Source organism: Pseudomonas sp. BTN1 (assembly GCF_001907715.1).
Classification (GTDB): Bacteria; Pseudomonadota; Gammaproteobacteria; order Pseudomonadales; family Pseudomonadaceae; genus Aquipseudomonas; species Aquipseudomonas paracarnis.
In genome coordinates this window covers 57,503-113,252 of record NZ_MPBM01000006.1, presented here as the reverse complement: position 1 = coordinate 113,252, position 55,750 = coordinate 57,503, and the positions used below count along the sequence as shown (strand labels likewise).

General features: G+C 59.2%; 57 protein-coding genes and 1 pseudogene (1 of these 58 only partly in view). 27 read left to right on the top strand and 31 right to left on the bottom strand.

Translation table 11 applies throughout. The annotated features are described in order from the left end of the window. On the bottom strand, window positions 1-631 hold the 5' portion of the coding sequence (locus BMH52_RS02600) for an ABC transporter substrate-binding protein (RefSeq protein ID WP_072435616.1). It extends 146 nt beyond the left edge of the window; the window shows 631 of its 777 coding nt (coding positions 1-631); it begins with the start codon at window positions 629-631; its stop codon lies beyond the left edge, outside the window. A gap of 174 nt (window positions 632-805) precedes the next feature. Next, window positions 806-2,305, bottom strand: coding sequence for a CoA-acylating methylmalonate-semialdehyde dehydrogenase (locus tag BMH52_RS02595; RefSeq protein ID WP_060767473.1), 1,500 nt, complete (start codon window positions 2,303-2,305; stop codon window positions 806-808). Window positions 2,306-2,413: 108 nt separating this feature from the next. On the opposite strand from BMH52_RS02595, the gene BMH52_RS02590 reads away from it, so the two are divergent. From BMH52_RS02590 to BMH52_RS02575, 4 genes are all read left to right on the top strand, one after another. Beyond that, window positions 2,414-3,343 (top strand): LysR family transcriptional regulator, encoded by a 930-nt coding sequence (locus BMH52_RS02590; RefSeq protein WP_072435617.1) that lies wholly within the window; start codon window positions 2,414-2,416, stop codon window positions 3,341-3,343. A 172-nt stretch (window positions 3,344-3,515) separates the two neighbouring features. Continuing rightward, window positions 3,516-3,974 carry a (2Fe-2S)-binding protein gene (locus BMH52_RS02585; RefSeq protein ID WP_014718046.1) on the top strand — a complete coding sequence of 153 codons (459 nt, stop codon included), beginning with the start codon at window positions 3,516-3,518 and terminating at the stop codon, window positions 3,972-3,974. Beyond that, window positions 3,974-6,211: a molybdopterin cofactor-binding domain-containing protein gene (locus BMH52_RS02580; protein ID WP_032903499.1), complete on the top strand. Its 2,238-nt coding sequence runs from the start codon at window positions 3,974-3,976 to the stop codon at window positions 6,209-6,211. The genes BMH52_RS02585 and BMH52_RS02580 overlap by 1 nt, the downstream gene beginning before the upstream one ends. Before the next feature lie 16 nt (window positions 6,212-6,227). Beyond that, window positions 6,228-7,568, top strand: coding sequence for a cytochrome c (locus tag BMH52_RS02575; protein ID WP_072435618.1), 1,341 nt, complete (start codon window positions 6,228-6,230; stop codon window positions 7,566-7,568). A 282-nt stretch (window positions 7,569-7,850) separates the two neighbouring features. On the opposite strand, the gene BMH52_RS29250 is transcribed toward BMH52_RS02575, so the two are convergent. Both BMH52_RS29250 and BMH52_RS02570 read right to left on the bottom strand, forming a co-directional pair. Then, window positions 7,851-8,000 (bottom strand): hypothetical protein, encoded by a 150-nt coding sequence (locus tag BMH52_RS29250; RefSeq protein ID WP_019821498.1) that lies wholly within the window; start codon window positions 7,998-8,000, stop codon window positions 7,851-7,853. Between the two features lie 134 nt (window positions 8,001-8,134). Next, window positions 8,135-8,578 carry a DUF421 domain-containing protein gene (locus BMH52_RS02570; RefSeq protein WP_072435619.1) on the bottom strand — a complete coding sequence of 148 codons (444 nt, stop codon included), beginning with the start codon at window positions 8,576-8,578 and terminating at the stop codon, window positions 8,135-8,137. Between the two features lie 235 nt (window positions 8,579-8,813). On the opposite strand from BMH52_RS02570, the gene BMH52_RS02565 reads away from it, so the two are divergent. Further along, window positions 8,814-9,032 (top strand): hypothetical protein, encoded by a 219-nt coding sequence (locus tag BMH52_RS02565; RefSeq protein WP_072435620.1) that lies wholly within the window; start codon window positions 8,814-8,816, stop codon window positions 9,030-9,032. Between the two features lie 3 nt (window positions 9,033-9,035). Here the strand turns inward: BMH52_RS02565 and BMH52_RS02560 are convergent, their stop codons facing one another. Beyond that, complete coding sequence (locus tag BMH52_RS02560; RefSeq protein ID WP_072435621.1) at window positions 9,036-9,875, bottom strand: DNA/RNA non-specific endonuclease; 840 nt, start codon at window positions 9,873-9,875, stop codon at window positions 9,036-9,038. A gap of 232 nt (window positions 9,876-10,107) precedes the next feature. On the opposite strand from BMH52_RS02560, the gene BMH52_RS02555 reads away from it, so the two are divergent. Then, entirely contained in the window at window positions 10,108-10,800 is a 693-nt protein-coding gene (locus BMH52_RS02555) for an alpha/beta hydrolase (RefSeq protein ID WP_038449779.1), read from the top strand. Window positions 10,801-11,033: 233 nt separating this feature from the next. Here the strand turns inward: BMH52_RS02555 and BMH52_RS02550 are convergent, their stop codons facing one another. The 11 genes and pseudogenes from BMH52_RS02550 to BMH52_RS29475 all read right to left on the bottom strand — a co-directional run. After that, complete coding sequence (locus BMH52_RS02550; RefSeq protein WP_038449776.1) at window positions 11,034-11,480, bottom strand: hypothetical protein; 447 nt, start codon at window positions 11,478-11,480, stop codon at window positions 11,034-11,036. Between the two features lie 11 nt (window positions 11,481-11,491). Next, window positions 11,492-12,616, bottom strand: a complete 1,125-nt coding sequence (locus BMH52_RS02545) for a fimbrial protein (RefSeq protein WP_072435622.1) — start codon at window positions 12,614-12,616, stop codon at window positions 11,492-11,494. Next, window positions 12,613-15,210, bottom strand: coding sequence for a fimbria/pilus outer membrane usher protein (locus BMH52_RS02540; RefSeq protein ID WP_081339063.1), 2,598 nt, complete (start codon window positions 15,208-15,210; stop codon window positions 12,613-12,615). The genes BMH52_RS02545 and BMH52_RS02540 overlap by 4 nt, the downstream gene beginning before the upstream one ends. A gap of 33 nt (window positions 15,211-15,243) precedes the next feature. After that, the gene (locus BMH52_RS02535; protein ID WP_038449772.1) at window positions 15,244-15,990 is read right to left on the bottom strand and encodes a molecular chaperone; all 747 of its coding nucleotides are present in this window, start codon (window positions 15,988-15,990) and stop codon (window positions 15,244-15,246) included. Window positions 15,991-16,063: 73 nt separating this feature from the next. Continuing rightward, window positions 16,064-16,612, bottom strand: coding sequence for a fimbrial protein (locus tag BMH52_RS02530; protein ID WP_038449771.1), 549 nt, complete (start codon window positions 16,610-16,612; stop codon window positions 16,064-16,066). A gap of 277 nt (window positions 16,613-16,889) precedes the next feature. Beyond that, entirely contained in the window at window positions 16,890-19,223 is a 2,334-nt protein-coding gene (locus tag BMH52_RS02525) for an ATP-binding protein (protein ID WP_072435623.1), read from the bottom strand. After that, complete coding sequence (locus BMH52_RS02520) at window positions 19,223-21,568, bottom strand: ATP-binding protein (RefSeq protein WP_256575687.1); 2,346 nt, start codon at window positions 21,566-21,568, stop codon at window positions 19,223-19,225. The genes BMH52_RS02525 and BMH52_RS02520 overlap by 1 nt, the downstream gene beginning before the upstream one ends. Window positions 21,569-21,603: 35 nt before the next feature. Continuing rightward, window positions 21,604-22,269: a response regulator transcription factor gene (locus BMH52_RS02515; RefSeq protein ID WP_038449767.1), complete on the bottom strand. Its 666-nt coding sequence runs from the start codon at window positions 22,267-22,269 to the stop codon at window positions 21,604-21,606. A gap of 139 nt (window positions 22,270-22,408) precedes the next feature. After that, complete coding sequence (locus BMH52_RS02510) at window positions 22,409-23,074, bottom strand: response regulator transcription factor (RefSeq protein WP_073842841.1); 666 nt, start codon at window positions 23,072-23,074, stop codon at window positions 22,409-22,411. 222 nt (window positions 23,075-23,296) lie between these two features. Further along, entirely contained in the window at window positions 23,297-24,646 is a 1,350-nt protein-coding gene (locus BMH52_RS02505) for an EAL domain-containing protein (protein WP_073842839.1), read from the bottom strand. A gap of 105 nt (window positions 24,647-24,751) precedes the next feature. Continuing rightward, window positions 24,752-24,913 (bottom strand): annotated as a pseudogene (locus BMH52_RS29475) (AraC family transcriptional regulator CmrA); the annotation flags it as partial. Between the two features lie 100 nt (window positions 24,914-25,013). Here BMH52_RS29475 and BMH52_RS02500 point away from each other — a divergent pair. Continuing rightward, a complete protein-coding gene (locus BMH52_RS02500; RefSeq protein WP_073842837.1) occupies window positions 25,014-25,469 on the top strand; it encodes a GNAT family N-acetyltransferase in 456 nt (151 codons plus the stop codon). 155 nt (window positions 25,470-25,624) lie between these two features. Then, the gene (locus BMH52_RS29170; protein WP_158068756.1) at window positions 25,625-25,825 is read left to right on the top strand and encodes a hypothetical protein; all 201 of its coding nucleotides are present in this window, start codon (window positions 25,625-25,627) and stop codon (window positions 25,823-25,825) included. Here the strand turns inward: BMH52_RS29170 and BMH52_RS02490 are convergent. Further along, window positions 25,800-27,335 carry a sensor domain-containing diguanylate cyclase gene (locus BMH52_RS02490; RefSeq protein WP_073842833.1) on the bottom strand — a complete coding sequence of 512 codons (1,536 nt, stop codon included), beginning with the start codon at window positions 27,333-27,335 and terminating at the stop codon, window positions 25,800-25,802. The genes BMH52_RS29170 and BMH52_RS02490 overlap by 26 nt on opposite strands. Before the next feature lie 418 nt (window positions 27,336-27,753). Between BMH52_RS02490 and BMH52_RS02485 the strand changes: the two genes are divergently transcribed. The 4 genes from BMH52_RS02485 (at window position 27,754) to BMH52_RS02470 (ending at window position 29,477) form a co-directional block, all read left to right on the top strand. Then, the gene (locus BMH52_RS02485) at window positions 27,754-27,930 is read left to right on the top strand and encodes a general stress protein (RefSeq protein WP_073842831.1); all 177 of its coding nucleotides are present in this window, start codon (window positions 27,754-27,756) and stop codon (window positions 27,928-27,930) included. A 328-nt stretch (window positions 27,931-28,258) separates the two neighbouring features. Continuing rightward, window positions 28,259-28,609 (top strand): general stress protein, encoded by a 351-nt coding sequence (locus BMH52_RS02480; protein WP_073842829.1) that lies wholly within the window; start codon window positions 28,259-28,261, stop codon window positions 28,607-28,609. Window positions 28,610-28,662: 53 nt separating this feature from the next. After that, a complete protein-coding gene (locus tag BMH52_RS02475; RefSeq protein ID WP_014718035.1) occupies window positions 28,663-29,214 on the top strand; it encodes an ATP-dependent Clp protease proteolytic subunit in 552 nt (183 codons plus the stop codon). A gap of 29 nt (window positions 29,215-29,243) precedes the next feature. Continuing rightward, window positions 29,244-29,477, top strand: a complete 234-nt coding sequence (locus BMH52_RS02470) for a DUF2934 domain-containing protein (protein WP_019821490.1) — start codon at window positions 29,244-29,246, stop codon at window positions 29,475-29,477. A gap of 476 nt (window positions 29,478-29,953) precedes the next feature. On the opposite strand, the gene BMH52_RS02460 is transcribed toward BMH52_RS02470, so the two are convergent. Then, window positions 29,954-30,223 (bottom strand): DUF6555 family protein, encoded by a 270-nt coding sequence (locus BMH52_RS02460; RefSeq protein WP_003190473.1) that lies wholly within the window; start codon window positions 30,221-30,223, stop codon window positions 29,954-29,956. A gap of 474 nt (window positions 30,224-30,697) precedes the next feature. After that, window positions 30,698-31,012: a hypothetical protein gene (locus BMH52_RS02455; RefSeq protein ID WP_020303217.1), complete on the bottom strand. Its 315-nt coding sequence runs from the start codon at window positions 31,010-31,012 to the stop codon at window positions 30,698-30,700. Window positions 31,013-31,409: 397 nt separating this feature from the next. On the opposite strand from BMH52_RS02455, the gene cyoA reads away from it, so the two are divergent. The 5 genes from cyoA to cyoE are packed head-to-tail and all read left to right on the top strand — an operon-like array spanning window position 31,410 to window position 36,121. Then, window positions 31,410-32,333, top strand: a complete 924-nt coding sequence (cyoA, locus tag BMH52_RS02450; protein WP_014718031.1) for a ubiquinol oxidase subunit II — start codon at window positions 31,410-31,412, stop codon at window positions 32,331-32,333. Window positions 32,334-32,335: 2 nt separating this feature from the next. Next, window positions 32,336-34,309 (top strand): cytochrome o ubiquinol oxidase subunit I, encoded by a 1,974-nt coding sequence (gene cyoB / locus BMH52_RS02445; RefSeq protein WP_014718030.1) that lies wholly within the window; start codon window positions 32,336-32,338, stop codon window positions 34,307-34,309. 3 nt (window positions 34,310-34,312) lie between these two features. Continuing rightward, window positions 34,313-34,927 (top strand): cytochrome o ubiquinol oxidase subunit III, encoded by a 615-nt coding sequence (cyoC, locus tag BMH52_RS02440; protein ID WP_058410192.1) that lies wholly within the window; start codon window positions 34,313-34,315, stop codon window positions 34,925-34,927. 1 nt (window position 34,928) lies between these two features. Continuing rightward, entirely contained in the window at window positions 34,929-35,267 is a 339-nt protein-coding gene (gene cyoD, locus BMH52_RS02435; RefSeq protein WP_014718029.1) for a cytochrome o ubiquinol oxidase subunit IV, read from the top strand. After that, entirely contained in the window at window positions 35,225-36,121 is an 897-nt protein-coding gene (gene cyoE / locus BMH52_RS02430) for a heme o synthase (RefSeq protein ID WP_060767480.1), read from the top strand. The genes cyoD and cyoE overlap by 43 nt, the downstream gene beginning before the upstream one ends. 165 nt (window positions 36,122-36,286) lie before the next feature. Here the strand turns inward: cyoE and BMH52_RS02425 are convergent, their stop codons facing one another. From BMH52_RS02425 to BMH52_RS02410, 4 genes are all read right to left on the bottom strand, one after another. Further along, window positions 36,287-37,864 (bottom strand): histidine kinase famiy protein, encoded by a 1,578-nt coding sequence (locus BMH52_RS02425; protein ID WP_177345072.1) that lies wholly within the window; start codon window positions 37,862-37,864, stop codon window positions 36,287-36,289. A 108-nt stretch (window positions 37,865-37,972) separates the two neighbouring features. Beyond that, window positions 37,973-38,482, bottom strand: coding sequence for a ferritin-like domain-containing protein (locus BMH52_RS02420; protein ID WP_073842825.1), 510 nt, complete (start codon window positions 38,480-38,482; stop codon window positions 37,973-37,975). Between the two features lie 63 nt (window positions 38,483-38,545). Further along, the gene (locus BMH52_RS02415) at window positions 38,546-39,430 is read right to left on the bottom strand and encodes a manganese catalase family protein (protein ID WP_014718025.1); all 885 of its coding nucleotides are present in this window, start codon (window positions 39,428-39,430) and stop codon (window positions 38,546-38,548) included. A 165-nt stretch (window positions 39,431-39,595) separates the two neighbouring features. Next, entirely contained in the window at window positions 39,596-39,826 is a 231-nt protein-coding gene (locus BMH52_RS02410; protein WP_072435632.1) for a hypothetical protein, read from the bottom strand. Between the two features lie 321 nt (window positions 39,827-40,147). Between BMH52_RS02410 and BMH52_RS02405 the strand changes: the two genes are divergently transcribed. The 3 genes from BMH52_RS02405 to BMH52_RS02395 all read left to right on the top strand — a co-directional run bounded on the left by BMH52_RS02405 (window position 40,148) and on the right by BMH52_RS02395 (window position 41,117). Beyond that, window positions 40,148-40,330, top strand: coding sequence for a general stress protein (locus tag BMH52_RS02405; protein WP_003190457.1), 183 nt, complete (start codon window positions 40,148-40,150; stop codon window positions 40,328-40,330). A gap of 248 nt (window positions 40,331-40,578) precedes the next feature. Next, window positions 40,579-40,833, top strand: coding sequence for a hypothetical protein (locus tag BMH52_RS02400; protein WP_014718023.1), 255 nt, complete (start codon window positions 40,579-40,581; stop codon window positions 40,831-40,833). Window positions 40,834-40,838: 5 nt separating this feature from the next. Beyond that, window positions 40,839-41,117: a hypothetical protein gene (locus BMH52_RS02395; protein WP_014718022.1), complete on the top strand. Its 279-nt coding sequence runs from the start codon at window positions 40,839-40,841 to the stop codon at window positions 41,115-41,117. A gap of 19 nt (window positions 41,118-41,136) precedes the next feature. Here the strand turns inward: BMH52_RS02395 and BMH52_RS02390 are convergent, their stop codons facing one another. Then, window positions 41,137-41,637: a CinA family protein gene (locus BMH52_RS02390; protein WP_019821476.1), complete on the bottom strand. Its 501-nt coding sequence runs from the start codon at window positions 41,635-41,637 to the stop codon at window positions 41,137-41,139. Window positions 41,638-41,759: 122 nt separating this feature from the next. Here BMH52_RS02390 and BMH52_RS02385 point away from each other — a divergent pair, with 122 nt between their 5' ends. Next, window positions 41,760-42,158, top strand: a complete 399-nt coding sequence (locus BMH52_RS02385) for a low affinity iron permease family protein (RefSeq protein WP_060767481.1) — start codon at window positions 41,760-41,762, stop codon at window positions 42,156-42,158. A gap of 34 nt (window positions 42,159-42,192) precedes the next feature. Here BMH52_RS02385 and BMH52_RS02380 read toward each other — a convergent pair whose 3' ends face one another. Then, window positions 42,193-43,254, bottom strand: a complete 1,062-nt coding sequence (locus tag BMH52_RS02380; protein WP_072435633.1) for a M28 family peptidase — start codon at window positions 43,252-43,254, stop codon at window positions 42,193-42,195. A 192-nt stretch (window positions 43,255-43,446) separates the two neighbouring features. On the opposite strand from BMH52_RS02380, the gene BMH52_RS02375 reads away from it, so the two are divergent. From BMH52_RS02375 to BMH52_RS02355, 5 genes are all read left to right on the top strand, one after another. Further along, window positions 43,447-44,211: an OBAP family protein gene (locus tag BMH52_RS02375; RefSeq protein ID WP_073842823.1), complete on the top strand. Its 765-nt coding sequence runs from the start codon at window positions 43,447-43,449 to the stop codon at window positions 44,209-44,211. A gap of 80 nt (window positions 44,212-44,291) precedes the next feature. Then, window positions 44,292-45,581 carry an SDR family oxidoreductase gene (locus BMH52_RS02370; protein WP_073842847.1) on the top strand — a complete coding sequence of 430 codons (1,290 nt, stop codon included), beginning with the start codon at window positions 44,292-44,294 and terminating at the stop codon, window positions 45,579-45,581. 173 nt (window positions 45,582-45,754) lie between these two features. Next, entirely contained in the window at window positions 45,755-46,036 is a 282-nt protein-coding gene (locus tag BMH52_RS02365) for a hypothetical protein (RefSeq protein WP_073842821.1), read from the top strand. Between the two features lie 102 nt (window positions 46,037-46,138). After that, on the top strand, window positions 46,139-46,396 hold the full coding sequence (locus BMH52_RS02360) for a DUF6555 family protein (RefSeq protein ID WP_003190423.1): 258 nt from the start codon (window positions 46,139-46,141) through the stop codon (window positions 46,394-46,396). Continuing rightward, the gene (locus BMH52_RS02355; RefSeq protein ID WP_032892362.1) at window positions 46,393-46,632 is read left to right on the top strand and encodes a hypothetical protein; all 240 of its coding nucleotides are present in this window, start codon (window positions 46,393-46,395) and stop codon (window positions 46,630-46,632) included. Before BMH52_RS02360 ends, BMH52_RS02355 begins: the two co-directional genes overlap by 4 nt. Before the next feature lie 276 nt (window positions 46,633-46,908). Here the strand turns inward: BMH52_RS02355 and BMH52_RS02350 are convergent, their stop codons facing one another. Further along, the gene (locus BMH52_RS02350) at window positions 46,909-47,766 is read right to left on the bottom strand and encodes an SDR family oxidoreductase (protein WP_014718015.1); all 858 of its coding nucleotides are present in this window, start codon (window positions 47,764-47,766) and stop codon (window positions 46,909-46,911) included. Between the two features lie 308 nt (window positions 47,767-48,074). Here BMH52_RS02350 and BMH52_RS02345 point away from each other — a divergent pair, with 308 nt between their 5' ends. Next, window positions 48,075-52,220 (top strand): CheR family methyltransferase, encoded by a 4,146-nt coding sequence (locus BMH52_RS02345; protein ID WP_073842819.1) that lies wholly within the window; start codon window positions 48,075-48,077, stop codon window positions 52,218-52,220. A 15-nt stretch (window positions 52,221-52,235) separates the two neighbouring features. Here BMH52_RS02345 and BMH52_RS02340 read toward each other — a convergent pair whose 3' ends face one another. From BMH52_RS02340 to BMH52_RS02315, 5 genes are all read right to left on the bottom strand, one after another. Beyond that, window positions 52,236-52,754 carry a hypothetical protein gene (locus BMH52_RS02340; protein WP_072435637.1) on the bottom strand — a complete coding sequence of 173 codons (519 nt, stop codon included), beginning with the start codon at window positions 52,752-52,754 and terminating at the stop codon, window positions 52,236-52,238. A 14-nt stretch (window positions 52,755-52,768) separates the two neighbouring features. After that, window positions 52,769-52,990, bottom strand: coding sequence for a PLDc N-terminal domain-containing protein (locus tag BMH52_RS02335; protein WP_073842817.1), 222 nt, complete (start codon window positions 52,988-52,990; stop codon window positions 52,769-52,771). Between the two features lie 313 nt (window positions 52,991-53,303). Next, entirely contained in the window at window positions 53,304-53,690 is a 387-nt protein-coding gene (locus BMH52_RS02325) for a nuclear transport factor 2 family protein (RefSeq protein ID WP_073842815.1), read from the bottom strand. A gap of 92 nt (window positions 53,691-53,782) precedes the next feature. Then, window positions 53,783-54,526: an SDR family oxidoreductase gene (locus BMH52_RS02320; protein ID WP_072435640.1), complete on the bottom strand. Its 744-nt coding sequence runs from the start codon at window positions 54,524-54,526 to the stop codon at window positions 53,783-53,785. A gap of 44 nt (window positions 54,527-54,570) precedes the next feature. Then, window positions 54,571-55,698: an alkene reductase gene (locus BMH52_RS02315; protein ID WP_072435641.1), complete on the bottom strand. Its 1,128-nt coding sequence runs from the start codon at window positions 55,696-55,698 to the stop codon at window positions 54,571-54,573. Between the last annotated feature and the right edge of the window lie 52 nt (window positions 55,699-55,750).

Below are 55,750 nucleotides of genomic sequence, written 5' to 3'. Positions count from 1 at the left end.
CGTATTTCGGGTCCTTGAGCTCCGGGCCGACAAAGGCATAACCCTGCCCGCGCGGCATCGACAGGAAGTCGCTCAGGGGGATGGTGTCGGCAAAGATCGCATCCAGACGCCCCGCTGCCAGGTCCATGTAGATTTCTTCGTTATTGCTGTAGCGCTTGACGTTGATGCCCTTGGGTTCGAACACCTCGGTGGCATAGCGGTCGGTGGTGGTGGCGCGCTGTACACCGACGTTCTTGCCCTTGAGGCTGGCGTACTGGTCATCCACCACGGCGCCGTCCTTCATCACCAGGCGCGACGAGGTGAAGTAGTACTTGTGGGTGAAATCCACCGACTTCTTGCGGTCTTCGTTGATGGTCATGGACGACAACGCCATGTCGATCTTCTTGACCTTGAGGGACGGAATCAGCCCGTCGAACTCCCCTTCGATCCACACGCACTTGACCTTCATTTGCGCACACAGGGCGTTGCCAATGTCGTAGTCGAAACCGACGATCTTGCCGTCGCCGGTCTTGGAGGCGAACGGGGGGTAAGCCGCCTCGATACCGATACGCAGGGTTTTCTCGGCGGCCAGCAGGTGGCTGGAAGCAAACAGGCTCAGGGCCAGGGCGGGAAGGAGATAGCGTTTCTTCATGGAGGGGTTCTCGCAAGTTGTTGTTGGTTTGGCAAGAGTGAAGAAAAACGTGCAGCAGCTATTTTGTACTTATAATTCCATACTGGACTTTTATGTGTTTAACCGTCAACAGGCAAAAAAAATGTGGGAGGGCTTGAGCCTTCCCACATCAGATCCAGCAGCACAGCTTAAACCTTACTTGGACACCGGCATTGCAAACTCCGCGCCCTGCTCGATGCTCTCCGACCAGCGCTGCATGATCGACTTCTGCTTGGTGTAGAAGCGCACGCCCTCGGTGCCGTAGGCATGCATGTCACCGAACAGGCTCTTCTTCCAGCCACCAAACCCGTGCCAGGCCATGGGCACCGGGATCGGCACGTTGATACCGACCATGCCCACCTCGATACGCCGCGCAAACTCACGAGCAATGTTGCCATCGCGAGTGAAGCAACTGACGCCGTTGCCAAACTCGTGGTCGTTGACCAGCTTCACCGCTTCGGCAAAGTCGTTGACGCGCACACAGGCCAACACCGGGCCGAAGATTTCTTCGCGGTAGATGCTCATGTCCTGGGTCACGTGGTCGAACAAGGTCGCGCCGAGCCAGAAGCCGTTTTCCAGGCCGGGTTCGGTGGGCACGTAGTCACGGCCATCGAGCAGCAACTGCGCGCCGGCGTGTACACCCTGCTCAATGTAGCCACTGATGCGTTCCAGCGCGGCCCGCGACACGATCGGGCCCATCTCGGCTTTGAGATCGCGGCCATCGGTGATGCGCAGCAACTTGGCGCGTTCGGTCAAAGCGGCGATCACTTTGTCGCCCACATCACCCACCAGCACCGCCACCGAGATCGCCATGCAGCGCTCGCCGGCACTGCCGTAGGCGGCGCCCATCAGCGCATCCACGGTGCGTTCGATATCGGCGTCGGGCATCACCACCATATGGTTTTTCGCCCCGCCCAGGCCTTGCACGCGCTTGCCGTTGCGGGCGCCGCTCTCGTAGATGTATTGGGCAATCGGCGTGGAGCCGACGAAGCTCACGGCCTTGACGTCCGGGTGTTCGATCAGCGCGTCCACCGACTCTTTATCACCCTGCACCACATTGAACACGCCCTTGGGCAGGCCGGCTTCATGCAGCAACTCGGCCATGAACAGCGACGCGCTCGGGTCAGTCGGGCTGGGCTTGAGGATAAAGGTGTTACCCGCCGCAATAGCGATGGGGTACATCCACATCGGTACCATCACCGGGAAGTTGAACGGCGTCACGCCGGCGACCACGCCCAGCGGCTGGCGCATCGTCCAGTTGTCCATGCCACGGGAGACCTGGTCGGAGTGTTCGCCCTTGAGCAGGTTGGGAATGCCGCAGGCAAATTCGAGAATGTCGATGCCACGGTCGACTTCGCCCTGGGCATCGGTGAACACCTTGCCGTGCTCGGCGACGATGATGCGCGCCAGGTCGTCCTTGCGTTCGCGCAGCAGGTGCAGGTATTGGAACAACACGCGGGCGCGACGGATCGGCGGGGTGTCGGCCCAGCCGGCAAACGCAGCCTGGGCGGCGGCGACGGCTTCGGCCACGGTCTGGCGGCTGGCCAGGGCCACACGGGCGGTGACTTCACCGGTGGCCGGGTTGTAGACGTCCTGATAACGGTCATCGCGGCTGACGCGCTGGTCGTTGATGTAGTGCTCGATGGTTGCAGTCATGGCAGTCGATCCAGATGGGTGGCGTTGGTCCACACGATAGGCTTTCGCTTTGTTCCGAACCAGAGCAGAATCCAGAACTTATTGTCCTTATATGCGAACAATACACCCATGGAAAAGGCTGAGATCGAAGGGTTGTGGACCCACATTCACTGGCTGTCAGTGCTGGAGGAACAAGGCACCTACACCGCTGCCGCCGCGCGCCTGGGGGTGAGTAAATCGGCGGTGAGCCAGCGCATTTCCGACCTGGAAAAGGCCACCGGCACGCGGCTGGTGACGCGCACCACCCGCAGCGTGCGGCTGACCGATGCGGGGCTGTCGTTGACCCGCGAAGTACGCAGCGCCTACGCGCAGATCGCCCGCAGTTTTTCCTCGGTGCGCGACTCGGTCGGGGAAATACGCGGGCTGCTGCGCCTGACCGCCCCCGTGGCGTTCGCCCGGCAACAACTGGTGCCGCACCTGTCCGGCTTTTTGCAGCTGTACCCTCAGGTGCGTATCCAATTGGACGTCTCCGATGCCTTGAGCTCATTGGCCGCCGAGGGTTACGACCTGGCGGTGCGCCACGGCTTCCAGGTGCCCGAAACCCACGTGGCCTGGAAGCTGTGCGACACCAACTCGGTACTGGTCGCCACCCATGACTACCTGCAACACCACGGTGACCCCCTCGAGCCGGGCGACCTGTCGGCCCACAACTGCCTGTTTTACCCACGCGGCACCGACCAGCCCGCCTGGACCTTTGAACGCGGCAGCCAGCCCCTCGAGCGCCTCACCGTGCCTATCGCCGGCAGCTTCGCCACTAATAACAGCGAAGCCTTGCGCGACGCCGCACTCAACCACCTGGGCATCGCCCTGCTACCGGACTTCAGCGCCCAGGCGGCGCTGGCCGCTGGCAAAGTGGTGCAGGTGTTGAAGGACTGGACACTCAAAGGCGCGTTTGCCGATGAGATTTACCTCATTCGGCCCTACTCACCCCATGTGCCCAAATCGGTGAATGCGTTGGTAGCCTACTTGAAGGCGCAGCTGTCGGGCGGGTTCCAATAGATGGGAGCGCAGGCCTAATCCTGTCAAATACTTGCCTGATCCTCTGAACTTGAGGGCAATCGGATAGATAGCCCTTGCGCGTTGGTCTAGAGTTCGACGATGGGCGACTTCCAGTCGCACCGCTCCTATAAGAACTCAGCACCACCAACCGATGATCAGCAGGTGAGCCCGCATGGAATTACGTATCAACCAAAAGGCCTATCAGGTCGATGCCGAAGCCGACACCCCGTTGTTGTGGGTGATCCGCGATAACCTGGGCATGACCGGCACCAAATACGGCTGCGGCCTGGCCCAGTGCGGCGCCTGTTCGGTGCTGGTGGACGGCAATGTGGTGCGCGCCTGCGTGACGCCCGTGGCCGGCGTGGTCGGTCGCGAGATCACCACCATCGAGGCCGTCGAGGCCGATGACGTGGGCAAGCGTGTGGTGGCGGCCTGGGTCGAACATCAAGTAGCGCAATGCGGTTACTGCCAGTCCGGGCAGGTGATGGCGGCCACGGCGCTGCTCAAGCACACCCCCGCGCCGACCAAGGCGCAGATCGACGCGGCGATGGTCAACCTCTGCCGTTGCGGCACCTACAACGCGATCCATGCCGCCATGGATGCCTTGGCCGCCGGGAAGGAGACCGCCTGATGAACACCAACGAGATCATTCCCGGCGTGACCCTGGGCGAACCGATCAACCTGTCCCGTCGCCGCTTCCTGGCCAGCACCGCGGTGGGCGCGTTGGTGATCGGTTTCGGCTTGCCACTGGGCACCTCCCGCGTGCAAGCCGCGACCGGCGCCGCCGCTGAACGCGGCACTCAAGTACCCGCCTTCCTGGAAATTCGCCCCGACGGCAGCGTGCGCCTGCTCAGCCCCTTCATGGAAGGCGGCCAAGGCACTCACACCGCCATGGCGCAGATCGTCGGTGAAGAATTGGATGCCGACCCGGCCACGTTCATTGTCGAAGCGGCCCCGCCCGGCGAAGCCTATGTGGTGATGGAAAATGGCCTGCGCATCACCGGCGGCAGTATGTCGGTGCGCATGAGCTACCCGACCATGCGCCGCCTCGGCGCCCTCGCCCGCGCGATGCTGATGCAAGCCGGCGCCGAGCAACTGCGCGTACCGCTCAGCGAGCTGACCACCCAGCCCGGTCGCGTGGTGCACGCCGCTTCCGGCCGCTCCCTGGGCTACGGCGAACTGGCAGGTGCCGCCCTGGATATGCCGGTGCCCGACCCGGCCAGCATTACCCTGCGCGACCCGAGCCAGTTCCGCTGGATCGGCAAACCGGTCAAGCGCCTGGATGCCTATGACAAATCCACCGGCAAGGCGCAGTACACCATCGACCTGAAAATCGACGGCATGCTCCACGCTGCCGTCCAGCATGCGCCACGCCTGGGCATGACCGTGGGCAGCCTGCGCAACCAGGCGCAGGTGCAAGCCATGAAAGGCGTGCATTCGGTTCACACCCTGCCCGGCGCCGTGGCCGTGGTAGCCGAGCGTTGGTGGCATGCCAAGCGGGCCGTCGAAGCCATCCAGGTCGAATGGCTTGAAGCCGCCGCCGACTCCACCGTGCGGGCGATGCCGGCGGATTTTTCCAGCGACAAGTACCGCGACTTCCTCGCCGCCCAGCAAGGCCCGGCCCGCGATGACGAAAACGAAGGCGATGTGGCCGGCGCACTGGCCAGCGCCAAAACCCGCGTCGAAGCCACCTACCACAACCAGTACCTCAACCATGCCCAGCTGGAACCGCCTTCAGCCCTGGCACGCTTTAACCCCGACGGCACGCTGGAGGTGTGGCTGCCTAACCAGGCGCCGGATATGTTCCGTGCCGACATCGCCAAGCGCACCGGCCTGAGCACTGAGCAAATCACCCTGCACTCACCGCTGCTGGGCGGCTTTTTCGGCCGGCATTTCCTGTATGACTCGGCAAACCCTTACCCGCAAGCCATTGCGTTGGCCAAGGCGGTGGGCCGGCCGATCAAGCTGATCTGGAGCCGTGAAGAAGAATTCGTGCGCGATGTATTGCGCCCCGTCGCAGTGGTCAAGTTCCGCGCCGCACTGGATGACAAAGGCCTGCCCGTAGCCATCGAAGCGGTCAGCGCCACCGAAGGCCCCACCGAAGCCATCGCCGGCAAACAGGGCGACGCTATCGACCCTACTGCCCTGGAAGGCTTGTCGGGCAAGAGCTATGCGATCCCCAACAAACGCATTGCGCAGATCTACGTCAAAGGTCCGGCTATGCTCGGTTACTGGCGCTCGGTGGGTAACTCGCTCAATGACTTTTTCTACGAAGCCTTCCTGGACGAACTGGCCGACAAAGGCGGCCATGATCCCTATGAACTGCGCCTGCACCTGCTGCGCGACAACCCGCGCCTGACCACCCTGCTGCAAGCGGCCGCCGAGCTGTCTGGCGGTTGGAAGCGTGGGCCCTACACCGCCGAAGACGGCACCCGCCGTGCACGCGGCGTAGCCATGGCCTCGCCGTTTGGCTCCCATGCAGCGGTGGTGGCCGAGGTGTCGATCGAGAACGGCCAGGTCAAGGTTCATCACATCTGGGAAGCGATTGACCCGGGCAGCATCGTCAACCCGGCGATTGTAGAGGCGCAGGTCAACGGTGCCGTGGCCTTGGGCCTGTCGCAAACCTTGTTGGAGGAAGCGGTGTACGTGGATGGCAAGCCACGGGCGCGCAACTACGACCTTTATCCGGTGCTGCCGCCTTCGCGTATGGCGCAGGTCCACGTGAAGATCGTGGAGAGCGGAGAAAAAATGGGCGGTATCGGCGAACCACCGTTGCCGGCTGTGGCCCCGGCCGTGGCGAATGCCGTGGCGCAGCTGACCGGCCAACGCATCCGCAGTCTGCCTTTGAGCCGTTACACCTTCAGCTAACCGACAGGGAATGCCCATGAATAACCGCCGATTCGCAAGAACCGCAGGGTGGCTGGTGCTGCCCTGCGTGGTCGCCGCCGGCCTGCTGGCCTGGTATGTCACCCGCGAGCCTGCCTCGCCTTTTGAACAGCAACAGGCCACGAGCTTCGACCCCGCGTTGGTCAGTCGCGGCGAATACGTCGCGCGCGTGAGTGACTGCGTGGCCTGCCACAGCCTGGCCGGCAAGCAGCCATTCGCTGGTGGCCTGGAAATGGCCACTCCGCTGGGGGCGATCCATGCCACCAACATCACCCCCGACCGTGAGCATGGCATCGGTGCCTATAGCCTGGCCGACTTCGACCGCGCCGTACGCCACGGCGTAGCACCGGGCGGGCGACGGCTCTACCCGGCCATGCCCTATCCGTCTTATGTGAAGCTCAGCGACGATGACATCCAGGCGCTGTACGCATTTTTCATGAAAGGCGTGCAACCGGCCAACCAGCCTAATATCCCCAGCGACATTCCCTGGCCGCTCAACCTGCGTTGGCCCATCGCCCTGTGGAACGGTGTGTTTGCACCGACCGCGACCTATGCCGCCAAGCCCGGCCAGGACGCACTGTGGAACCGGGGCGCCTATATCGTCCAAGGCCCGGGCCACTGCGGCAGTTGCCACACGCCACGGGGGCTGGCGTTCAACGAAAAGGCCCTGGACGAATCCGGCGCGCCATTCCTGGCCGGTGCCCTGCTCGACGGCTGGTACGCCCCCAGCTTGCGCCAGGACCACAACACCGGCCTGGGGCGCTGGAGTGAGGAACAGATCGTGCAGTTCCTCAAGACCGGTCGCAACCAGCATGCCGTGGTCTATGGCTCGATGACCGAAGCCTTCAACAACTCCACGCAGTTCATGCAGGACGATGACCTGGCCGCGATCGCTCGCTACCTCAAGTCACTGCCCGGCGACCCGCAGCGTGACGGCAGCCCTTGGCAGTATCAAGTGGCAACAGCGCGCCAGGATGCTCCTGGCGCCCATATTTACGCGACCCGCTGCGCCTCCTGCCATGGGCTCGACGGCAAAGGCCAGCCCGACTGGATGCCGCCCCTGGCCGGCGCCACCTCGGCCCTGGCCACGGAAAACGCCTCCGCGATCAACATCACCCTCAACGGCTCACAACGCGTGGTCACCGCCGGGATGCCAGACGCCTACCGCATGCCCGCGTTTCGTGAGCAATTGTCCGACCAGGAAATCGCCGACGTGCTGAGCTACGTGCGCGGCACCTGGGGCAACCACGGCGGCGCGGTCGATGAAAAGGCCGTGGGCAAGTTGCGTGGGCATACCGACCCGGCGAGCAGTAGCCCTATCATCCTGCATATGCGCTGATCGGTCGCGATCAACGGTGGGAGCTGGCTTGCCTGCGATGCAAACACCTCGGTTCCTCAGGTAAACCGAGTCGATGCATTCGCAGGCAAGCCAGCTCCCACACTGGCCATGCATTGCCCACAAAATCAGCGCCTGGCACAGGTCCCCTGTGGGAGCAGGCTTGCCCGCGAAGGCGGACTGTCAGTCACTGCATCGTTAACTGAACCACCGCTATCGCAGGCAAGCTAGCTCCCACATTCGGCAATGAGCATCAATGATATAAGCGGCGGCTGGCAGGCCGCTCTATTTGCTCTCGTCCGCCTTGCCTTCCTGCATCTGCACCGACGACTGGGTGCCACTGTTGTTGTCTTTAGTGGCGTTGTCAGCGTTGTCAAAACAGCCGTGCAGCAGGAACGCGCTGCACAGGCCCACGCACATATAAAGCTTCTTCATGATTGTTCACCTGTTGGCAAGTGTGTGTTATCGGCGTGACGAAAGCAGAATTCGTCCGCCCATGATCTATCTGTCTGGAACAGAAGCGCTGGCGTTCAAAAAATAGCCCCTTGGCTGACGAATGGGGCCGCGTTTTATTCAAACGGGATCACCGAAATCTTGCCGTTGCGCTCAAGAATCGCGAAGCGGATCTGCTTGAGTTCGACAAGCCCTTGGGTGGACCGGGCCGCCTCAAGAATGTCGCCCTCGTCCAGGCGCGCATGCTTGAGCCGTTTATGCAGCACCCGGCCTTGCTCGACCAGCACCGTCGGCCCGCCATCGAGCACCCGTGCGAACCAGGCTGAACGCTGCTTGGCCAGCGAGAAGCCAATGTCGATGGCAATGAGGGTGGCGATGACCAGCACGGCGTTGGTCATCGAGAAATCTTCGCCCAGCAACGCCTGTTGGGTGGCTTCGCCGATGACCATCAACAACACCAGGTCAAAAGTGGTGAGCTCGGCCAGCGTGCGCCTGCCGGCAACTTTGAACAGCACCAGCAGCACCAGGTAAATCGCCACAGCCCGCAGTACAGAGTCCATGGTTGCCCCTCGGATCATTGAATGGGAAACGACCGATTCATACGGATTAGGTGACCACCGCGCCGCTCAGGTTCATTCTTTCGACACTTCGCGGCCACCATCTAAAAAGATGATGGTTTCGGCGCAACTGAAGCGTTGAAGTGATCGAAATTTCGGCAGCAACCCAGTTGATACCGGGGTGTTTGAAGCGGGTCACAGCTCTATATCGATCACGCTGAAGAAGGAAACCCCTGTCATGAACGACTCACAACGCGCCTGGGAACTGGCCATGGTGCTGATTGCCAATGGCCGCATCCCCTTCGACCCCGCCAACCCGAGTGGGTCGGTGAAAATCCTTTCCAAGCATCTGCAAGTGCTCGAAGAAGCACTGCGTGAACAGGCCACAGACGTCGCCACGCATGAGCGCCTGGGCAAGAACAACAGCCGCAGGCCCTCGTTGGTGTGTGCCGACTAGGCGTCAGGCTTTGGTTCGGTTACAGCCGATCCGACTCGGCAACTGGCCCTGCCTGGCCTTCAGCGTGGCTTGCATCGCTTGCGGCAAGGTGCTCCAGAACGTCAGCCCCGAGCGCTCCTCGATGTGATCCACAGTGACCTGGTAATCACAAAAATCTGCGCCCTTGGGGGTTTCCTGGTTCATCACGAATGAGGCGTACAGGCCCGTTTCCGGCGAACTGCCGACCACAATGATTTTCCAATAGCCACTGGGGATGGTGTGCACTTTGTTCGTGCCCGGCAACGAGCCGACAAAATGCTCATACAGCGGCCCGGTGGCCACATACACCTGATCGACGCCTGGTTCCTTGCTGAGGTTGCGCTCCTGGTCTTCCAGGCGCGCCCAGGGCCCCTGGTTGAGCTCGGCCTTTTGCGGGGTGATGTTCGACAAGTAGTTGAGCGTTTGCCAATCGGCCACCCCGGCCATCGAAGCCAGGTTGGCCTGATGCCCACGGTCGATTTTGAGCGCGACGTTGGCGCCGTTGTAATCCACCGGGTCCAGGGTTTCCCCGGCTGGAATATCCGGGTCGGTGCGCCAGTCACGGGAGCGCCCGCTGGCGGCAGTGGTCTTAGTGATCTTGTAGGAGACCCAGTTGGCAAACTTGGTCGAGCCGTTGTTGTTCAACGTGTAGGCCTGGCGGTTCAACGTCACCGGGCTGCCACCGGTGGGGCAACCAACCGCACAGTTATCGAACGACAAAGGTGGCGCAGGGAGGACGGCGGACTGACGCGAGGGTGTGGTACAGGCGGCCATCAATGGGATCAACGAAAACGCCAGGTACTTGAACGATGTGCTTCCTTGCATGGTGTTACTCCTTGGGATGAATTTCTTGAAAGATCAAAATGGCCTCGGCTGATGCGCTTCCTGCGCAAGCCGAGATGACCATTGAATCACATAAACATTTCTAAACAACGACAGCAATCAGGCCGACGAACGTACCCCCCGCGCGCGCCATCGCACCCATAACTGTGTTATCCATAACGCCGCCCTTTGGCGGGCGATAGCATCACCTCATCAACGCACAAGGAACTTACACATGAGTGGGAAACCGGCAATTGTCTTGGTCCATGGTTTTTGGGGCGGTGCGGCGCACTGGAACCGGGTGATTATCGAGCTGCACAAAAAGGGCTATACCGATTTGCATGCGGTGGAGATGCCGCTGACCTCGCTGGCCGACGATGCCGAGCGTACCCGCAAGATGGTTGCGCAAATCAAAGGCCCGGTGTTGTTGGTGGGGCATTCCTATGGCGGCGCCGTCATCACTCAGGCGGGTAATGAACCGAATGTCGCAGGCCTGGTGTACATCGCGGCATTCGCCCCGGATGACGGCGAAAGCCCAGGCGGCATCACCCAGGAACATCTGCCAGAAGCCGCCCCCAACCTGGCGCCTGATAGCGACGGTTATCTGTGGGTCAAGCCTGAACAGTTCCACGACAGCTTCTGCCAGGACCTGCCCCAGCAAGAAGGTCAAGTCATGGGCGTCACCCAAAAGGCTCCGCTAGCGAGCACCTTTGGCGATGTGATCAGCAACCCGGCGTGGAAGAACAAACCGTCCTGGTACCAGATTTCGAGCCAGGACCGCATGATCCATCCCGATAACCAGGTGCGCATGGCCAAACGCCTAGGCACCCGGGAAACCATCACCCTGGATGCCAGCCACGCCTCCCTGGCGTCCAGGCCGGTAGAGGTCGCTGCGTTTATCGATAGGGCGGCGCGTTCGTTGTCGTGATGGTGTGATCAGACATGGCTGTCCCCAATGGCGCGTTCAGCGTTGCGTCCAATTGAACGCGCCGTATCCCTTTCCCACAACATTGCCGGTCACCCTTCTGAGCACTCTCAACACTGGGTTTCAGTTGCGTATATGAAGACACTCTGGCGGCGCTGTTTGTCGCACCAGAGCATCAACAAAAAGCACAGCTTTATCGTACTCAGAGAGCATCGGGACGAACACACAGGTCACCTTCAAAAAGTGATGTGCTTAGCGCCCGATGGCTTATTTGACCCATTGCCCTGATTATCCCAACCAGCCTTGCCATCAACCTTTCTCATAAACGCCTCCAGCGCTTGCAGATCAGGCAACGGCGCCGTGCTGGTCAGCACGTTGGGCGCATGGCACCACGCAAGCGCGGGCGAAGCGCGTTCGCTCTGGCCATAGATCAACACATGACGAATCTGTGGGTTGTCCCTGATGAACCAGAGCAAATCGAATTTGACGCTGTGCGCCAGGGCGGCATTGATGATCAGCACATCCAGCGGCGTATCGCCGAAATCCACTGCACTCAATACTTCATCCAGCCGGTGTATCGGCGCGATGCGGTAATAGCCCAGCTGGTTCAACGCCCGTTCGATTTTCAAGCGGTAGAAATGCTGCCCATCGGCAATCAGAATGCGTAGCGCTTTATTGGTCATGTTCCCACCGCTCACTGATAAATGATCGTGAAGGTTGCCGACGCATTCGCCGGCCCCGGCGTGACCTTGGCCCCGGTTTGCAGGTAGCGCGCTCGCAGTGGGATGGCATAACTGCTTTCGGTGCTCCTGAGGGTCAGGCCCGTGTTTTGGTTGCTTGCCAGCGGCAGGGCAACGCCGTTACTGGTGGCGACCTGAATGCCGACGCCAGTCGCAGCAGGCGCGTTGCCGGCGGTGCTCGGGTCGAGGCTCAGGATGCCGTTGCTTGCATTGATGGCAGTCCGAGCCGGGTCGATGCGGTATTGCAGTGTGTTGTTGACGCGGGTTCCGCTGGTGCCGGTGCCTGAGGGTGAGTTACCACCTTGCGAAATCCAGCCGGGACCCGCGGCGGAGAATATGCCGTTGAACGCCGGGCAGTCATTTAGCGCAATGGAGAAGTCCGTCCAGCCGGTGGAACTGTTGAGGCCAGTGAATTTGTTGACCAGGTGGGTGCCCATCGGTACCGAGACATCCGGTGTGATGCAGGTGCGCGAGACAATCTGGATGCTCCCGGAAATGCCCATCCTGAAGCCGCTCATTCTGGCGTCGCCGAAATTGCCGAACAGGCTCACGATCGGCAATGTACTGCCCACCAGCACACCTGGCGTCACCTCGCCGATCTTAATCAAGATCAGTTCAAAGTTCGAAGGCCCGTCAAAAGGCACGATGCATCTGAAACCCGCCGAACACGAGGTCCATGCCTTGGCGCTTTGCCTGGGCAGCAGGCCACCGTTGCTGTTGAAAGCAACGCCCAATCCGGGGATGCTGGTTCTGTAGACTTTATTGGCATAGGTGCCACTGGTTACATTGGCCAGAGCCTGGCTGGATTCAACGATAAGGTCGGTCCACTGCTGAAACGGCGCGACAAGGCACTCCAACTTCACCGCCTGACCTGAGGCCATGCTGAACTTTTGACGGTAGACCTCAGTGCCCACCGGCACATCCCGCCCGACGGTGATCGCCGAGATCTGCAACGGCATTGAGCCCACGGCAGGCCGGGTACCGTCCATATAGGAACAGGTGACTGCCATGGCCGTGCCGGCCGACGCCCACAAGGCCAAGCCCAGCCCCCCCAGTTTGATCAAAGAGCCGATGTTCATAACGCTACCTTTTGCTGGGTGTTGGGCCGCACGCTGTCAGCGACCTGTTTGCCGGCCGCACACACGGCGTCTACTTGTTGCAGCTGTTGCCCATCGCCGGGGCCCGGCGGGATCGTCAGGGCGCACTGCTGCTGCGCCTGGCTGCCCCAGTTGACCAGCAAACGGCGCGTTTCGGGTTTGATCCGCGCATACAGTTGACCGCCCTGCCCGACCACGCCCACGGTGGCACCCTCGCCATCGGTCACGCCCGCGCCGAACGGCAGGCTGCTGCCGTCGTCCAGGCGCACATTGAGCAGCACCGCGCGGCCCTGGTTGGTGGCGTATTTGAGGTGCACAACGGCACCGGCACGCGGCGCGGTCTGTTGGCTGGTTTCACTTAGCTCTACGTCCAGGGAGCTGCCGATCGGGTCGATCGCCACCTCGTTCAATTCGTACGGGCGCAGGTAGGGCACCACGGCGTTGCCGCTGCCGTCGAGCCTCAGGCCCGGGTAGCCGGAGACCTTCGCGCCCTCGGCGCCTGGGGCGCTGACCACGGCCATGGTTTCACCGCGATAAGGCGTCATGGTCACCCCGTCGACATGGGCTACCACCGTGCCGCTGGCGCCCACCGACGCGCTGGTATAGCCATCGCCCCGGCCCAGGGCGGCACTGAGCATGGCGCGGGCGCCGGTATACTGGCCGTTGAGGGCTGCGCTCTTGGTATTGCTGCCACCGTCATGGCCGAAGGTGGCGCCGTACCCGTACTGGCGGTCCTCGCCGGCGGTGCCGCTGATACCCGCCTGCTCGCTGTAATGGCCTCGGGGGTCCCGGCCCAGCTGTGCCGTCACTTGCGGCCCATAGCCCGGGCCGCCGAATTCCAGGGGCATGCTCATGGTCAGCAGAAAACTGTTTTCCATATCGCCCAGGCCCATCCGGCTGCGGTTAGCGTTCAGGCTGAAACTCACCCGGTTGAACTGCTTGCTGTAGCTGAACTGGTACTGCACGTCGCTGCCCTGCTGGTTCCAGTAGTTCTGGGCATAGCCGCTGATCGACACCTGACCCCAGGGCCCGAAGCTTTGGTCGGCGGTGACTGACAAGCGGCTGCGCGGGCGGCCGAACTCGCTGGTGTCCCAACCGTTTTTCTCGGCATCGAGCAGCTGCACGGCATTGCTGAAGTCCAGGTAGTCACGGGTAGAAAAACGATAGGCCGCTACCGAAAAGTTACTGCCGGTACTGAGGATGTTCTTGCTGTAGGACAGGCGCATGCTCTGCCCCTTCGCCCGGCCGGCAGCCAGATCGGTCTGGGCGTGCGTCACGTCCACCGCCATCGCGCCAATCGGCGTGCCGAACGCTACGCCTGTGAGGATGGCCGCGTAGTCATCGCTTGATTGCACACCGCCAAACCCGGTGAAGGTGTTGTTCAGACCATATTGCAGCGTGCCTTGCAAAAGGCGCGTCTGCTCGTCAACGAAGTTGTTGCGGGTTTCCCCGGCGGTGACACTGAAACGCGAGGTGCCAGGGCGCAGCAACTGGCTGACCGAGGCGTAGGGCACGATAAAGTTTTGTTCGGTACCGTCCGCCTCGGCCACGCTCACGTTGAGGTCGCCTCCGTAGCCGGTGGAGTACAGGTCGTCGATGACGAAGGCGCCGGGGGCGACCGTGGTTTCCAGCAGCACGTTGCCGGCCTGGCGAATGGTGACACGCGCATTGGTGCGGGCGATGCCACGGATAACCGGCGCATATCCGCGCATGGAGTCGGGCAACATGCGGTCATCACTGGCCAACTGTACGCCGCGATAAGACAAGGTGTCGAAGATCTCACCGCTGGTGTTGGACTCACCTACAGTCAGCTGGCTTTTCAGCGCAGTGATATCGCGTTGCGCGTAGCTGTCCAACGCCTGGTACTGGCTACCGTTGCGCGATTGCCAGCTCATCGAGGCATTGTGACGCAAGCGCCAGTCGCCCAGATTGAGGCCTGCATTGAGCCCCAGGAACGCCGAGTCATTGGTGCCGCTGCGGGTGCGGTTGCGATTGGCATTGAAGTTATAACTGAGCATCCCTGCAGTGACGCCACGGTCCCACAGTTCAGGGCTGACATAGCCACGCGAGTTACGCTTCAAGGCCGCCTGAGGGATGCTGAGGTCAAGTGCCTGGTTCTCCGGGGAGAAGTTCGCACTGGCGCCCTGAATCAAACTGCCCAACGCCGTGCAGCCTGGACCCTCAAGCGCCAGGCTGGCTTCGGGTGACAGTTTGGCGATGTTCACGCCCTGGCGCTCAAGCAGGCCATGATCCATGCACACCACCGGCTTGCTGCCGTCGGGCTGAGCCTCGATACGAATGTCCTGGCGACTGTTCAACTGGCCGTTGAGCATAACGTCCGCACGGTACTGCCCCGGGGTCACCGGGTTGCCGGCCTGGTATTTGCCGAGGTCAAGATTGCGTGAGTCTTCCGGCAGGAATGCATCGTTGAACTGCACCTCTTGCGCCAACGCGGCGTGGCCCCCCCAGGCGCATGGCGCGGCGGCCAATACCTTGAGTATCAAGCGGGTGAGCGGATTCAGGGCGAAGCGAGGCTGCGCCCCCAGGGGCGGCCTGGAGCGGGAAGAGGTCTGCATAAATGACTCGCGGGTAAAGACGTCAGGAATGGTTCAGGGCTTGAGTGCTGTCCGAGTCGGGATCAGCGCGCCGTAATCGTTGATTGCGCTGAACTCCACCTGTGCGCCTGGGGCTGGTCGGGTTTTAAGCGTCGGCAGCGGGAATTGCCGGGTTTGACCCGGGCCCACCATGCCGTCCTCACTGCGCGCGCGCTGACTGCCAGACACCAAGTCCAGCTCAACCAGCGATACGTGAAAAGCCGATGGATTGAACGCTCGCAGAGCCAGGCCCTGGCCATCGCGGGCCGTCACCAGTTGCCATTGCACCTGCTCGATCGCTTCGCTGGCGGTGCCTGCAAGGCCCGTCGGGCGGTAGAACAATTTGATCCGCGAACGGAAGGCCATTTGCAGAGTATTCAGGTCTGCCCCGGCCTCAGGTTTGGGTGGTATTTCCAGCACGTTGAGCCAGAACACCGACTCCTTGTCCTGGGGCAGCGCTGCCCCGGTAAACAATACGCGCAGGCTTTGGCCCTTGGTCGGGTCGATACGCGCCACCGGAGGCGAAAGCAGAAACGGCGCCTTGGAGCTGGTGGGCGTGGACTCCACACTGCCGGTATCAATCCACGCTTGCATCAACGCGGGTTGAGTACCGTTGTTATTGAGTTTTACTGTGACTTCTTTCTGGTCTGCCGGGTAGATCACGCGGGTGCCGGTGATCACCACACCTGCCAGCGCCTGGGAACACCCAATTGCCACAAGACTTGCCAGAAGCATTTGTTTAAATGGAAGTATGCAAGGCATGACGTAGTCCCAATGCCGCCCCGAAAACACGCCCTTTAACTATTCAACAGGGCGTGTAGTCATTACCGGCGACTTACTGATAATTGATGGAGTAAGTCACGTTGCTGATAACGGTGCCCGGCGTGGTCGCGGCTTGGGCGTAGTATTGAACAGCGTACGGCAGGTCTGCGCTGAGTGCGGTGGCGTCGATGGCGATACGGCTGGTGGAAGCCACTTGTGCGGTGTCACCGGCTTTGATGGACTTGCCATTGGATGCGTCGATCAGTTGCAGTTGAACCTTGGTAGCACCGCCGCCGATGTTCTTCAAGTTGCCGCTGGCCGGATCAACCGAACCGCCGGCTTCAAAGAACGCAGCTGCGGTTTTCAGCGCTGCCGAGCATTTGCTCAACTGAATGCTGAAACCGGTCTGGCCGGCCACTTGGCCAGACGAGGTCAACGAGGCAGTGGAGATAGTCGGCAGCGTGACGGTAGTGCCTGCCGAGCCGGCCGCCCCATTCACTGCAACCTGGCAGGTCTCGGCCTTCAGTTCACCGTTGAAATTGATGGTGCCATCCGAAGCCATGGCAGCTGAGGTGGCGGTTGCGGCGACCAATGCAGCGAGGACGCGGGCTTTATAATTCATGAGTAACTCCGAGAGAGCGATATACCAGGTAAGTGAAGAAGTTTCCGGTGCTGGATAACTTCTGTGTTGTTGCGCAGTGAAGTGTAGGGAGTCCGCGCAACACCCAATATAGGAGTGCTCCTAAAAACAACTAAGCCACTCAATATTTTCAACAATTAACGTCTGTTTCGCTCGGCAAAAACTTACGTACTTCAACTTATGTTATTTGTTGGGAGGGTCACTACTTCGTCTATAGGAGTGGTCCTAAAAACCAGGCTGTCGAGGCAAGACGCGTTATTCAATAAACGGCCGCAGCCCAGTCTTGCGCCATAAGATTGAGTTGATCCGCAACCGCTACGGTTGGCCAGTTCACTTCATCGCGCAACAACGACTCGATCCCTTCGGCGCCGGCCGCTATCGCAGTCCAGCCTACCGTCTGTGCAGCCCCCTTTAGCCGATGCGCCGCCTGCAGGGCAACCGGGCGATCACGCAGGGCAACAGCGCTGAACAGACGGTTCAGATCCTGGCGCAGCGCTTCTTGCCGCCCTTCCCGCTCCTGCCCTGAGGCGCTGTGTACCTGCGCCGCTGGTATCAGGACCTGATCGCACCACAGCTCGATCATTTGCTGCAATTTGTCCTGACGCACCGGCTTGCTCAGCACCCCGTCCAGGCCGGCCTCAAAACAGCGTTCAAGATAGTCATTACCTGTTACCTGCGACATCGCAATGATTGGACAATGCCCGCGCTGTTGTTGGCGCTCCACGTCGCGCATAGGGCCGCTCAGGTTGAACGCCTGATGCTCATCGATCAGTACCAGATCGACCCTGTGCTGATTGAAGAGCGCCAGCGTCTCGTCACCCTTGGCCGCCAGCCGTACGCCCAGGCCAAAACCTCGAAGCAATGCCTGCACTGCTTGCTGATCGGTATATTCGCCTCCCGACACCAGCACCCATAATGAAACCTCCCTGGACGCCGCATCAGGATCTGCTGCCCGCACAGGCGGCTCAAGCGCTCCAGCCCACTCGGCGGGCAACCTCACTTCGACCTGGGTGCCGCTCCCCGGGACGCTACTCAAGGTCAGCTCGCCGTGCATCAACTTCACCAAACGGCGACAGATCACCAGCCCCAAACCGGTGCCGCCACTGCGCTTGAATGATTGCCTGGCGCGGGCATAGGGCCGAAACAGAGCAGCTTGCGCCTGGTCGGACAAACCAATGCCGGTGTCGACCACACGCATCAACACGTCTGAACTGGCCCCCGGCTGAGTGTCCGGCGACAGCAATTGCACCTCGACCCGGCCGTGCTCGGTGAACTTGATGGCGTTGGATATCAGGTTACGCAGCACCTGGGCCACCCGCTGGTCATCAACCAATGCTGAAGCAACGGGGCGTTGACCGGTCAATGTCAGCGTCAGCCCCTTTTCCTCGGCATAGACTCGGTAATCATCCACCTGCTGTTGCAGCAATGACCACAGATCCACCGGCTCAAGATTGAGCTGCAATTGCCCGGCCTCCATCTTGGAGATATCCAGCACATCGTCGACCAGGCGCAGCAAGGTATTGGCGCCGGTATTGGCCAGGTCGGTGAAGTGCCGCTGTTGTTCGTCCAGTGGCGTGTGCTCAAGCAGCTCAACCGCCGCCAGCACCGCGTTCATGGGTGAGCGGACTTCATGGCTCATGACCGCCAGGAACATCGCCTTCTCGCGCTCGCGCTGCACGACGCGCCGCCGCTGGACCCGGCTTTGCCACACCAGCGTAATGAGCAGCAGCACAATGGCCAGCAACAGCCACAACTCACCCGCGTAATGTTCGGCGATGGACCTGATGGTCGGGATATCCAGGTTCATGTCGGCAAACCAGGCATCGAAGATCGCCTTGCGCTCATCCCCGGTGATGGAGGCCAATGCCTTCTCCAGGATCGACAGCAGGATTTCATCGCTGTCACGCACCGCCATGCTGACGCCGGTGTGCAATTGGGGCACCACGCCGGATATCTGCAATACGCCCTGGTACTGGCGGGAAAGATACGGGATCAACAACCACTCCGAAGCGATAGCAGCGTCCGCCTTGCCGTCCTTGACCATCGCCATCATGTCGACCGCGTTCTGAGCGGCGATGAGCGTGACCCCTGGCGCCTCTTCGCGCAAGAAGGCGCCATAGACTTCGCGCCCCAACATGGCCAATCGTTTATGGGCCAACTGCTCTAGATTCGCTAGGGGCTGATCACCAAAACGACTGACTAGGATCGTCGAACTGGTGTTGTAGGGTAGGGTGTAAAGCATCCCACGATCCTGGGCCGGGTCGTCGGAACGACGTCGAGTGGACAATATGTCCACCTCACCGCTGATCAGCATCTCCTTGCGCGCACTGCGCGTGGTGGTCAGCACCGGCTCGAAATGCAGGCCGGTACGCAGGCCGATCAGCCTCAGATATTTGGCTGATAGACCGCGCAATTGGCCGCCGCTCATGTATTCGAAAGGCAGCAGGTCCTCGAACACCCCCACACGGAGCACCGGATGAGCAGCGATCCAGTCCACCTCCTGCTGCGTCAACGTCATCGGTGGCGAACTGGCGTACACGCCTGCCGACGCCGGAAGGCACACCAATGCCAGTACCAGCAGCAGGCGCCTCATCAGCGGGCCGTCCGCTGCGCACGCGTCGCCGGCAGTATGTCGAGCGCTGTATCGCCGCTCAACGCGGCCCACTGCTGCAACAACGGCCGCAGGGCTTGGGCGTGCACCGGCCCCCACTCCGTTTGGCCATACAGCAGACGCTCCATGTACTCGGCGGCCTGCGCCAATGCCGACCACTCCATGATCAACGCCGCACCGTGCAATCGATGAGCCACGTGTTGAGCCGATTCGCGGTCGCACAGGGCGACGGCTTTGACCAGGTTTGCCAGGTCACCGGCCATTTCACGGTTGATTGCGGCTTGATCCAGCAAAGGCGCCATCAAGCTGGTACTGGGTGCGGCCAGCTTGATCCCGCACCAGCGCTCAATGACCTCGCACAACTGCCCAAGGCGTATGGGTTTGCTCAGCGTCGCGTCCATGCCCGCCTCGATACAGCGTTGAAGATGACGGTCGCCGGTCAGGGCAGAGATCGCGATAATCGGGCTGCGTGTGCGCCCCAGTTGTATTTCCAGGGCGCGCAACCTGCGCACCAGGCCATAACCGTCTTCATCGGGCAAATCACAGTCCATCAGCACCAGGTCGTATACGGTTGCCCTGAACAGCGGCCAGGCTTGCGCGGCGTCGGCAGCGATCACTGGCTGGCAGCCGAATGCACTGATCTGCGCACGCAAAACCTCCTGGTTCGCATAGGTATCTTCCACCACCAGAATCTGCAGGCCGCTTACGGTTGGCAGGGCTGAGGGTGCCGCTTGCGGCATCAAGACCGGTGGCTCCTCGCCGATGCTCACCGGTAAGCGGATAGCCACTGTCGTGCCTGAGCCCTGCTCGCTCGTCAGCGTCAACGTCCCCTGCATCAAACCCACCAGTTGCCGACAGATCATCAGGCCCAACCCGGTGCCCCCTGTGCGCCGGGAAGACTCTCGGGCCTGGGCATAAGGGCGAAACAGGGCGGCCTGCGCTGCGTCTGAAATACCGACTCCACTGTCGCGAACCTCAATCTGCAATTGCGCGGTGCCGTCCGCTGACACCGCTAACGCTACGTCGATGTCGATACCGCCCGTATCGGTAAACTTGATGGCGTTGGATAGCAAGTTATGAAAAATCTGCGTGAGCCGGGAGCTGTCTAGCAATAACAAGGGCAACTGCGCCTGAATATGGCAGTTCAAGCTCAGGTGTTTTTCCCGCGCCCGCAGTCGATGCAACCCGACTACACCTTGAACCAATGCCTCAATGTCGATTGCCTCGACAGCCAGCCTTGGCGGTTTGGCAATTGAGCCGGGCCTGTCCAAAACATCATCCAGCAGCCGCCCCAAGGCGTTGGCACCACTGTTAGCCAGATGGGCCAAATGGCGCTGCTGCTGGTTGAGCCGGGTGTGCCCGAGCAATTCCATTGCCGCCAGCACTGCGTTCATCGGTGATCGGATTTCATGCCCCATCACCGCCAGAAACATGGTTTTTTCCTGCTCGTTACGCACCGCCAGGCGCCGTTGACGCTGGCCTCGATACAGCAGTGCGCACAGGCTGACCAGCACGAGCGCGCCAAGGATCAACACATGCAAATAATGGGCGGCGATACTGGGCAGCGATGGAACATTCAGGTCCAGATCCTGGTACCAGCGCCCATACAGCCGGTTGCGTTGCTCGACGGTGATGGAGGCGAACACCTTCTCCAGTATTGAATACAGCATGACCTGGTCTGTACGGGTCGCCATACTCACATCCAGCACCTGGCTGCCGAGCACACCGGATACTTCCAGAATGCCCTGGAACCGTTGATACAGATAAGGCGTTAGAAAGATGGCTGACGCGATTGCCGCGTCGGCGCTGCCGTCTTCAACGCTGGTCAGTATCTCCAGGGCCGAAGCGCTTTTTTTGAAATTGGCCTGCACGCCCTTGCGCCGAAAGATTTGCTCGTAATACGCCACATTGGTGGGTATCGCGATGGTTTTGCCTTGCAGTTGATCAAGATCGAAAGCGTCTGGGCTCTCAACCCGCGTCACAATGACAGGTGAGGTCGATTCGTAGGCAAGCGTTCGAAGCCCCTTGGTAGTAGGTTCAGACCTGAAGCGTAAATAAGACGACAGCAGGTCAACCTGGCCTTCCAGCAACATTTTCTCGCGCTCGGCCAGCGTCTTTCCAGGTACGAACGTGAACTGAAGGCCGGTCGCGGCCGTGACCAATTGCAAATACTCTATCGACCGCCCGCGCACGACTGCGTCGCTGATGTATTCGAAGGGCAACAGGTCTTCGACCACGCCGACCCGTAATACTGGATGCGTCTGAACCCAATCCTTCTGCTCTGCACTCAGCACGACCGGCCCGGCCCGTACAGCAGGCACTACCATCAAGCCACATAACGCGATGGCACACAGCGCCCTTTTCATGGAGTACCGATGATCTTGTTGAGCTTGAACAGCTCATTGTTAGACGTCACCCCAAGCTTGCGGAATGCAGACGTTTTTTGCGTGCTGATGGTTTTGATGCTGCGATTGAATTTTTCGGCAATTTCACTCACGGTCATACCTGCCAGATAACAGCGAATGACTTCCTGCTCGCGGCTCGTCAATTCCGCCAAGGCCAGCGCATCGCGCTCCTCGCTGGTGCTTTCACGCGTCTCACCCGTGACCGTTTCCGCCAAGCGATAGGTCATATCGGTGTTCAAATACACAGCGCCCGCTGCGACTTTGCGAATCGCTTTCACCAGCTGGCTCATGTCTTCGCCCTTACCCACAAAACCACGAGCCCCCACTCGCATGGCCAGGCCCACTGTCGCCGGGTCATGATGGCTGGACAAGATCAGAATATGGCAGTTTGGAAATTTGACGCGTAACGCGCGGATCAGTGATACACCGTCCAACTCATTGGGATTAAGAGAGAAATCCAGGAGCAGTAAGTCTGCAGGTGCCGTAACAAGGCCGGCAATCAAGTCGCGGCTTTTTTCATAAATGCCAACCACTTCAAAGTTCGCTTCGGCCGCCAACGTATTGGCAAGGCCGTGCCGAACGACCGCGTGGTCATCCAATAACGCAATGCGTATGGTTTTCATCGTGATCGTACCCTCTCGGCCCGGCGCGCGCCGCACCGTCGAAACACAGGGATAACTCATCGATACAACGTCTAATACGCACATGAGTATATGCAATAACCACAAAATGACACGCGCACAGCAGATGAATTCGCAACGCTCAAATCCCTTCGATAATATGCCTGATTCTGAATAACTCGTTGTTCGACATCACCCCCAACTTGCGAAATGCGGCGGCTTTTTGCGAACTGATGGTTTTGATACTGCGGTTAAATTTCTCGGCGATCTCGGTGATGGTCATGCCGGCCAGGTAACATCGAATCACCTCCTGCTCACGCGCAGAAAGGCTGACAAAGCGCAGGGCTTCATCCCGGCCTTTGGTCTCGCCGTCATAGCTTACGGCGGTGGCTTCCGCCACGCGGTAGGCCATGTCCGGGCTCAAGTACACCGCGCCTGAGGCCACCAGCCGGACCGCGCAGATCAACTGCTCCATGTCTTCGCCCTTGCCGAGAAAACCGCGTGCGCCCACCCGTAACGCCAGGATTGCGGTCGCTGCGTCATGGTGCGTGGAAAAGATCAGAATCCGGCAGGTTGGAAACTTCACGCGCAGCGCGCGAATCAACGAAATACCATCCATCTCGCAGGGGCCGAGCACAAAATCCAGCAGCAATATCTCGGCCGGTGCTGTCGCTAGCCCGGCCATCAGGTCACGGCTACGGCTGTACACGCCGACCAGTTCAAAATCCGGTTCCTGTACCAGTCGATTGACTAAACCATGTCGTACAATTGCATGATCATCCAGCAAAGCAATGTGTAAACGTTTCATAGATCAAGGAACACTCTTTATAACGAGCAAAAAGACGAGAACAAAAACTTTATCGACTGTTAATTAGTTCTCGACTTCTCAAGCGCACAGTTCGCCAGCCGAGCTGGCTATGCCTCAGCAGCAGGACATTCAAAAGTACTGAACAATTGAAAAATCAGACGATGCGAAACTTAATGCAATTGCATTCAGATGAATATCAGACTGCTCTTAAAAGCGTAGGGCTCACTCAGCCAGCGATGTACCGGGACTGCTCTGTTGAATCACAAAGTTGAGGAAAGCATCGATTTCCAGTGGCCGCGCCAAGGCATAGCCTTGTCCAACCCGGCAGCCCAAACGGTGCAGCAACGGGATCGTCGACTCATCCTCGATCCCCTCCGCCACCAGGCTCAGGTTGAGCAGCCGCGCCCAGTTGACGATGCCGGCGATGACATTGCGCGACGAGGAATGCTGTTCGACACCCCGGACAAACGAGCCATCGATTTTCATCTCGTCAAACGACAGGTTTGCCAGTAAGGCGAAGGTTGCCGCCCCGGTACCGAAATCGTCCATCGACACCTGGAAACCCTTGGCCCGAATCGCAGTTAACGAAGCCGACAGGTGCAGCTCATTGGGTTCGGGGACGTCTTCGGTCAGCTCGATCTTGAGCAGGCGATTGGGCAGCTCTGCCTGGCGCATTCTGGCCGCCAGGCGATCGGCGAAGTTGGACGTACAAATCGTCTTGGCTGAAGCATTCACGGCGATGGGAATCTGGATGTTCGCGCGTTTGAGCGACAGCATGACCTTGATCGTCCACATCTCCACCAGGCTGAACAACAGCAAATCCAGGCCCAGGCGGTTGACCAAAGGCATCAGTACCGAAGGCGGTACTTCACCAAAGCGTGGGTGCTTCCAGCGCACCAACGCTTCGGCCCCCACAATGCGCCGGCTGAGCAATTCGAACTGCGGTTGAAACACAAAGCGCAGCCCGTCGCCTGTCGTCAGCGCATGGATCACCTCATCTTCGGCCAAGGCGTCGAAGGTGTTTTTGCGTAGCGAGGGGTCGGGTTGCACGCGGGTCAATACCGTGGCGCGCAATGCATCGCCCAGGTCCAGAGTACCGCCTTCGCGCACGATCTCGACGAAAATGCCCGCCGCCCTCGCCAAACGGGCATGGGACTCCAGGGCGCTGACCGCGACTCCACCCATGTACTTGACCCACAGCGGCTTGGCCGACCTTTCACGTACAGACGTACGTGCACCGTCAGCGGCCCCACCCGGCGCGCCCAGCGTGGTTTCGCCCATCCAGAAAATGCCTGGAAACTGGGCCAGTTTGCCTGACTCGTGACGAGCCTTGAGCAAGCTCGGCAACATCAAGCCATCGCCGCATTCAGGGCGAATTTCACACACGATGACATCGACCGGATAATCATCCAGCCACGCTTGCAGCGCATCCAGCGAGTCGACGTTGGCCAGAGGCAGAACGCCCAAGCCACTCAAGGCGGATGCAAGCCGATGTGCGCACGCCGCATCGGATGCCAGCGTGATTACACGTAACGCGCTGAACTCGTTGGGCACGGCGACATTTAGGATCATGACAAGGAATTTCCCGAGACTATTTCTTCAGGGAAAAAGCTTATCAGCGCCAAAAAAGAAACAAATAGGACTGGGACTAAAAGCCGGCGTGGCTGCCATCAGCCGTTATTGAGCCGTATACGCCCCATCACGCATACGCCGGATATCCCGTAAGGGCGGCGCGCCAAACAGTCGCTTGTATTCGCGGCTCAATTGCGAGGCGCTTTCATAGCCCACCGGGCTGCTCGCCTGGCCTGCGTCCAAGACCTGATTGAGCATCAGTTGCCGCGGACGATATGCTATCGATAAGGCGGCGCGTTCGCTGTCGTGACGATGTAATCAAGCTCGAGGGGTAATGAAGTGTTTAAACAGAGGATGCTTAACGACCATGGCTGAATACCTTCTGCCCCCCGCTGCCCCACACTGGCTGATCCGCCAAGCCACCCCCGACGATGTGCATGCCTTGGTCGCACTGGATGCCTACGCAACCGAGCATGCCAGCCGTCGTGTGTTTATCTATGACGCCGTGGTTCGCCAGCAATGCTTGGTAGCCGCCGACGCTAACGTGTGCGCCGGCTACCTGGTGCTCACCCACGACTTTTTCAACCATGGGTTTATTGCCCTCGTGATGGTTTCACCGCTGTACCAGCGCCAGGGCATCGCCCTTCGTCTGCTGGCAGCGGCCGAAGCAGCCTGCAAGACGCCCAAGCTGTTCGCGTCGACCAATGCCTCCAACAACGCGTCCCAGGCCTTGCTGACCAAAGCCCGCTTTATTTCCAGCGGGCAGATCGAGAATCTGGACGATAACGACCCTGAACGTGTGTACGTCAGGTTCATTCGCTGACGATGCCTTTTGTAGGAGCGAGCTTGCTCGCGAAAAACTCACAGGCGCCGCGCTTATTCAGGGAGCACGCGTTATCGTTGAGGTTTTTCGCGAGCAAGCTCGCTCCTACAGAAAGAAGAAGGCAGAAAGCCCTTTGCGCGGGCAGGAACCTTTTCTTGAATGCGCAATCTGTGGTTCACCCTTTTGAAGCGATCGAGACCCTGCGCATGCTTGTGAAAAAAACCGTCCTCTGCCTTGCACTGTTAAGTGCGGGCTTTATCGCAGGTTATGTGGCAAAACCCACACCGCAGCTGCAAGTCACCGCTGGCCAATTAATGGAGTGCGGGGAACTCATGATCCCGACGCTGGGGATGTGAGTCTTTCCGCAAGATGCACGTTGAACCCATTGCGCCCCGCCGCCTTCGCACCGTAAAGCGCTGCATCGGCCGCCTCGACCAAACCCAACACCGGCTCCAGCCGTGAGCCCATGCCCGTCGCAACGCCGATACTCACGCTCACGCGCCCGAAGGGGCTGCCTGGGTGTGTGATGTTCTCCTGCTGTAGGCGCGAAAGAATGCGTTGCGCGACCACCGCAGCGCCTGTGCTGTCAGTCGCGGGCAGGATGATCGCCATTTCTTCTCCGCCATAGCGCGCCACCAGGTCCGACGGGCGCCGCACGCACGTTTCCAATAACGTGCTGACTGCCTGCAAGCACGCATCTCCCGCGACGTGACCAAAGGCATCGTTAAAGCGTTTGAAATGGTCGATATCGAGCATCAGCAATGCCAGCGACGTACCTTCGCGCTGCGCCCGACGCGCTTCCACGGCCAGCGTTTCATCAAAACAGCGGCGGTTGGCGAGGCCGGTCAGCGCGTCCTTCTTCGCCAAGAGTGCCAACTGCCGATTGGAGTCGAGCAACTGTTGCTGGGCGACACGCAACGCCTCTTCCGCCGCCGTACGCCTGCGGATATCCAGGATCAGAAACCAGCCGATCAGCCCCGTCAGCCCCAGCAGCCCCGCCACCACGACCGCTGACAGTGCCGCCTCGATGCGCCACGCCGCGAGGGCTTCGTGCTTGCCCAACGCGACCGTGGTGATCAGCGGCAGGGTTTCGCTTTTGCGAAAGGCATAGAGTCGCTCTACCCCGTCCAGGCTGGAGGTATAGGCCGCAGTGCCCACAGGCTGGTCGACGAGGTACTTGGAATAAATAGGCGAGGTGGAAAAGTTGCGGCCCATGTCCTGCTCGCGGAAGGGGTAACGCACCAGCAACGTGCCGTCGGCGTAGGACAGGCCGATGGCGCCCTCCTGGCCCACATCGAGTTTGCCGAATACCCGCAGAAAGTTTTCCACCCCCAGGGTCACAGCGACCACGCCAGCGAAGTTGCCGGCCGCGTCGTTGAAACGGCGGCTGATGGTCACCACCCATTCATGGTTGGCGCGGCTTTGAATCGGCGGGCCAATAAAAGGTTCAGCGCTCGGATCGTCGCGATGGTGGATGAAATAGGCCCGATCACTGCTATTGGCGCCCTCCGGAATCGCACGATTGGAAGACAGCAGCCACCGGCCCTGATGATCATAAATGGTGATGCCGCTGAGCTGCGGCATCAGCGGCTGCTGTCGGTTGATCAGCGTACTGATGCGCTGGATTTGCACCGGGCCACTGCCTTCGGTTTCCAGGCGCTCCACCAACCCCAGCAACAGCAACGAGCTTTGCCGCACGATGCCTTCGGTATAGGTGTTAAGGGCCTGGGTCAGGTTCAAGCCATGCACGTCCACTTCCGCCAGCGCACGGTCGCGGGAAGACAGGACTTTCCAAATCGTCAGCGAAGTCAGGGAACAGCCGATCACCAACAGCAAGAGCATCACAAGACGGGTATCACGCTTCACGTCAGCACCTTAAGGAAGTCCGGTTTCCATCCAGCCATCATTCGAACGTCGGTACTCACAGGGGCAACCGGTTCCAGAGTGCCAGCATACAAGCAGTCTGTGCGGGCTGCAGCAACAGAGTGTGCGGCTGAGCGCCGGCCAGAGGAGCCAGCGCCTTTAATGACCACTATCAAAACAGGGTATTGAATGCTAAACCAACCGTTAAGGTCGCTATTAATTCAATATCAATCGACGCAGAAAAACTTATACGAAGCGGCACTTTCTGAGCCTACTTGTACAAGTTTAATCTGCCACTCTACCGTTCATCGCCCTTTTTAAAAAATTTCAAAACATCTGCGCACTTTCCCTTATCAGAAAAGATGTCCGTTGCATAAACGGGCAACTAGCGAAACGACATTTCAAAACTGGGAGTATTGTTATGACGACGAGCAATAAAAACCCTGGAAACTTTGCCAACGATCGCGAAAAAGCATCAGAGGCGGGAAAGAAAGGTGGACAGGCCTCTGGCGGCAATTTCGCCAACGACCGCGAGAAAGCCGCGGAAGCCGGGCATAAAGGCGGCCAGAACAGTCATGGTGGGGGGCGTAAGTCCTGACCACACGGGCAGTACCGCTGTTCCGTTTGTTAACAAAGGGCATTGATCATGCGTGCGTCCATTGATAATCAGCGCGGCGAGCCAGTTCGCAGGCCGATTGTAGAAGTGCAAACTAAAGCAAGGACTGGCCTGCGTTCTAATACGTCTGCGTGTTACGAACATCAGCAACTTGTTGAACAAGCCGAAGCCACGATAAGTGCATCTAAAACGCCACCCTTGTGTGAAAGGCACTTATAACCGTGCAGCTTGATGCACGCGACCAAGTGCACGTTTCCAGCACAATCGAAGTGAACGTTACATTACCGACATAACGACGAGGTAACTGAACATGACTACTCAAGACAAGCAAGGCAACATGAGCGTCAACGAAGCCGGTAAAAAAGGCGGCGAGGCCACTTCTGCGTCCCATGACAAAGAGTTCTATCAGGAGATCGGCAGCAAAGGTGGCCAAAACAGTGGCGGGAACTTCAAGAATGATCCCGAGCGCGCCGCTGAAGCCGGCAGCAAAGGCGGCCAGAACAGCGGGGGCAATTTCAAGAATGACCCCGAACGCGCCGCCGAGGCGGGCAGCAAAGGCGGCCAGAACAGTGGCGGCAATTTTGCCAACGACCGTGAAAAAGCTTCCGAAGCCGGGCGTAAAGGTGGCGAACACAGCCACGGCGGCGGACGCAAAAGCTGATGTGCTTGATGCAGGGGAGCCGTGCTCCCCTGCTTTCATTGATGAGGGACACCATGCCTTTACACATTATCAACTTCACCGCACCGGTCACCGCTTCTACGTGCAGCCAACTGATTGAAAAAGCCTCGTTGGCCGTACAACAAGATGCCCAGGGCCTGGTACTGAATATCGCCACCATGGGTGGTGAATGCAGCTACGGCTTTACGATGTACAACTTTTTATTGTCCCTGCCGATTCCGGTGCATACCCATAACCTCGGCACCGTGGAATCCATGGGCAATATCATCTTCCTGGCCGGTGAGCGCAGAACCGCCTGCAAGCACAGTAAATTCCTGTTCCACCCCTTCCACTGGCATGTGCAAGGCGCGGTTGACCACTCGCGCATGTCCGAATATGCGATGAGCCTCGATTACGACTTGCAGTTGTACGCACGCATCGTGGCCGAGCGCACCGCCGATGCTGTCGAAAAACTGGAGACCGAAAAGTACCTGATCGCCGCGCCACGCATTCTCGACCCGCAACAAGCGCTGACCGCCGGCTTGATCCATGGGATCGAACTTCCCGTGGTCAAGGCGGACTTCGTGAGCAGCTTCATTCACTCCTAGCACCTTTTATTCAATAGGGGAGCCTCACAATGGACGAAGAAACGATCCGACTCACCGCGTACCGCATTTGGGAACAGCAAGGGAAGCCTGACGGTCAGGATTTCGTGCACTGGTTACAAGCCAGGGAGGAGCTGACAACCCCGCCGACTGACGGCCTGGCAGGCTCGATAGAAAGTAGCGTCACCCCGCCCAACCCGGACCGATCAAAGCGCCAGGCGACCGCCGCCGGGCAAAAAACCCGCAGCAGAAAACCCAACAGCTGAACCCACAGAGCCGAGAGCGAGGACGCGCCTGTCGATAAACCCGCCAGGGTTCTAAAACATCGGCAGCCGTCCAAGCGTCATCCCCGCCCCGCCGCCTCTCGATACTGGCATTAAAACATCAACTAATCGCTTGTTTGAATTCTTCCTTTTTAGCAGTTGAAAACGCCCATTTCTTAATCGAGAGTGGCCGTTCATTCAGGGAGGAATCGATGTGATCCATCTACAAGCGAACCGAAGTTGCCTGCAATGTAAACAACCCTACGAATCGACGCTGGATGACCCCGACTTTCTAGTGTCGTCGGCCTCTGACATGCTCTGCCCAGCGTGCAAGCAACACTATGCAGCCGACCTGATGAAAGAGGCACTTCAACGCAGCGTGCAAAAGTTGTGCATGTTGCAGGAGCGACGCAAAAAACAGTAAACACGCGCCTCGCCCCTACCGCCACCCGCACGGACACCGTCCATTAAAAATACATTCATTCGGGTGGCGGCGGCACATAAGGCTTTGCAATAAACGGGATACTCCCAGACGGGCGCCATCTTACATTCTCAAGACCGTAGCGCTCGGCCAGCGGTTTACTGATGCGTTTGATCTTTTCATTACGCGACCTGGGAATAATGCCAATGCCTGCATCGCAACAGGCCCAATGCCACGCCTCTGCGTTATTCATCACCTCCGCTCTTATAATGAAAGACTTAGGCTCGTGGTGGTATTCGTATTCGATGACATATAAAGAATTTTTCATAACCTCTCCTTCTGATTTTTTTGTTATTTGCTCAGAACGAAGGTTCAGAAATTTTAATGTTTTAATGACGACGATCACGCACTTGCTGTTGCACTACCGTTCGTCGGCCTCGCATTAAAAAAATAAAACTGCTCATGCTTCTTTTGTTTCTTAATACTGAGTCTGTTCACTCCAGGCTCTTGGTAAAAACTCCTGTCTTGCCCGCACTCTGTGCGGGCTTTTTTATTTTGCCGCACGCTACACCCTATGGCGAGGGAGCTTGCTCCCGTGACGGCCGGGCAGCCGACGCTTGTCCAACCGACGCACCGAGGTCCAAGCTTGCCTGTCGGACCAAAATCCTCGTCGGCTGTCAGGCTGCCTTCGCGAGCAAGCCCGCTCCCACATTTGGATCGTTTGGGATCAGGAAGATAGGCGCCGGCTGTCAGGCCGTCATCGCAGGCAAGCCAGCTCCCACATTCAAGATCGCGGAGCCACTCAATCGTCGTCGTGCACGTGAGCGTCAGCACAGGGCAGTCGGCCGGACTCACCTCCGGCAATCCGTTCCGCCTGATCAATACCGCGTTTGAGCGCGTCATTCACCGTCCATTCGGCACCCGGCAACTGCTTGATGCGTTCAACCACGCATTGCCCCGTCGCGGTATAAACGCAGAGCAGCACTTCAATATCAGCGTCCTCCCGCTCTCGGGCCCTGACTTCGATATGGCAGCCGTTTTCGACTTCCCGGGTGAAGCATTTTTCTTTCAGTGCTTTTGAGACCCAGGCTTTATAGGTGTTGCCACGTATAAACATAGCGCTTCTCCAAAACCGTTAGTGGGGTTGGCCATCAACTAACGACTGAAATCCCTAACCAGAATTCAGACTTTCTGCAAGGCCACCTCCATCATGCACCGATAAAAACCTTTTACCGTTTCGCCTGTTAAACCGTTCGTCAGGCGAGGAAACAAATTGTTAAACCAACCCACCGGGCTCTATTCAAAATGTTCGGGAGCGCGGCGAAAGGCGCCCTGCAGAGCGGCAGCAAAAGCCAATAAAACCGAGCAGTAGAAGCACTTTTTCTACTGACGGCACCTTATTGCCGAGTGTTTAACACCTGACGGCTCCTGAGGTTAATAAGCGCTTCGCTTAGTTAACGCTTGAGCACTGATTCGGCACAGCAAAACGCAAGTTTCCAATACAGGAGCAAGGCATGAAACGAGCGATGGGTTATTGCCTGGTCACTATCACCAGCCTCTTCTTACTCACCAGTTGCAACCTGGTGGTATTCAACCCCAAGGGGCAAGTAGCAACCGATGAGCGCGACCTGATTATTCTCGCTACGGGCCTGATGCTGCTGGTGGTCGTTCCGGTGATTGTGATGATGTTTGTCTTCGCCTACCGCTACCGCGCCACCAATAAAAAAGCGCGTTACTCCCCCCGCTGGGCCAGTTCGCACAAAATCGAAGCGGTGGTATGGGGCGTTCCCCTGCTGATCATCATCGTCCTGGGGTGGGTGACGTGGGAGACCACCCACGCACTCGACCCCTATCGCCCGCTGGAGTCAGACACCCCGCCGATCAATGTGCAGGTGGTGGCCACCGACTGGAAATGGCTGTTTATCTACCCTGACCTGGGCATCGCCAGCGTCAACGAACTGGCCCTGCCGGTACACACGCCGGTAAGTTTCACCGTCACCTCCGACGCGGCCATGACCTCGTTCTTTATTCCCGCACTCGGCGGGCAGATCTACGCCATGGCCGGCATGCAGACCAAGTTGCACCTGATCGCCAACGAAACCGGTGAGTTCAGAGGGATTGCCGCCAACTACAACGGCCCCGGTTTTTCCGACATGCATTTCACCACGCTGTCCCTGAGCACTGCCGACTTTCAAACCTGGGTGACAAAGGTCAAGGGCGCGGCCACCTCTCTGGACCACAGCACTTACGCGCAATTGGCCAAGCCGACCCTCAAGCACCCGGTGACCTATTACTCGGCGGTACAGGAGCGCTTGTTCCTGGACATCGTCGATAAATACGAAGGCATGAACAAGGCCAATAAACCCCGGCGCTCGCCATTGAGCGACGCTGCACAACGCACCGATCAACACCCAAGTCTGCTGGCTGAGGAGCGGTAACCATGTTCGGAAAACTGTCGTGGGACGCGATCCCAACCACTGAACCCATTGTGATGTACACCCTGGCCATCGTCGGCCTGATTGGGGTGGCGTTGGTGGGCTCGATTACCTGGAAACGCAAGTGGGGCTATTTGTGGCGCGAATGGTTCACCTCGGTGGACCACAAGAAGATCGGTTGCATGTACATCATCGTCGCCCTGGTGATGCTGCTGCGTGGGTTTTCTGATGCGATCATGATGCGCACCCAACAAGCCATGGCCGCCAGCGGCGGGCCGGGTTACCTGCCGCCGGAACATTACGACCAGATCTTCACCGCCCACGGCGTGATCATGATCTTCTTCATGGCCATGCCCTTCGTGGTCGGCTTGATGAACATCGTCGTGCCGTTGCAGATCGGCGCTCGGGATGTGGCCTATCCGTTTCTCAACGCCCTGAGTTTCTGGCTGTTCGTGGTGGGTGCGGCGCTGGTGAACATTTCGCTGGGGGTCGGTGAGTTCGCGCGCACCGGCTGGGTCGCGTATCCGCCGTTATCCGAGCTGGGCTACAGCCCCGGCGTCGGCGTGGATTACTACATCTGGTCATTGCAGATATCCGGCATCGGCACGCTGCTCACGGGGGTGAATTTCTTCGTCACCATCCTGAAGATGCGCACCGAAGGCATGACGCTGTTCAAGATGCCGGTGTTCACCTGGAATGCGCTGTGCACGTCGGTGCTGATCCTGGCGGCATTTCCGATCCTCACCGCCACCCTGTTGATGCTGACCCTGGACCGTTACCTGGGCATGCATTTTTTCACCAACGAGGCCGGCGGCAACCCGATGATGTACGTGAACCTCATCTGGGCCTGGGGGCATCCGGAGGTGTACATACTGATCCTGCCCGCGTTCGGGGTGTTTTCCGAGATTGCCGCCACCTTCAGCAGCAAGCGGCTGTTCGGCTACGTGTCGCTGGTATGGGCGACCATCGCGATCACCGTGTTGTCGTTCATCGTGTGGCTGCATCACTTTTTCACCATGGGCGCGGGGGGCAACGTCAACGCGTTCTTCGGCATCATGACGATGATCATCGCGGTGCCGACCGGGGTGAAAATCTTCACCTGGTTGTTCACCATGTACCGCGGCCGCGTGCGCTTCGAAACGCCCATGCTGTGGACCCTGGGCTTTATCGTGACCTTCAGCATCGGCGGCATGACCGGGGTGCTGCTGGCGGTGCCGGGGGCCGATTTCCTGCTGCACAACAGCCTGTTCCTGATCGCGCACTTTCACAACGTGATCATCGGCGGCGCGGTGTTCGGCTATATGGCCGGCCTGACGTATTGGTTCCCCAAAGCGTTCGGTTTCCGCTTGAACGACAAGCTGGGGCGCATCGCTTTCTGGTGCTGGCTGGTGGGCTTTTACTTCGCGTTCATGCCCTCCTACGTGCTGGGTTTCATGGGCATGACGCGCCGCCTCAATCATTTCGACAACCCCGAATGGCGGCCCTGGCTGCTGCTGGAGTTGGTGGGAGTGGCAATCATCCTCTGCGGCGTGGCGGCGCAAGCCTTGCAATTGTTTGTCAGCATCCGCAACCGTCATCAATACCGCGACCTCACCGGCGACCCGTGGGACGGGCGCACCCTGGAATGGGCCACCGCGTCCCCGCCGCCGCTGTACAACTTCGCCGAGCAGCCCAAGGTCAATGACCTGGACGCGTACTGGGGCATGAAGGAGCGCGGCGTCAGCACCCTCAGCCACACCGACTATCGCAGCATCCACATGCCGCGCAATACCGCGTCGGGCCTGGTGATCAGCCTGTTTGCGCTGGTCTGCAGCTTTGCGTTGGTGTGGCACATCTGGTGGATGGCGGCGTTCGGCCTGGTGGCCTCGGTGGTGGCGTTCGTGGTGCGCAGCTACGACGAAGACACCGATTACTTCGTGCCCGCGCAGGAAGTCGCGCGCATCGAAACGGCACGTCTCAAAGACCTGGCAGAGGCTTGACCCATGTCCAATATCGTTATGGAAAAAGACATCGCCCACACCCACGAACAAGGGCATGAAGACGCCGGTTCCCTGAGCCTGTTCGGGTTCTGGATCTACCTGATGACCGACTGCATCCTGTTCGCGACCTTGTTCGCCGGCTACGCCGTGTTGCGCGACAGCGTGGCGGGCGGGCCGTCGAGCATGGATATTTTCGAACTGCCCTATGTGCTCGCCGAAACCATGCTGCTGCTGTTGAGCAGTATCACCTACGGCTACGCCATGCTCGCCATGAACCACGGCAAGCAACGCGATGTGCTGCGCTGGCTGGGGCTCACGTTCGTGTTGGGCGCGGGCTTCATCGCCATGGAGATCAACGAATTCCACCACTTGATCGCAGAAGGCTACGGGCCGAACCGCAGCGGCTTCCTGACGGCCTTCTTCACCCTCGTCGGCACCCACGGCGCGCACGTGTTAACCGGGTTGATCTGGATGGCGGTGCTGATGGTCCAGGTCAAGCAACGCGGCCTGACCAGCACCAACGCCACCCGGCTCAGTTGCCTGAGCCTGTTCTGGCACTTTTTGGACGTGGTGTGGATCTGCGTCTTTACCGTGGTCTATCTGTTGGGGGTGGTGTGACATGTACAAGCAAAGCTCGCTTCACAGCAGTGCCGGTACCAGCCATGGCAGCAGTCGCTCCTATCTGGTCGGGTTCCTGGTGTCAGTACTGCTCACCCTGATTCCGTTCGGCCTGGTGATGTTCCCGTCACTGCCGCGCACCGTCACCGCCTGGTTGGTAGTGGCGCTGGGCGCGATACAAATCGTGGTCCACCTCAAGTTCTTCCTGCATCTGGACACGGCCGAAGAACAACGCTGGAACCTGATTGCGCTGATTTTCTCGGCGATCATCATTCTTCTGTTGGTGGGGCTTTCGCTATGGATCATGGACAGTATTCATCACAACATGCTGGCGCACTGAAACACTGGCGGGGGCTGTTCAATACCGCCATCGAGCTCACCAAGCCGGGCATTATTGTCGGTAACCTGGCCTCGGTGCTGGGCGGTTACCTGCTCGCTGCCAGCGGGCATATGGCATCGGTGACACACGGGCTGGCCACCCTGCTCGGCACCGCCCTGGTGATCGGGTGCGGTTGTGTCATCAACAACTGCATTGACCGCGACATCGACCGGCGCATGGTGCGTACCTGTCATCGGCCATTGGCATTGCGCGCCATCAGGGTGTCCACTGCCGCAGGCTATGGGATCGTCCTGGGCGCCTGCGGTTTTGGCTTGCTGTGGGCCGGCAGCAATGCGCTGGCGTGTGGGCTGGCAATGGTCGGGCTGGTGATCTATGCGGGGGTCTACACCTACTGGCTCAAGCGGCGTTCCCACTGGGCCACCTTGATCGGCAGCGTCTCCGGGGCGATGCCGCCGGTGATCGGCTATTGCGCGGTCACCGGGCGGTTTGACCTCACGGCCATGCTGCTGATCGCGGTGTTCTGTTGTTGGCAGATGCCGCATTCACACGCCATCACCGTGATGCGCCGCGAGGATTTCCGCGCCGCAGGCTTGCCGCTGTTGAGCCTGGCCCAAGCCCATCGGCAGATCCAGGCGTACATGCTGGCCTTTCTCGCCAGCGCCCTGATGCTGGGCGCGGTGGCGCAGATGGCGGCGCTGTATTTTGTGGTGATGCTCGGGCTTGGGGGGTATTGGCTCAACCTGGCGGCCAGCAGTACACGGCTGACTGATCCGACCGGCTGGGCGCGCAGGATATTCGGGTTTTCAATTGTGCTGGTGCTGGCCCTTAACCTGGCGCTGGCGGTGCTGAGGTAGCTCTGCGGGCGGGCACCCGCGGAATGCAATGCTCAAAGCAACGAAGATCAACTGTGGGAGCTGGCTTGCCTGCGAAAGCGGTCGTGCTGTAACAGATGCAGTGACGGACACACCGCCTTCGCGGGCAAGCCAGCTCCCACATTTTGAGCGCATTGGCCTGCTCGATCAGGTATCGAGCACCGCCCGAATTTTGCGCGGCAAATCAGCAGGCTGATACGGCTTGGGAATCAACTCGAACTCATGCACCTCTATCTCCGCGCGGGCCAATGCGTCTTTCGCATAGCCGGTAGTCAGCAAGATCCTGATGTGCGGATACAAGCGCGACACCTCCCGCGCCAACGCCGCGCCATTCATCGCGCCGGGCATGATCAAGTCACTGAACACCAAGTCATACGTCGCCTGTTTGAGCATGCCCAATGCCTCGGCGGCATTGAGGGCGATGTCCGTGTGGTAACCGTAGTCAGACAGGATCACCTGCGCCAACTCGGCCACCTCGGGCCGGTCCTCTACAATCAGGATGCGTTCGTTACCTTGCGGTGAGATAGCTGTGGGTGTCTGCTCGACCCACAGTTGGCTGTCATCTGCAGGAAAGTACAATCGAATCGTCGTACCGATGCCCGGGTCTGAATGAATCCGCGCCGTGCCGCCCGATTGCTTGACGAAGCCATACACCATCGACAACCCCAGGCCTGAGCCCTGGCCTTCCTCCTTGGTGGTGAAGAACGGCTGCATGACTTTGTCCTGAATACCTGCGTCGATGCCGTTGCCGTTATCCGAGACCGAAATGCTCACGTAACAGCCCTCGGTCAACCCATCACGCTCGGCACCGACATCGCCCGGTACCTGGACGTTGCAGGTCTGGACGGTTACCGCTGGGTCCGCACGCCCGCGCAAAGCATCCTGGGCATTGGATAACAGGTGCTGCACTGCCAGCTCCGCCTGGACAGGGTCGATGCGGCAGTTCCACAAATCGTCGGCAAGTTCTACATGCAACTCGACGCCCTGCAGCGCACGTGCCATGAATTCGGCGCGGCTGAGCAAGCTGTTCAAGTTGATCACCCGACTGTCGAGCCGTTGCTTGCGCGAAAACGCCAGCAACTGCTGGGTCAGGGTCTGAGCTTTTTCCGCCGCTGCCCTGGCACGGCTGGCACTGTTGACGATGCGCTGCGGATCGCTACCGGGGCGCTTGGCGCTCTGCTGGATCAAGTCCAGATAACCCATCATCACTTGCAGCAGGTTATTGAAGTCATGGGCAATGCCACCGGTCAGTTGCCCCAGCGCTTCCAGGTCTTGTGCGCGACGCACGCGCTGTTCTGCGTCGTGGCGCCGGCTCACGTCCAGCTGCGATGCGAAAAAATACACCAGTTGCCCACGTTCGTTGAACAACGGCGAAATGAACAGCTCGTTCCAGAAGGTCGAGCCATCCTTGCGGTAATTGAGCACCTCGACACAGGCCTCATGGTGCTGCTCAACCGCGCGCTGCACCTGGTGCAGCGCGTTTTTGTCGGTTTGAGGCCCCTGCAAGAACCTGCAATTACGTCCGATCACTTCGTCCAGTTCAAAGCCTGTCAGGGTCAGGAACGCCTGGTTGGCAAAGATGATCGGGTTATCAGGCCCCGCGGGGTCGGTCACGATCATTGCACTGTGGCTGGCTTGCATGGCCGCAAAGAACAGGTCTTTGCGGCTGGCAGACAGCATTGCCAATTCCATACCGTCGACCACAGGCTTCTTCTTTGTCGCCAAGGTTCACCTCCAGATACGTGGTACGTGTTCCATGGACCGTGAAAACGCGGCGCAGTGCCATCTTGTGCCGAGCGGACGCGGCGCCCCCCACGGGCACCGCACGTGTCTTTAACGCTTGGCTTGTGTGTCAGGCGCCTCAGAGCGTTGCAAAAACGCTTGCGTAAGCTCTGGCAAGTGCGCGAGCAACCACTGAGCCATAGCGACTTCCTGGGGTAGAATCTTTTCGCACGCCGCTTGTGTCTCGGCATCACCCGCTGCCTTCGCGGCCGCGATGAGCACCGTGTAGCTGGCCACTTCCATATTTTCAAACACGTAGCCGGCCATCGCGCCCTTGATCACCTCGTCACTCATCAGCGAGCCACCGACCGCCTGACCGAAAGCCATCAGCTTGCCGCCCACGTCTTTAAGGGTCGAGGCACTACCTCCCAAACGCGTCAGGCATTCGTCAATCAGTTGCTGCTGCCCAAGGGTTTCCTCAATGTGCTCGTCGATTCGCGCCTTGAGTTGGGGGTAATTCTGCAAGCGCTCGGACTGTGCCTTGAGCATTTTCTCGGCCTGTTGCTCCATTGCATGGGCATCACGTAGCCAGTCGAGCAGGTTTTCCTGTGGGGTTGCCATGTCGTTGTCCTCGTCAAGAAAGTCGAAAGCACCGCACGCCCTTCAGCGTGCGGCTGTTCTCAATCAAAGGTCGGGCTTGGGCTTGAGGCCCGCCCCCAGGTCAGCGCCGGTGGTGGGGTCGCTGGTGGGGTCCGAGAGCGTGCGGATTTTCATCGCGCTCAGCACCGCTTCATCGTCGGCGTCCAACTGCACGCTGGCGGTGCCGTCACCGCCATCGACCGCCGGTTGTGGGTTTTCCACAAACTCCCAACCGTCACCCTGGTTCCAGGGCCCGCGCAGGTTCTCCGCGCCTTGGGACATGTTGAAGTACACCTGGGTGAACTCCGGTTTGCCCGGCAACTTGCCCTGGGGAAAATTCGGCTGGATCGCATGCAGCGCTTTTTCGAAGGATATCTGGTGAGCGATTTCCCGCGTCATCAAAAACCCCAGCGCATCTTTTACACCCGGGTCATCGGTGACGTTCATCAACCGCTCATAGACAATTTTGGCCCGGGCTTCGGCGGCGATATTCGAGCGCATGTCTGCGGTGGGTTCACCAATAGTGTCGATGTAGGCGGCGGTCCACGGCACGCCGGCAGAGTTGGTCAAAGGCGAACCCGCCCCGTACAGCAGGCTGGTGATATGCGAGTCATTGCCGGCGCCATTGAGGGCACGATACAACTCGCCCTCCTCTTCCACGCCTTCGGCCATTCGCCCCTTGGCGCCCTTGTTGAGCATGACAATGATGGAGCCGACGATCTCCAGATGGCTGAGTTCTTCGGTGGCGATGTCCATCAGCAAATCTTTGCGCCCCGGGTCGTCTTCCGCCAAGGCTTGGGTGAAGTAACGGGACGCGGCGGCCAACTCACCTTGAGCGCCGCCAAACTGTTCGAGCAAAAGGTTAGCCAGGCCCGGGTTGGGCTCGGCGACACGCACGGTGTATTGAAGTCGCTTGTTATGTAGAAACATGAACAAATCTCCTCAGGCTTACGGAAAAAGGCGCCCTGCTGGAATGCGCGCCTACCTTGCATGGGAAGTGGCCTGCGCGTGGAAAATTTCAAAATAAACCAGCGCATCACGACCAGCGGTAATGCGCTGCAGGCCAAGCGAAACGGCACTTGTAGCGCAGTTCTCTCAATCGGCGCCGTGGTTTTCCGACTCGGGCACGGCGTCGATGCCGGGCGTACCGTTGGCGGGCTTGATGCTGGCGTCAGCGAGTGTTGCGGCGCTGTCGGGGTGGTCCCAATCGGTGGTCGCGTTGGGGTCTTCGTCGCGCCCGGCAGTGCCGATGACGCAGCCGTCTTCATTGGGTGCGTCTGGATGCTCGAGCGGCCGGTACTGTGGGTTGGATGGGTTGTGTTTCATGGCTGAAAAGCTCCCGTTCACAGGTTAGGAACCTCGTTGGAACCACACCCTTTTTTAGAGTGCGACGAAAAAGACGAATGGCAGGACCGCTAACTAAACCAGCCGTTTCGATCTGATTAATATCAAAGCGCTGGCCGGCAATAAAAGTTATACGAAGCGGCGCATCAACCGCATCTTTGTATAACTTTTTTCAGCCAAATTACCGTTCGTCGCCGGTTAGAAAAATCGGTAAAACATTTTTCAAAAAGCCAATATCGGAATAAGTGTCCGTTGCGAAACGGCCAACTAACGAAACGCAAACTTAGCGACTGGAGAACTATCATGACTACAGGTAATAAAAACCCGGGCAACTTTGCCAATGATCGCGAAAAAGCCTCCGAAGCCGGTAAAAAAGGCGGCCAAGCGTCGGGCGGCAACTTCGCCAACGACCGTGAAAAGGCCTCTGAAGCAGGTCGCAAGGGTGGCCAGCACAGCCACGGCGGCGGTCGGAAGTCGGGTTCTTGAGTAACGGTAGGAGGGGCAGCCTGGCTGCCCCTTCAAACCCAATAGTTTGAACAGGCTACACCTTATATTCCCCCTTCATCCTGCCCGCTTGATTTAACAACGAGCGAACCTTCAGCCCAAGTTTCAAGTAGAGGCTTTCGACGCAAAGTTGTGGACGACCCTTCTTACAAAGCCATCACCTTGCCAGTATTTACGCCCCGTCATTATGAGCTAGCCTTACCGCGCTGAGTCCTTTATGCGGTGAACTCATGGATACGTTAACGAAAGCCGAAATCGAAACGGCCCTGTCCGCTCGCCTTCCCAAGTGCGCGGTCAAGTGCGCACTCAACGCGGACGGCAGCCTTTCAGTCACTGTAACGGCGCACGGTATGGACCAATTCACCATCGCCAACATCAACCGCGCCCACTATCACGGTGTTTCGGGGATCAACCGGCTTGTGCGGGAAATACGTGAAGAAATGGTCATCGCCAGACAGTCTTTCTGGCTGTCATCGGTGGGGTAACAGATATGCCAGACGCTACTGACGCAACGCTGCAACCGGTCAACATTCAATACCTGCATGACACGCTGTTCGGTGTGAACACGCTCGCCAGCGAATGCATGGGGCAACTTGTGCGCACTGCGCCCGCCGTGCAGTTGCGGCTTGCACCGCCATGGCCAAAGCTATTGCCGAAGGCCCACTGGATTAGCTTTGAATGGAATGGTCAGGCCTATCGTGGCGTGGTGCAGGAGGCTGAATCCTTGACCAACGGCGACTTGCTGATGGACATCGAACCGCAGCCGTAAACGCGCGCACTTGGCAGCATTAGGCGCGTTCACCGGCCATCGCCCGTTGGTGAAAATGCGGCAGCCATTTCAATGCATGAAGAGACGCGGCCAACTGCACCTGCTCACGAGAACCCATAAAGCGTTCCTTGCGACTGAACACACTCAGTGCCCCGCCGTTTCGATAGGCCCAGGCAAAACAGACAGTGCCTGGGGGAATGCCATCAATTCCATCCGGCCCCAGCAGGCCAGTGGTGGCGACCGCCACATCAGCGGGGCTGTCGCGCAGCGCGCCTTGGGCCATTTCCTGGGCGACCTCACAGCTGGTGAGATTGAAGGTATCGATGGTATAGCGACGCACGTTCAACAGCCGCTGTTTCGCTTCTGGCGAATACACCACGTACCCGCTTTCGATCCACGAACCGCTGCCGTCGACCTGCGAAAGCAAGGTGATGATCTTGCCTGCGGTACACGACTCCGCCGTCGTGATGACCAACTGATGGTGCTTGAGGTATTCAACGATAGAAGCAGCGACCGACATGCTGAGTGCTCCTGTGCAAGAGGGATTTGCTCATTGATTTTTGTCAAAAAAAACGATTTGTAAAAAAGAATTTCGAAATTCTGCTGGGGTCTACAGAGGAACATCCCCCAGGAGACAGCACCATGAAGTTCGCGAAATTCTGCCAAAAACTCTCCAACCAGGCGGGCAGCTCAAAAACCTTTCTGACAGCCGTCAGCTTGATTGCTGTTTGGGCGCTCACCGGGCCTTACTTTCATTACAACGACACCTGGCAGTTAATCATCAACACCTCCACTACCATCATCACCTTCCTGATGGTGTTCCTGATCCAGAATACCCAGAACCGCGACAACGATATTCTTCATCTGAAACTGGACGAGCTGATTCGTGCCACCAAAGAAGCTCACAATGCGGCGTTAAGCCTGGATAAGCTTGGGTCGCGAGAGTTGCAAAAATTGCGCGAGCAATACAGCAAGCTGGGGCAACCCAATGCGGCCGATGACATCAGGCAGGAGACAGATTCTCCAAGCGGCCCAATCTGAGCCCCACACCGGTCGGCGTACCTTGCACCGTCTATCAGGCTGCAAGGTACTCGGCCAATGTCGCGGCACAGGCCTGCACCGCCCCATCCAGAATCAATTCATAACCATGGGTATTTTCCGTTGGAATGGCCAGGCAGCCGGCGCGGGCGCAGGTCCCGTTACTCATGACCGCACTGGCATCCGAAGCGAAATCCACCAACAGCGCATATTGGGGGCTGTAGCCGCAGCGCTCTGCGGCAGCCGCCAGGTCGTTGACCACCGCCCGGGTGTAATAGCCTTTCTGGTCCCCCGTATTGATGATCGGGTCGACGGCCAGGCGCGTGCCGTATTCCTGCATGACCGGCCCCACCTCCACCGCGATGGTGGTGTCGCCGGGTAGCGTCGACGCGGCATACATTGCCCCGGCATTGCACTCCTCTTCGAGCGTGGTGAATACCAGATAGACATCCCTGGCCAACGCCTCCCGGCGCGAAGCCAGCAGCTGGGCTGTATGCAGAACGGCAGCAATCGGGGCGCGGTCATCCAGAAAATGCGCGGCAATGGCATCGCCCACTTGGAAGGGCTCACGCCAATGACGGCTCAGCACCACACGGCTTCCGGGCCGAATGCCGTACTCGCACAATGCCTGGGCAGTGCATCGCGTGATCACATGAACGTCGTTCCAGTGCACATCGCCCGAGAGCACATCAGCCCCTTGTGCCGTATTACTGGTGGCGTGCATCGAGCCAAAGGACAGCACGCCAGGAAGGATGCGTGCGCCCCCCAGGATATCCACCGGGCACACGCCAAAGTTGACCGGGTTGGCCCCACCCAGCGCCGTCACCCGCAACGTGCCATCCGCCTCGACACGTTTAACCACCATGGCGATTTCATCCATATGTGCCATGACTTTAACCGCACCGGCAGGCTCGGCATCGTTGTGCTTGCCCTTGATCAAACCCACCACATTACCCGCCCGATCGACCCAGGCCTCATCGCACAACGGCGTCAGGCTTTCCAGGCAAATGGCGCGCACCTCGTCTTCCTGACCGCCCGGCCCGCGTGCCCGGAGCAATTGGGTAAGCAGCGTCGACGCTCGATTTTCAGTCTTGTGCATGGGATGAACACCTCACTGGCAGGTAAGCAATTGCGCTGTCAGCGCCTCTATAAAAAACGACCTGATGAATGAGTGAGTGTTCAACTCAAAGCATTTTGAACGCCCTGTACGCGCGTCTTTCCAACGAGAACAGGATCAGCCCTGACGCAGATCCTCGAACGTGACCATACCGGCAACAGGAGGCAGCCGACCATGACTGACACCCCAACCCATCGAGTGACAAAATCCCTATCCGCCGCAGTTGCGCTGTCCCTGCTCAGCGCCTGCGCTGGCAACAACTCCCCCTCGAATGTCGAGGCCCCCGGAAAACCCACAACACCGTCGACCCAAACGCTGGAAGCCGGCGCCGCCCTGCTTCAATCACGCCCACCGATTGACGCACTGAACGCCTACCTGGACGGCTTTCACTTCTACAACGGCCATCCCGATGTACAAATGGAAGCCCATCACTACTGCGCAATCCTCAATGAGGAGGTCATCCAATGTGTGATCTACGACGGCAACCGCAAGGATGCCAAGCTGATGGGCGTGGAATACATCATCAGCGAGGCGCAATTCAACACGCTGCCCGCGCCTGAGAAGGCGCTGTGGCACAGCCATGTGCATGAAGTGAAGTCAGGGCAACTGGTCGCTCCGGGAATTCCTGAGGTGGCGGAACATGCGCTGATGGAAAAGCTGGTGCACACCTACGGCAAGACCTGGCACACCTGGCATACCGATCTCGACAAGCGCCTGCCGCTGGGTGTCCCGCAATTGATGATGGGGTTCACCGCTGACGGCCAGGCCGACCCGCGTATGGTCGCCGAGCGAGATAAACGCCTGGGCATCGACAGTGCCGACAAGAAAAAGGCTCGCGCCGATATCCCCGCGCCGCCCATTGCACCCGGTGCAGACGCGTGGCGCCAGGGCACGGTTATCCAGATCCCCGACCCGACCCAAAAGGCCTACTCACACTGACACCGCCATTCAGTCATTTGGATTGAACGATCATTTGCCGGCCCTTCTCTACCCAAGACCAGCCAAAGGAGGATGTCATGATGATTGATACCGCAACCGGAATGAGGCCTGGCGAGCGATACGCCGTGGAAAACCTGGAGCGCACCCCGAACTTCAGCGGGTTTTTCCTGGACGGAAAATACTACCTGGGCCCTGAACTGATGACGGCCGTCGGATGGCTTGAGGGCCAGACGTTTATCTATGATGAGCTCGACGCCACAGGCGAACCGGTATTTCCCGACCGCGTCGCTGGCACCCTCGAGAACCTGACCCTGGTACTGACTGACGGTACCCGCTTGCAACTGCACCCGGTGCCCGTCCACGTGCCCGAGGATTCGCCTGGCGTCATGCAGGCCAAGGGGAAACTGCACGGCAAGACCGTGGTGATCACCGGCGCCTCCAGTGGCATTGGTCGCGCGGCTGCTCACGCCTTTGCCGAGCAAAGTACCCGCTTGGTATTGGCGGCCCGAGATGAAAAGGCCTTGGGAGAGGTCGTCGAGGAATGCGCTGCGCGTGGCGCCGAGGCCATCGCCGTTAAAACCGATGTAACCCAGGGCGACCAGATGCGCGCCCTTGCCGAACAAGCGGCGGCCTTCGGCAATGGCCGCATCGATATCTGGATCAACAATGCCGGAGTAGGCGCCGTCGGCAGTTTCGAGGACACGCCCCTGGAAGCCCACGAACAGGTGCTGCAAACCGACCTGCTCGGGTACCTGCGCGGCGCCCACGTGGCGTGGCCCTATTTCAAAGCCCAGCACCGCGGCATTCTGATCAACACCTTGTCGCTGGGCAGTTGGGTAGCCCAGCCCTATGCCGTCGCCTACTCGGCCAGTAAATACGGCCTGCGCGGCCTGACTGAGGCACTGCGCGGCGAGCTGACTGACTACCCGGATATTCATGTGTGCGACATCTATCCCGCCGTGATGGACACACCGGGCTTTCGCGATGGCGGCAATTTTACCGGCCACACCTTGACGCCACCGCCACCGGTCTACGACCCACATAAAGTCGCGCAAGCGATGGTGGCCTGTGCGCTGCAACCGAGGGACAGCACCACGGTAGGCAGCGCTGCCACCGTGGCCCGCGTCGCGCATTTTTTGCTGCCCGGCTTTGCCCGGTTATCCGGTTGGCTCACCCGCCTCGGCCTGGAGCGCAGCCAGCGCGCCGCGACCTCTACGGGCAACCTCTACACCCCGGCAAGCGGCGAACGTCGTGTCGAAGACGGCTGGCGGCAAACCCGCCGTACGCCCTATGGGATGGTTGCAATAGGCGCAGCGCTGCTAGTGGGCGGCGTTGTCGTTGCGCGCAAATATTCGGCTCGTCACAAATGAAAACGGGGCAAATCCCGAATAGCAGCCAGTCAAGCACAACTCCTCTGTGGGAGCGGGCTTGCTCGCGAAGGCGTCGGTCCATTAAACATTGATGTGACTGATCCACCGCTTTCGCGAGCAAGCCCGCTCCCACATTTGATCTTCGTTGTTCCCTTTACATGAGGTAACCCAGCATGTCTTACGACTACCAAGGTATTGCCAGTGTCATCACTGCCTCGCGCCATCTTGGAACACCTTCAGATGAATGCCTTAACGAATCAAAAAACATCCAAATGACAAGTAGCGGTAAACCGACCATCGCGCGCCTGGACTTTGACACGCCAATGGATTGGCCAGGCAATCCCAACTTTATCACCGTCAATTTGCCCGACGGATCCTCCGTCAGCGGTGTCATCGCCGAGCTGCAACGCCCGGCCGATGGGCCCGGATGGGTCACCTTTACGGTAGATGATTAGGCTTCATCCATGCCTTGCGCCCAGTCATCGAATTGTCGGACAACTTATTTGAATTATTTTTGACGTCAAATATCTGTAGTTCATGAGTATCAAGGAGGCCTCATGAAACACAACGACCTATTCACTATCGAGTACCAGCTGCATGGCGAGCCCAAGTCCTTCATCGTGCGCGCACCGCGCATGGACAATGCCGAGGCTTGGCATTGGGCCAGTTGTGACGCTGGTGTGGCGGTGATCCCCAAATTCGGGCAACACACGTTCAAGCGTGTGTCCAAACCGATGGCGGAGAAATACGGCATTACCCAGGTGCGCTGGAGTGGCGCGGCACAGATTCAATGGGCGGAGGGCCTCAGAGGATGAACAGTCAGACTCTTGGTTACACAACTACAAACAGGCGGGACGACGAAGTCGCGCGAAATGCCGAGATGTTTTTCGAAGCGGATCGATTGGATGCGTTAGCGTACGAGATCATTGAGTCCTACAGCGGCGATGCGCAGACGTGGGCGCGCTTTACCGAGGCGAAGAAACGTGCGGATGCGCAGCGTACAGTGGCCTATCGGGAGTGGATGCGAATTCATCGTTCCAAGCGCAAATAACGTCAGCCTGTGGGAGCTGGCTTGGCTGCGATAGCGGCCTGACAACCCATCAGGATGTCAGGCCGAGTGTGTACCCCCTCGCGTTCACGCCCCTGACTCAGGGTCTGTCGAAGGCCCTCCGGGAGCAACACCGCCTTGCTCCTTTGCCTGTTGTCCGCCTGCCGGTGCCTGCGATTTATCGTTTCGCTTAGCCGCCGGCGGGCGCACCTTGCGCTCAGAAGGATTCGGTTCGTGGTGCTTCGAGGCTTCGCTCATACCGCCCTCCTCAATCACTGATCAAAGTATCGGCTTGCCACCCGTCACGCCGTAGCGTTCGCCGGAGATGTAGCTGCCTTCATCCGACGCCAGCAGCACATAGATCGGCGCCACTTCCACTGGCTGGCCTGGGCGTCCCAATGGGGTGTTGCCGCCAAAGTTTTTCACCATGTCCGGCGTCATCGTCGAGACGATCAACGGCGTCCAGATAGGCCCGGGTGCCACGCTGTTGACGCGAATCCCCCGCTCGCCGAGCATCTGCGCCAGGCCGGCGGTGAAGTTGGCAATCGCGCCCTTGGTGGCCGCATAGGGCAACAGGCTGGGGTTGGGCATATCGGAGTTGACCGAGCTGGTGTTGATGATCGAACTGCCTTCGGCCATATGCGGCAGCGCGGCCTTGCAGATGCGAAACATCGCGGTGATGTTGACGTTGAAGGTTTTCACCCAGTCCTCGTCGGGGATGTCTTCCAGCGATTGATAGGTCATCTGGAACGCTGCGTTGTTGACCAGCACATCGATGCGGCCGAACTTCTCCACGGTGTCGTTGACGATGGCCGTGCACTGCGCCGCATCGCCCAGGTCGCCGGGCAGTAACAGGCATTGACGACCCGCCGCCTCGACCCAGCGTGCGGTCTCCTTGGCGTCTTCATGTTCATCCAGATACGACACCGCCACGTCCGCGCCTTCACGTGCGAAGGCAATGGCCACGGCCCGTCCGATGCCGCTGTCGGCCCCGGTGACCAAGGCGATTTTATTGGCGAGCCGGCCCGAGCCTTGGTATGACTGCTCACCGCAATCGGGCATCGGGTCCATCTTGCGCTGCTCACCGGGTACGGGCTGTTGCTGGGCGTTGAAGGGTGGTTTTGGATAGCTGTTCATCAGAACGTCTCCTGGGTGGGTTTCTCTTTGCGAGGGTTCGCCAGGAAGCGAAGTTCAGACGGATTTTCAGAAAATCGGATAACCGTGCAACCGCGATGGCCACTCGTCAGTTTGATTAAACCTTCCGCAGGTTGCGTGCCTCAACCGGCAGTAAGTGGTCCGTCGAATGACCGGGTGGCTTCAAGGCTTTTTTTGTTGGCAGCAGGTTTTCAGCTATATTTCACTGTCGGTTCAGCCCTCGCCCTCGTTGTTCAAGTTCTTCCCTCTACACCCGTCTTCCTGTGCGCCGTTATCCAAGGTTGGTATTTATGAAGTCTGCCCCCCCGCGGTCCCCCAACGTTCCGCAACGCAAAGATCTGACCCCCAGTAACTTGAATTTCCCGGTGGTGGGTATCGGTGCCTCGGCGGGCGGGCTGCAAGCCGTGAAAGCGTTCTTCGAGCACATGCCCGGAGACTGCGGCATGGCCTTCGTGGTGGTCCTGCATCTTTCGCCCGACCATCAAAGCGTGGCAGACAAGATCATCCAGGAAACGACCCGCATGCCGGTGTCGCAGGTCAATGACACCACGACCATCGAAAAGAACCACGTGTACGTCATCTCGCCAGCACAGCTCTTGAAGATGAATGATGGCTACCTCGCGGTCTCACCTTCCGTGCGCGAAGGTGGACCGCACATTGCCATCGACCTGTTTTTTCGCGACCTGGCAGACACCCATAAAGAACGCGCGTTTTGCCTGATCCTGTCTGGTACCGGCTCAGACGGTGCGGTGGGGCTGTCGCGGATCAAAGAGCAAGGCGGTATCACCCTGGTACAGGCGCCGGAAGACGCCGAGTACGATGGCATGCCGCTGGCGGCCATCGAAACCCAGATGGTCGACCTGGTGCTGCCGGTGGTGGAAATGCCGCAAAAGCTGCTGGAACTGTGGCGCAATGCCCAGTCGATTGTGCTGCCCACCGCCAACGATCCTGAGATCAAGACCATCCCACCCAGCTCCGAACGCGATGCCGCCGTGGCCGAGCAGCTGTTGCTGGATATTCTGATCCAGTTGCGCGCTAGTACCGGGCATGACTTCAAGCATTACAAACGCGCCACGGTGTTGCGTCGTATCGAGCGGCGCTTGCAGGTCACGGCTCAACCCGATCTGGCCACCTATTACAACTTCCTCCAGGCCAACCCGGACGAAACCAAGGCGTTGCTGGGCGACATGCTGATTGGCGTGACCAACTTCTTCCGCGACCGCGAGGCCTTCGAAGCCCTTGAGCGGGACGTGATCCCCAACCTGGTGAAGTCACTGGAAGACAGCGTGCCGCACCGTGAGGAGGTGCGCATCTGGTCGGCGGGTTGCTCCACCGGCGAAGAGGCCTACAGCCTGGCGATGCTGGTGGCCGAGCAACTGGCGCTGGACGCCAGCGGTGCAAAGATGCAGGTGTTTGCCACCGATATAGATGAGCGGGCCATTACCCATGGCCGCAACGGCGTGTACCCCGAAGCGATCATCACCGACGTACCGCCTCAACGGTTGCGCCAGTACTTTGCCAAGGAGAAGAACCAGCACTACCGGGTGCGCAAGGAAATTCGCGAAAAGGTACTGTTCGCCAAACACAGCCTGTTGGCCGACCCACCGTTCTCGCAGATCGACCTGATCGTGTGCCGCAACCTGTTGATCTACCTGGACCGCGAAGTGCAACGCGACATCCTGCAAATGTTCCACTTCGCGTTGCGCCCCGGTGGCTACCTGTTCCTCGGCTCCTCGGAGTCGGCCGACGGCTGCCTGGACCTGTTTGTACCGGTGGACAAGCGCAACCGCATTTTCAGAGTGCGTGCCGGCTCGTCCGCCGTGCGCCGCGCCCCGACCATGCCGCGAGGCGGCTATCTGCGCCCGAGCGCCACGACGCTGGCGATTGAAACCAAGGCGCCCAGCAAGGTCTCGTTCGCAGACATCCATCTGCGCGCCCTGGAAAAAGCCGCGCCGCCCAGCGTTATCGTGAATATGCAGGCCGATATCCTGCACATGAGCGAAGGCGCTGGTCGATTCCTGCGCTACGTGGCCGGCGAGGTGACGCACAACCTGGTCACGCTGGTGCACCCCGATTTGCGCCTGGATATTCGCACCACGCTGTTCCAAGTCCAGCAATCGAATAACCCAGTGTCCTCACGCAAGATCCGCATCCAACGCGAGCAAGGCCCCTTCCTGGTGGACATCAGCGCCCGCCCCTACCGCGATGAAGCGACCGAAAACGACTACGTGCTGGTGATCTTTCAGGAAACCGCCGTCGACCCGTTGCTGCCCGACATCGACACCGTCACCCAGGCCGAAAACGCGATCATGAGCAACCTGGAGCGCGAGCTGCAACGCACCAAGTTGCACCTGCAGGACACCATCGAACAGGCGGAAGTCTCCAGCGAGGAACTCAAGGCCTCCAACGAAGAAATGCAGGCCGTCAACGAAGAACTGCGCTCGGCCACCGAGGAGCTGGAAACCAGCAAGGAAGAGTTGCAGTCGATCAACGAAGAACTGCTGACCGTCAATTTCGAGCTAAAGACCAAGGTGGAAGAGACGGACAAGGTCAACGATTACCTGACCAACCTGATCGCGTCCACCGACATCGCCACGGTCTTCGTCGACCGCAACATGCGTATCCGCTGGTTCACGCCACGGGCCACGGATATTTTCAGCATGCTGCCGGTGGACACCGGGCGCTCGTTGCTGGACATCACCCACCGCCTCAATTACCCGCAAATGACCGAAGACGCCGCCACCGTGTTTGAGTCCCTGAGCATGATCGAGCGGGAAATCAGCAGCAACGACGACCGCTGGTACATTGCGCGGTTGCTGCCCTACCGCTCCAGCGAAGATCACATTGATGGCACCGTGCTGACCTTCATTGATATCACCAAGCGGCGTCAGGCCGAAGAGGAACTGCGCCTGGGCGAGGAGCGCATGCGCCTGGTCGCCGAGAGCACCCATGACTTTGCCATCATCATCCTCGATGACCATGGCGCCATCACCGACTGGAACACCGGTGCCGAACTGATCTTCGGCTACACCAAGGACGAGGTGCTGGGCGCTTACTACGATCTGATTTTCTCCCCGGAAGACCGCACCGCTGGCGTGCCGGAGAAAGAACTGCGCACCGCCCGCGAACATGGGCGTGGCGAAGATGAACGCTGGCATGTGCGCAAGGACGGCAGCCGCTTCTATTGCAGCGGCGAGGTCACCCAGCTCAAGAGCAATAGTTTGCGCGGCTACGTCAAGATTGCCCGGGACCTTACCGGCCACAAACGCACCCAGGACGAACAGAATCAGCGCTTGAAGGAAACCCAGACCAACAGCCATCTCAAGGATGAGTTCTTCGCGGTGATGTCCCACGAACTCAAGCATCCGTTGAACCTGATCCAGCTGAACGCCGAACTGTTGCGGCGCTTGCCCGCCACCAAGGTCGCGGGCCCGGCCATCAAGGCGGTCAATACCATCTGCGAAGCGGTGTCCAGCCAGGCGCGGATCATTGACGACCTGCTGGATGTCGCCCGGGTTCGCACGGGCAAGCTGAAGCTGAAAAAGCAACCGATCGACCTGATTCGCACCGTCAAGGACATTCACAGCGTGGTGCTTGCCGACGGTCATCGTCGCCAGGTCAGCCTTCAAACCCCTTCGGTGCCGGGCCCGTTGATCGTTGACGTAGACCCGACGCGCATCGAGCAAGTGATCTGGAACCTGGTCAACAATGCCCTGAAATTCACTCCCGAGGACGGCCAGGTGCAGTTGGTAGTCAGCCGAACTGACGGGCGCGCACAACTGGATGTCATCGACAGCGGCGCAGGCCTGGCCGCAGACAGCCTGGAGAAAATCTTCGACCTGTTCGGGCAAGCGGAAAACCAGCACCAGACCCACCAGCGTGAAGGCCTGGGCATTGGCTTGTCGCTGGTACGGCAGTTGGTGGAGGCCCATGGTGGTTCGGTGAGTGTGCACTCGCGAGGGCTGGGCTTTGGTTGCACCTTCTCGATCTGGTTGCCGCTGTGCGAACAACAGAATCATCTGCTGGATAGCGGCGCTACCCAGCACGAAGATCAGCGCCTCAATGGCCTCAAGGTTTTACTGGTCGATGACTCAGCCGAAGTGCTTGAGGTGCTGAACATGCTGCTGGAAATGGAAGGCGCCGAAGTGAGCGCCTTCAGCGACCCTTTGAGCGCGCTTGAAACAGCCCGGGATGCCCAGTACGACATGATTATTTCGGACATCGGCATGCCGAAAATGAATGGCCATGAGTTGATGCAGAAGCTGCGTAAAGTAGGCCACCTTCGACAGGCTCCCGCCATTGCATTGACCGGCTACGGCGCAGGCAATGACCAGAAAAAGGCGACTGAATCGGGCTTTAATGCGCATGTCAGCAAGCCCGTGGGCCATGATTCGTTGATCACCTTGATCGAAAAACTGTGCCGCTCACGCCGGTAGGAGTGGAGCAGGCGTTCAAGGGTAGATGAACTGAGAAAAGCGCACGGACGCGCCCGTTTTTGGTCGCGACACCTGGGTATCCACACTGCCCACCGTGTCGCTGCGCAAGGTCAGGTACAACACGGCCTGGCCAGCGCTGTCACTCAGCATCCAGACGCTTACACCCTCCCCGGCAGCCCTGGCCTTGAGCGGCTGAGGCTGCAGCATCTCGATATTGAAGCCGCGCAGCAGTTCACCGCTCAACTCGACCTCCAGGGGTTCCTGGGCCTTGCCTTGCACATGAATCACCAGCCCATCGGAGGCGCCATTGCGCAAAAAGCGTTGGTACTCCACGCGCAACTGTCCATCGGCACTGCGCACTTGGCGGGTGCTCAGCGGCCCGCTGGAAAACAGGCCCGCCAGGCTCAGCCCCATCAGCACCAGCAGCGCGTACCAACCCACCCGCTCAAAGCGCCAGACCTTGCGCTGCAAGGCCATATCTTCCGGTACCGGGTAGTTGCGGCTCTGTAAGTCGTCGGGGCCTGGGTTGTTCATAGCGCGGCCCGGACTCAGCCCTTGCTGTGCTCGGGAGAAGACGGCCCCTTGGTGACACCCCTTGGGCCGGCAATCGCCCATATTGCGGCGCCCAGGAACGGCAGGACCACGACTATCGCACTCCAGCCTGCCTTGCTCGCCGAGGCGTTATCGCTGCGCCAGATGCTGTTGATGATCCACGCATCAAGCAGTACGAGGATCACTGCCAGGCCTATCCAGAAGTAAGTGGTTTGCATGATGCACCTCCAGGTTATGTAACTTTGGGTGCACAGGCGCAGGCAGGGTTCATTATTTTTAAGGGCCTACCGTTGGACTCATCGACACTGAGCAAGCAGACACCCAACAGCCCCATCGGACTCGCCGTCTTCGAGGCTGCTTTTGACAATCGCAGGGTGCCATTGCTGGATCTCACCAAACTTCTTCATCACGCTCCAGGCGCGTTGTGCACGGCGTTCAAAACAGCGGAGAATTCAACCATTGGCATCGTATGACCCTTTGAATAGACAGCCCGGCGATCCCGACATCAGGGGTGCCGGGATCGGTTGATGCTTACGCGTCGAACTGGTGATACACCTTGGCAATCACCTTCCAGACACCCTCAATTTTGATCAGTGTCAGGTAGTCGTTGTAATCGGCGCCAATCGCATCGTTTTCCATATCGACACGTACTACTGCGGTGCTCGGCGTAATTGCCAATACGTCAAGGCGAGTGGTGATTTGGGGTGCGCCGCCGTTCTTCGCAACGAAATCAAACAGCTTGTTGATCGGGCCGCCGAGCAACTCGCCATTGGTGAACCCATACATCACTGCGTCTTGATGGAAGGCTTGTGCAACGCCTTGAGCATTACCGGTACGCAGACCTTCCACGTACTGATTGGCTGTGGCGATGACAGCGTCGTACTCGTGGGTGGGTACTGCCTTGATATTCTTCGACATGCTTGTTTTTCCTTTCATGGGGGACGAGATGCCACACCGCTCGCCTGACATAGCCGAGGGGTCTTGCTGAATGAGTCAATGACCGCCGCCCGCTACCAATCCTGGCGCGTCGGCGAGATGATCAAGTCATTGACGGTGACGTTTTCCGGCTGGTTGAGCGCGTAAATCACTGCACGGGCGACATCGTCAGGCCCAATTGCAATCCGGTTCAGCGCCTGGGCAGCCTTGCGCCCCTGCGGATCACTGACCTTGTCCGCCCACCCTGTATTGATGACGCCAGGGCTGATCGTGTTAACGCGAATACCGTGCTGCACGCCAAGTTCTTTGCGCATGGACTCGGTCATGGCCTGGACGAAAAACTTGGTCGCACTGTAGACACCCGCATACGGCCCTACCTGATGCCCCGCAACAGAGTCCATATTGAGAATCTGCCCGGACTTCTGTTCCAACATGAACGGCAATACTGCAGCCGTCATGTTGAGGTAACCCTTGATGTTCACATCGATCATCTTTTCCCAATCCTGCACGGCCAGATCAACCCAACGGGAAAAAAGCATCAGGCCAGCGTTGTTCACCAGAATGTCGATGGCGCCGTATGTTTCACGGGCAAACCTGGCAAGTGCCTGGGTTTGATCCGGTTGAGTCACATCAGTAGTAAACGCGACCACCTCACTTGCGGCCTCGCGCAGGTCAGCGACGAAAGACTCCAACGCCTCTTCATCAAGGGCGGCGGCAACCACACGCGCACCTTGCGCTACCAGCGCCCGGGTGGTTGCCGCGCCGATGCCTGAGGATGCGCCCGTGACGATGACTACCTTGTTTTGCAGGTAATTCATGTTCAATACCTTTTTGCAATGAATGCTATTGCGACGCCAGCGCCTTAATTAGCGCGGGACCTTGCTATTGAGGCGTCAGCGGTTGGCCAATCGATGTAACCTTTTGCACCCCCGCCGTAGTAACTCTCGCGTGGAGCGATGGTCAGCTCAATACCTCGACGCAGACGCTCTACGAGGTCGGGGTTGGAAATGAACAAGCGACCAAATGCCACCGCATCAATCCGGCCCTGCGCCCGGCGTTCGATTGCCATCGCCAGGTCATAGTTGTTATTGCCTATGAATGGCCCTTCAAACTGGGCACTCAGTGCATCCAGGTCCACGCCTTCGGGCACGGTGCGGGAGGTCGCCGTGGCGCCTTCAACAAAATGCAGGTACGCCAGGTTCAATTGATTGAGCTGCTGGATCAGGTAGCCATAAGTCGCCATGACATTGCTGTCAGGAGGCGTATTACCGGCATCAGGGGTCACCGGTGAAAGGCGAATACCGACACGGTCGTTACCCCATATCGAAACCACGGCTTCGGTGACTTCCAAGGTCAGTCGCACCCGGTTCTCAATGGAGCCACCGTATTGATCGGTGCGTTTGTTAGTGGAATCACGCAGGAATTGATCGAGCAGATAGCTGTTGGCCGAATGCACTTCTACGCCATCAAAACCGGCTCGCTTGGCGTTCTCGGCGGCCCGCTTGTATTGCTCGATGATCCCTGGGATCTCCGAGGTTTGCAGCGCACGAGGCGTCGACACCTCGACAAAGCCATTTTCGGTGTAGGTGCTACCTTCAGCCTTGATCGCCGAAGGCGCTACCGGCGCTTCGCCGTTGGGTTGCAACTCGACACTGGAAAAACGTCCCACGTGCCACAACTGACTGACAATTTTGCCGCCCGCCGCGTGCACTGCGTCGGTGACCTTTTTCCAGCCGGCCACCTGTTCTTGCGACCAGATTCCCGGAGTCATGGCATAGCCACGTCCTTGGGCAGAAATGTTCGTCGCTTCGGCAATGATCAAGCCGGCACTGGCACGTTGAGCGTAGTAAGTGGCGTGCATTTCATTTGGCACACCGTCGTCGGCCATCCGGCTACGTGTGACGGGCGCCATGACTATCCGGTTAGCCAATTGCAGCGCCCCCAGATGCATGGGAGAAAAAAGGTCGGTATCCGTGGTGATATCGGTCATAAAGCCTCTTGATAAATTAGACCGGTCGTCTAGTAAAGTGGTAAAAAAAAAC

What these genes read in the sequence shown, in the direction of transcription:
- BMH52_RS02365 (WP_073842821.1), top strand. Translation starts at nt 45,755, where the DNA reads ATGTCTTACGACTACCAAGGTATTGCCAGTGTCATCACTGCCTCGCGC.
- cyoE (WP_060767480.1), top strand. Translation starts at nt 35,225, where the DNA reads ATGGATCATGGACAGTATTCATCACAACATGCTGGCGCACTGAAACAC.
- BMH52_RS02510 (WP_073842841.1), bottom strand. Translation starts at nt 23,074, where the DNA reads ATGAAACGTTTACACATTGCTTTGCTGGATGATCATGCAATTGTACGA.
- BMH52_RS02570 (WP_072435619.1), bottom strand. Translation starts at nt 8,578, where the DNA reads ATGGACTCTGTACTGCGGGCTGTGGCGATTTACCTGGTGCTGCTGGTG.
- BMH52_RS02340 (WP_072435637.1), bottom strand. Translation starts at nt 52,754, where the DNA reads ATGAACAACCCAGGCCCCGACGACTTACAGAGCCGCAACTACCCGGTA.
- BMH52_RS02480 (WP_073842829.1), top strand. Translation starts at nt 28,259, where the DNA reads ATGACTACTCAAGACAAGCAAGGCAACATGAGCGTCAACGAAGCCGGT.
- BMH52_RS02595 (WP_060767473.1), bottom strand. Translation starts at nt 2,305, where the DNA reads ATGACTGCAACCATCGAGCACTACATCAACGACCAGCGCGTCAGCCGC.
- BMH52_RS02395 (WP_014718022.1), top strand. Translation starts at nt 40,839, where the DNA reads ATGCCAGACGCTACTGACGCAACGCTGCAACCGGTCAACATTCAATAC.
- BMH52_RS02325 (WP_073842815.1), bottom strand. Translation starts at nt 53,690, where the DNA reads ATGTCGAAGAATATCAAGGCAGTACCCACCCACGAGTACGACGCTGTC.
- BMH52_RS02420 (WP_073842825.1), bottom strand. Translation starts at nt 38,482, where the DNA reads ATGGCAACCCCACAGGAAAACCTGCTCGACTGGCTACGTGATGCCCAT.
- BMH52_RS02390 (WP_019821476.1), bottom strand. Translation starts at nt 41,637, where the DNA reads ATGTCGGTCGCTGCTTCTATCGTTGAATACCTCAAGCACCATCAGTTG.
- BMH52_RS02355 (WP_032892362.1), top strand. Translation starts at nt 46,393, where the DNA reads ATGAACAGTCAGACTCTTGGTTACACAACTACAAACAGGCGGGACGAC.
- BMH52_RS02475 (WP_014718035.1), top strand. Translation starts at nt 28,663, where the DNA reads ATGCCTTTACACATTATCAACTTCACCGCACCGGTCACCGCTTCTACG.
- BMH52_RS02405 (WP_003190457.1), top strand. Translation starts at nt 40,148, where the DNA reads ATGACTACAGGTAATAAAAACCCGGGCAACTTTGCCAATGATCGCGAA.
- BMH52_RS29250 (WP_019821498.1), bottom strand. Translation starts at nt 8,000, where the DNA reads ATGAAGAAGCTTTATATGTGCGTGGGCCTGTGCAGCGCGTTCCTGCTG.
- BMH52_RS02535 (WP_038449772.1), bottom strand. Translation starts at nt 15,990, where the DNA reads ATGCCTTGCATACTTCCATTTAAACAAATGCTTCTGGCAAGTCTTGTG.
- BMH52_RS02455 (WP_020303217.1), bottom strand. Translation starts at nt 31,012, where the DNA reads ATGTTTATACGTGGCAACACCTATAAAGCCTGGGTCTCAAAAGCACTG.
- BMH52_RS02575 (WP_072435618.1), top strand. Translation starts at nt 6,228, where the DNA reads ATGAATAACCGCCGATTCGCAAGAACCGCAGGGTGGCTGGTGCTGCCC.
- BMH52_RS02555 (WP_038449779.1), top strand. Translation starts at nt 10,108, where the DNA reads ATGAGTGGGAAACCGGCAATTGTCTTGGTCCATGGTTTTTGGGGCGGT.
- BMH52_RS02580 (WP_032903499.1), top strand. Translation starts at nt 3,974, where the DNA reads ATGAACACCAACGAGATCATTCCCGGCGTGACCCTGGGCGAACCGATC.
- BMH52_RS02350 (WP_014718015.1), bottom strand. Translation starts at nt 47,766, where the DNA reads ATGAACAGCTATCCAAAACCACCCTTCAACGCCCAGCAACAGCCCGTA.
- BMH52_RS02560 (WP_072435621.1), bottom strand. Translation starts at nt 9,875, where the DNA reads ATGCAAGGAAGCACATCGTTCAAGTACCTGGCGTTTTCGTTGATCCCA.
- BMH52_RS02540 (WP_081339063.1), bottom strand. Translation starts at nt 15,210, where the DNA reads ATGCAGACCTCTTCCCGCTCCAGGCCGCCCCTGGGGGCGCAGCCTCGC.
- cyoD (WP_014718029.1), top strand. Translation starts at nt 34,929, where the DNA reads ATGTACAAGCAAAGCTCGCTTCACAGCAGTGCCGGTACCAGCCATGGC.
- BMH52_RS02335 (WP_073842817.1), bottom strand. Translation starts at nt 52,990, where the DNA reads ATGCAAACCACTTACTTCTGGATAGGCCTGGCAGTGATCCTCGTACTG.
- BMH52_RS02360 (WP_003190423.1), top strand. Translation starts at nt 46,139, where the DNA reads ATGAAACACAACGACCTATTCACTATCGAGTACCAGCTGCATGGCGAG.
- BMH52_RS02470 (WP_019821490.1), top strand. Translation starts at nt 29,244, where the DNA reads ATGGACGAAGAAACGATCCGACTCACCGCGTACCGCATTTGGGAACAG.
- BMH52_RS02375 (WP_073842823.1), top strand. Translation starts at nt 43,447, where the DNA reads ATGACTGACACCCCAACCCATCGAGTGACAAAATCCCTATCCGCCGCA.
- BMH52_RS02500 (WP_073842837.1), top strand. Translation starts at nt 25,014, where the DNA reads ATGGCTGAATACCTTCTGCCCCCCGCTGCCCCACACTGGCTGATCCGC.
- BMH52_RS02380 (WP_072435633.1), bottom strand. Translation starts at nt 43,254, where the DNA reads ATGCACAAGACTGAAAATCGAGCGTCGACGCTGCTTACCCAATTGCTC.
- BMH52_RS02520 (WP_256575687.1), bottom strand. Translation starts at nt 21,568, where the DNA reads ATGGTAGTGCCTGCTGTACGGGCCGGGCCGGTCGTGCTGAGTGCAGAG.
- BMH52_RS02585 (WP_014718046.1), top strand. Translation starts at nt 3,516, where the DNA reads ATGGAATTACGTATCAACCAAAAGGCCTATCAGGTCGATGCCGAAGCC.
- BMH52_RS02565 (WP_072435620.1), top strand. Translation starts at nt 8,814, where the DNA reads ATGAACGACTCACAACGCGCCTGGGAACTGGCCATGGTGCTGATTGCC.
- BMH52_RS02505 (WP_073842839.1), bottom strand. Translation starts at nt 24,646, where the DNA reads ATGATCCTAAATGTCGCCGTGCCCAACGAGTTCAGCGCGTTACGTGTA.
- BMH52_RS02400 (WP_014718023.1), top strand. Translation starts at nt 40,579, where the DNA reads ATGGATACGTTAACGAAAGCCGAAATCGAAACGGCCCTGTCCGCTCGC.
- BMH52_RS02515 (WP_038449767.1), bottom strand. Translation starts at nt 22,269, where the DNA reads ATGAAAACCATACGCATTGCGTTATTGGATGACCACGCGGTCGTTCGG.
- BMH52_RS02590 (WP_072435617.1), top strand. Translation starts at nt 2,414, where the DNA reads ATGGAAAAGGCTGAGATCGAAGGGTTGTGGACCCACATTCACTGGCTG.
- BMH52_RS02545 (WP_072435622.1), bottom strand. Translation starts at nt 12,616, where the DNA reads ATGAACATCGGCTCTTTGATCAAACTGGGGGGGCTGGGCTTGGCCTTG.
- BMH52_RS02485 (WP_073842831.1), top strand. Translation starts at nt 27,754, where the DNA reads ATGACGACGAGCAATAAAAACCCTGGAAACTTTGCCAACGATCGCGAA.
- BMH52_RS02550 (WP_038449776.1), bottom strand. Translation starts at nt 11,480, where the DNA reads ATGACCAATAAAGCGCTACGCATTCTGATTGCCGATGGGCAGCATTTC.
- BMH52_RS02320 (WP_072435640.1), bottom strand. Translation starts at nt 54,526, where the DNA reads ATGAATTACCTGCAAAACAAGGTAGTCATCGTCACGGGCGCATCCTCA.
- cyoA (WP_014718031.1), top strand. Translation starts at nt 31,410, where the DNA reads ATGAAACGAGCGATGGGTTATTGCCTGGTCACTATCACCAGCCTCTTC.
- BMH52_RS02315 (WP_072435641.1), bottom strand. Translation starts at nt 55,698, where the DNA reads ATGACCGATATCACCACGGATACCGACCTTTTTTCTCCCATGCATCTG.
- BMH52_RS02410 (WP_072435632.1), bottom strand. Translation starts at nt 39,826, where the DNA reads ATGAAACACAACCCATCCAACCCACAGTACCGGCCGCTCGAGCATCCA.
- BMH52_RS02370 (WP_073842847.1), top strand. Translation starts at nt 44,292, where the DNA reads ATGATTGATACCGCAACCGGAATGAGGCCTGGCGAGCGATACGCCGTG.
- BMH52_RS02460 (WP_003190473.1), bottom strand. Translation starts at nt 30,223, where the DNA reads ATGAAAAATTCTTTATATGTCATCGAATACGAATACCACCACGAGCCT.
- BMH52_RS02525 (WP_072435623.1), bottom strand. Translation starts at nt 19,223, where the DNA reads ATGAGGCGCCTGCTGCTGGTACTGGCATTGGTGTGCCTTCCGGCGTCG.
- BMH52_RS02415 (WP_014718025.1), bottom strand. Translation starts at nt 39,430, where the DNA reads ATGTTTCTACATAACAAGCGACTTCAATACACCGTGCGTGTCGCCGAG.
- BMH52_RS02530 (WP_038449771.1), bottom strand. Translation starts at nt 16,612, where the DNA reads ATGAATTATAAAGCCCGCGTCCTCGCTGCATTGGTCGCCGCAACCGCC.
- cyoC (WP_058410192.1), top strand. Translation starts at nt 34,313, where the DNA reads ATGTCCAATATCGTTATGGAAAAAGACATCGCCCACACCCACGAACAA.
- cyoB (WP_014718030.1), top strand. Translation starts at nt 32,336, where the DNA reads ATGTTCGGAAAACTGTCGTGGGACGCGATCCCAACCACTGAACCCATT.
- BMH52_RS02345 (WP_073842819.1), top strand. Translation starts at nt 48,075, where the DNA reads ATGAAGTCTGCCCCCCCGCGGTCCCCCAACGTTCCGCAACGCAAAGAT.
- BMH52_RS02385 (WP_060767481.1), top strand. Translation starts at nt 41,760, where the DNA reads ATGAAGTTCGCGAAATTCTGCCAAAAACTCTCCAACCAGGCGGGCAGC.